Below are 56,951 nucleotides of genomic sequence, written 5' to 3' on the forward strand. Positions count from 1 at the left end.
GGCATAAGAACGACCCCATCAAGCTTGAGGCCCGACGTGGCGAGGTGTCGATCAAACTCGCCCAACGCGGCTTCCGATGCCATATCAACAGGTATAGCTTCATGCGAACCGTCGGCTGGTGCAGGCAAGGTCGAAACCAGCGACTCAAGCCGCACCTGATTGCGGGCCGCCACCATCAGCCGCGCGCCACCGGCCGCAAGCCGTTCGCAAATTGCCTTCCCGATCCCACCCGTTGCCCCAGTCACAAGTATGGTCGACATCGCACCACCCCGCCAGTTTCGAGCACTATACTGTTGTAGTCTGGAAAAGCCATTGCACCCGGTTATGGGCGGTTTCTTGCCATCCACCGGTACCAAGTGTCAGACTTTCACCACTGGCACACGCCAGCCGCGCGGCACGGACGCGCCCTGTGCCGCGCGGCGCTTGCCCCGACACCACCCGATTCGCGACAAGCACATCGAATTCGGCTATCATGCCATCGCTTTTGAAATGGCAGCTACGGGCGGCCATCCCGGCGGTGGCCGCCCCGACACACGGGAGAATGGTTATGGCCAGCTTTCATGTCATGTCGGACGCGCGTGGAATGCACGTGCAGCCCAGGGTGCGCCGCATCACCACGGCAGACCTGATGGATGTGCTGCGGCTCGGCGTCGAGGATTTCTGGGCAAAGCCATCGCATTACGTGTTCTTGTGCCTGATCTATCCGGTGGTCGGATTGATCCTGGCGCAGTGGACGACATCCGGCTCCAACGCCATCCAGCTCCTTTATCCGCTGATGTCCGGCTTCGCCCTGCTTGGACCCTTCGCCGCGATCGGCCTCTACGAGATCAGCCGCCGCCGCGAGCTCGGCATGGACACGTCCTGGTGGCACGCGCTCGACGTGCGCCACTCGCCGGCGCTGCCGGCGATCGCAGTCATCGGCGTCATGCTGGTGGCACTGTTCCTGCTCTGGCTGTACACCGCGCAATCGATCTACATCGGCCTGTTCGGCAATCAGCCGCCCGCCTCGATCGGCGGCTTTTTGCGCGAGGTGCTGACAACGCCCAAAGGCTGGATGCTGATCCTACTCGGCAATTCGGCTGGCTTCGTCTTCGCCGCGATCGTGCTGGCGACGACCATCGTCGCTTTCCCGCTGCTGCTCGACCGCGATGTCGGCGCGGTCTCGGCAATCGAGACATCGGCACGGGCGGTGATGACAAATCCGCTGCAGATGGCGCTGTGGGGCCTCATGGTGGCCGTGCTGCTGGTCATCGGCTCGATCCCGCTGTTTGCCGGGCTCGCCGTCGTCATGCCCGTGCTTGGTCATGCGACGTGGCACCTCTATCGCAGGGTGGTCGAACCGGAGCGGGCGCAGCAGGACCGGCGGCCGATGTAGGCTACGGCGGCGGTGCCGCCGCTCTATCTTTTCGTTTGAGCATCGGATTCTCCCAAAACCGGTACCCACTTCTGGGTCCGATGCTCTTAGTTAACGCTGCGCGTCGGTTGCCATCTTCAGGGCCAGTGCGGTCAGCACCGTGCCCATCATCCAACGCTGGATCACCAGCCATAGCGGTCGGCCGGCGAGGAAGACGGCGATCGAGCCGGCCGTAACCGCGATGATCGCGTTGACGGTGAGGCTGATCGCAATCTGCGTGGTGCCGAGCACCAGAAGCTGCGAAAGCACGTGGCCCTTGCCGGGGCTGATGAACTGCGGCAGCAGCGAAAGATAAAGCACCGCCACCTTCGGGTTGAGCAGATTGGTCATCAGGCCCATGGCGAACAATTTGCGCGGCCTGTCCTTCGGCAGTTCCCGGACCTGGAACGGCGAGCGTCCGCCTGGCCTCACTGCTTGCCAGGCAAGCCACAAAAGGTAGAGCGCGCCGGCAAAGCGCAGCGCATCATAGGCGTAAGGCACGGCAAGCAGCAGCGCGGTGATGCCGAATGCCGCCGACAACACGTAGAAGACAAAGCCGAACGCCACGCCACCGAGCGAGATCAGGCCGGCTTTCGGCCCCTGTGACAGCGATCGCGAGATCAGATAGATCATATTCGGGCCAGGCGTCAGCACCATGCCGAGGCAGACCAGCGCGAAGGCGAGATGGTTGGCGGCGTCAGGCACGGCGCATCTCCAGTGGCAAGACTGCGCGCACCTCCCGATGATCTCCATCCGATGTGCACGGTCAGGCGAACGCGCCCATGTGCCCTCGCCAGTCCCCACGCGCAAGAGCATGACAGCGCAAGCCATTGCGCCAGCCCGTCGCGTCGCCGCTTACATGTCACCCGACGATGCGCAGGTTCGACAATTCGTTGGCGATTTCCTTGAAATTGTCCGACAGCGTCGCCCCGGTCGCGTTCCAGAACAGCTTGGCCGGTTTGGTCGGATCAGTGGGATCCATGCGGAAGCGCGAGTCCGACGAGCATGCCTTCAGCGCGTCGAGCGCTTTCTTATCGCCGGCATCGGTGGTCGACAGGTCGAGCGCGATGCTGGGCGGCGATGCTGAAACGCGGCGAAAGCTGGTGACAGGGTGAAGAGCTTCGGTTAATGCGGTCCAGTCGCTGCGGATCGTCGGCGGCGGCGCTCGCAACCATCATGACCTGGGAAACGATATGGCGGATTCGCCCGATATCATCGGCTCGCTCGCGGATTTGTCGGCAGCCTATTCTGCCATCCTGTGCGATGTCTGGGGTGTGGTCCACAATGGCGAACGGCATTTTCCGGCCGCGGCTCTGGCGCTGGCCACCGCACGCGAAGCGAAGATACCCGTGGTGCTGATCACCAATTCGCCACGCCGCAGCGCCGATGTGGTGGCGCAGATGAATGCGATCGGCGTTCCCCCGGCGGCCTACGACCGCGTCGTCACCTCCGGCGATGTGACCCGCGACCTGATCATCGAGGGCCCGCGAAAGATCTTCCATATCGGCGCCGACCGCGATTTCACGCTCTATGGCGGTCTCGACGTCGAGCTCGTCGAGGAGTTCGAGGCATCCGGCGTGGTCTGCACCGGGCTGTTCGACGACGAGGTCGAGAAGCCGGAGGACTACGCCGATCTTCTGCGGCGGCTACGTGCCAGGAACCTGCCCTTCATTTGCGCCAATCCCGACATCGTGGTCGAGCGCGGCGAGCGGATGATCTGGTGCGCCGGGGCCTTGGCCCGCGACTATGCCCAGCTCGGCGGGCGGACGCTGATCGCCGGAAAACCTTATGCCCCGGTTTATGATGTCGCGATGAAGGAGATCTCCGACCTGCTCGGCCGCACGGTCGAGCGCTCGGACGTGCTGGCAATCGGCGACGGCATGCTGACCGACATCAAGGGTGCTGCCGACAACGGCTTCGACGTGCTCTACGTGTCGGGCGGCATCCATGCCCGCGACTACGGCGATCCGCTACAACCGGATCCGGCCAGGCTAATTGCCTTTCTGGAAAGGCACGGCTACCGGCCGGTCGCGGTCATTCCGATACTGCAGTAGGGTCGCTCGATGACGGAAGCCTTCGAACGCCTTTCTGCAATCTCGCCGCTGCCGGCCCATTTGCGGGGTGGCGTGGTGGCGATCGGCAATTTCGACGGTGTGCACCGCGGCCACCAGGCGGTGCTCGAACGCGCGCTTGCCGAGGCCCGCCGGCGCGGCGTGCCAGCTCTGGTGCTGACCTTCGAGCCGCATCCGAGAAAGGTGTTCCGGCCTGAGATACCGCTGTTCGTGCTGACGCCGCCGCCGATGAAAGCACGGCTGCTATCGTATCTAGGCTTTGCCGCCCTCGTCGAACAGCCGTTCACGCGCGACTTCGCCGCATTGTCGGCGGAAGCGTTCGTGACCGACGTGCTGGACAGGAACCTCGGCATCAGTCACGCGGTGACCGGCTTCGACTTCCACTTCGGCAAGGACAGGCAAGGCGGCCCGGCCTATCTGATGGCGGCCGGCGAACGCCACGGCTTCGGCGTCACCCTGGTTGACGCGTTTCGCGACGAGGGCGCCGAGGTGGTGTCGTCGAGCCGGATCCGCGCGCTGCTGTGCGAAGGCGCGGTGGCCGCGGCAGCCAGCCTGCTCGGCTACCGCTTCACGGTCGAGAGCGAGGTGATCGGCGGCCAGCAGCTTGGCCGGACGCTCGGCTTTCCAACCGCCAATATGAGGCTTTCGCCGGAAGCCACTCTGAAGGAAGGGATTTATGCCGTCCGCTTCCGTCGCGCCGACGGCACGCTTCATGATGGTGTTGCCAGCTTCGGCCGCCGCCCGACCGTCGATGACAACGGCGCGCCGCTTCTGGAAACCTTCGTCTTCGACTTCTCAGGCGATCTCTACGGCGAGATATGCGCTGTGTCCTTCTTTGGTTTCCTGCGCGCCGAGGTGAAGTTCGACGGGCTCGACGCGCTGGTCGCGCAAATGAAGCGCGACGAGGTCGAGGCGAGGGCGCTGCTTGCCGGCGTCCGCCCGCTTTCCGATCTCGACGCGGGCATTGCTTTTTGAGCTTATTTTTTTAGCGCCAGGCCGACCGCAATGAAGGCCCAGCCCTGGAAGATCAGGTCGACGGCGAGAAACAGCCCCAGCACCCATACGCTGTTGACTGGCCAGCCCATAGCGATGACCAGGCCTGCCAGCGCGCTGATGACGCCGGCCGCCACCAGCCAGCCCCAGCCTTTTTCCGGTCTGTGCTTGTACCCGACCCAGGCCCTGAGCACGCCAGAGGCGAGAAGGGCGACCGCCAGCAGGAAGGTCAGCACCGCCGACGCCAGCAGCGGATTATAGAAGGCGAAGAACCCGGCGACTGCATAGAGAAGGCCGCTGAGCAGCCAGTAGAAGAACCGGCTCCATGTCTTCACACCGAAGGCGTGCATGATCTCGATGATTCCGGCCATCAGCATCAGCCAGCCGACAACATAGACCGAGGCGACCGTGGCGATGAACAGATTTCCGAATGCGATGCCGCCGAGGATCAGCAGCAGCACGCCAAGCCCGACGAACCATCCCCATTTCGCTCGCGTCTGACCAATCGCATCCTTTAAAGCATCGCCTTGCAGGGTCATTGCCGCCATCTCCATCGAGGTCGCCTGGCATCTTGCCGATTTGGAGGGTAGCGCCGAAGCCCTTGCCCGTCCAGCGAGCAGCTTGCACCGGACGCACGCCAAAAAAGCGAGGCAGCGTTTCGAATTTAAATCAAAGTTTACTGAACCGGCGCCATGGCTCTTGGCCAGGCCGGTTGTTCCCGCCGGCGTTTCGTGCGTATGGAGTGACGATGCGTTCTGTCAGGGTGTTTCAGGTGGTCTTGGCCAGCTTCGTGCTGTGCGCGCCCGGTGCCGCCGAAGCCGGCGAGGGCGCTTTGGGCTCGCTGTCCGGCGACTGGTATCTGACGGTCGGCGCCACTGGCATGGTCGCGCCGAACTTTGAGGGCGGCAAGAAGTACCTGCTCAGCGCCCAGCCGATCATCTCGCTTGGCAGGGCCGGTCCTGCGGCCCGCTTCACCTCGCGCAACGACAACATTTCGCTGGCGTTGATCGACGACGGCGGCCTCCGCGCCGGCCTGACCGGAAAATTGCTGTTTTCGCGCGATGGCGGCGACGCCGACGAGCTGAAAGGCCTTGAGCCGGTGCGCTGGGGCGGTGAGGCCGGCGGCTTCTTCGAATTCTATCCTTTGGACTGGTTGCGCGCCCGTGCCGAACTGCGGCACGGTATTCGCGCCCATAGCGGCTTTGTCGCCGATATCGCCGCCGACGCCTTCTATGATGTGACGCCGGACGTCAGGATCTCGGGCGGACCGCGCGTTTCCTTCGCTTCATCAGACTATTTCGATGCCTATTACGGCGTCAACGCCGAGGAAGCCGTGGCTTCGGGCCTCAGCCAATACCGTCCGGGCGGCGGCGTGAAGTCGGCGGGCCTCGGCGGCGCGGTGACCTGGAAAGTGACCGAGCCGATGACGGCCAGCCTGTTCGGCGAATATTCACGCCTGATGGGCCCGGCGGCCGATTCCAGCCTGGTCAAGGAGCGCGGCTCCAGAGATCAGTTCATGATCGGCGTATCGACGACCTATCGCTTCGATTTCTCGCTGTGAGTGCTTAGCCCGGCAATCGCGTATCGGCCGGATGCATTATGACGTCATTAGCTGCAATGAAGGCACCGAGAGTTCGGGCTTTTCAATATCGCCTGTCTCGGTTAAAAGCCCAGCCATGACGAGCGTTTCGCGCCCTCTCGCGATTGCGATACGAATTACGAGCCCGGTGTTCCGGACGGCTTGAGCGCCGCCGGAGCCGCCGGGAATTTTGCGCGCGACCTCTCGCGCTTTTTCCAGATCATGATAGTTCAACGCCCGGGCTCTTTTGCCGGGCAATGCATATGGCAGACCAATGACCGATACCCCAATGACCGATACTGTTGAAACGATCGACTATTCCAAAACGCTTTATCTACCGCAGACGGATTTCCCGATGCGCGCCGGCTTGCCCGAGAAGGAGCCGCTGCTGGTCAAGCGCTGGCAGGACATAGACCTTTACCGCAAGCTGCGCGAAAACGCCGCCGGCCGCGAAAAATACGTGCTACATGACGGCCCGCCCTACGCCAACGGCAACATCCATATCGGCCATGCGCTGAACAAGATCCTCAAGGACGTCATCACCCGCTCGTTCCAGATGCGCGGCTACGACTCGAACTATGTGCCCGGCTGGGATTGCCACGGCCTGCCGATCGAATGGAAAATCGAGGAGCAATACCGCGCCAAGGGCAAGAACAAGGACGAGGTCCCGGTCAACGAGTTCCGCAAGGAATGCCGCGAGTTCGCTGCGCACTGGATCAAGGTGCAGGGCGGCGAGTTCCAGAGGCTCGGCGTCGTCGGCGACTTCGACAATCCCTATACGACGATGGCGTTCCATGCCGAGGCGCGCATCGCCGGCGAACTGTTGAAATTCGCCATGTCGGGCCAGCTCTATCGCGGCTCCAAGCCGGTGATGTGGAGCGTTGTCGAGCGCACCGCACTGGCCGAGGCCGAGGTCGAATACCAGGACTATGAGAGCGACACGATCTGGGCGAAGTTTCCGGTCGTCAGCCTCGCTCGTCAGGTGACCAACGTCGAAGATGGGCAGCCGGCCTTGGATCCAAAGCTGACGCAGACGTCACTGGACTTGCTGGAGGCCCATGTCGTCATCTGGACGACCACGCCGTGGACCATACCCGGCAACCGCGCCGTAAACTATTCGCCACGCATCAACTATGGCCTCTACGAGGTCACTGCGGCCGAGAATGCTTTCGGCCCGCAGCCTGGCGAAAAGCTGATCTTTGCCGACGCGTTGGCGGACGAGGCTGCGGCCAAAGCCAAAGTGACGATGAAACGCTTCCGTAGCATTTCGGCCGAAGAGCTTGGAAGCCTTACACTTTCTCATCCCTTCAACGATTTGAATGGGGGCTACGAATTCCCCGTCCCAATGCTCGCCGGCGACCACGTCACCGACGATGCCGGCACCGGCTTCGTTCACACCTCGCCCAGTCACGGCCGCGAGGACTTCGATGCCTGGACGAACGCTGCATCGGAACTGCGCCAACGCGGCATCGACACGGCGATCCCGTTCCCCGTCGACGACGCCGGCTTCTTCACCAAGGACGCGCCGGGCTTCGGCCCGGACCGCGAGGGCGGTGCCGCGCGCGTCATCGACGACAACGGCAAGAAGGGCAATGCCAATCAGGCGGTCATCGACGAGCTGATCAAGCGCAACGCGCTGTTCGCGCGCGGCCGGCTGAAGCATTCCTATCCGCATTCGTGGCGGTCGAAGAAGCCGATCATCTTCCGCAACACGCCGCAATGGTTCGTCTACATGGACAAGGAGCTCGGTGACGGCACGACGCTGCGCAGCCGTGCCTTGAAGGCCATCGACGACACACGCTTCGTGCCGGCCGCCGGCCAGAACCGCATCCGCGCCATGATCGAGGAGCGCCCCGACTGGGTGCTGTCGCGCCAGCGCGCCTGGGGCGTGCCGATCGCCGTCTTCGCCGATGCCGACGGCAATGTCCTGCGCGACGAGGCGGTCAACCAGCGCATCATGGACGCCTTCGAGAAGGAAGGCGCCGACGCCTGGTTTGCGGCCGGCGCCAAGGAGCGTTTCCTCGGCAACCACGATGCCTCGAAATGGCAGCAGGTGATGGACATCCTCGACGTCTGGTTCGATTCCGGCTCGACCCATGTCTTCACACTGGAGGATCGTCCTGACCTGAAATGGCCGGCCGACGTCTATCTCGAAGGGTCCGATCAGCATCGCGGCTGGTTCCACTCCTCGCTGCTTGAAAGCTGCGGCACCAGGGGCAGGGCGCCTTACGACACCGTCGTCACCCATGGTTTCACCATGGATGAGGAGGGGCGGAAAATGTCGAAGTCCCTAGGAAACACCGTGGTGCCGCAGGACGTCATCAAGCAGTCGGGCGCCGATATCCTGCGGCTATGGGTGGTGACGACCGATTATTGGGAAGACCAGCGGCTCGGCAAGAATGTGCTGCAGACCAATGTCGACGCCTACCGCAAGCTGCGCAACACCATCCGCTGGATGCTGGGCACGCTTGCCCATGACGATGGCGAGGACGTGCCGCTGGACAAGATGCCGGAGCTGGAGCGGCTGATGCTGCACCGGCTTTCCGAACTCGATGAAGTCGTGCGCGCCGGCTATGACGCCTTCGAGTTCAAGCGCATTACCCGCACGCTGCTCGACTTCATGGTGGTCGAGCTGTCGGCCTTCTATTTCGACATCCGCAAGGACGCGCTCTACTGCGAGGCGCCGTCCAGCGTAAAGCGCAAGGCGTCCGTGCAGGTGGTACGCCATCTGTTCGACTGCCTGGTGAAATGGCTGGCGCCGATGCTGCCCTTCACCATGGAGGAAGCCTGGCTCGACCGCCATCCGAACGCCGTCTCGGTGCATCTCGACCAGTTCCCGCCAATCCCGTCCGACTGGAAGAACGAGGCGCTGGCGGAAAAATGGCGCAAGGTGCGGCAGGTCCGCCGTGTCGTCACCGGCGCGCTGGAGATCGCACGTGCTCAGAAGGTCATCGGCTCGTCGCTGGAAGCGGTGCCGGTCGTCATGCTCGATAATGCGGCGCTCGAAGCGGCGATATCAGATGTCGACATGGCCGAAATGGCGATCACCAGCGATCTGGTCATTGCGCATGGCGACGCGCCTTCTGGTGCCTTCACGCTGGACGACGTCAAGGGCGTCGCCGTGGTGGTCGAGAAGGCCGAGGACCGGGGCCTGGTCAAATGCGCGCGCTCATGGCGCTACACGGCCGATGTCGGGCAGGACGAGGAATTCCCCGACGTTTCGGCGCGGGACGCGGCGGTCTTGCATGAATTGAAGGCGCTTGGTCGTATATAAGGCGGTGCACAAATGCCACGGCGGGCGGCTGATCAGCCCCCGCTCGTTGCCCTTAACGAGTGGTTGAGGTAAACACGCGAAACTCCGGCCGACAAATTGTCGCCGGATTTCCGTCGGAAGCATAGGCGATGGGGGACCGGGCTTTGGCCGGTGGCGATCGAGAGGCTGCTAGAGTGGGACTTTTTGCCATGACCGAAAGAGCTTGCGCGCGCGTTGCGCTGCTGGCGCCGCTTGTCGTATCCGGCTTGGCCCTGTCCGGCTGCATGGGCTCGCCGACCTACGGGACCGACAAGACCGCCTCCGCCCAGCTTGCCGGCGATCTCACCAGCGCTTTTACAGTCATGCCGAAGAACAAGGAAAGGATCGACTATAAGCCGCGCCCCGAACTGGTGAAGCCGGCGCCGGGTCAGAAGGAACTGCCGCCGCCGCAGGACAGCATCGCGACGGCAAGCGCCGATTGGCCGGAATCGCCCGAGCAACGCCGCGCTCGCCTGCGCGCCGAGGCGACGCTCCATCAGGACGATCCGGACTACCAGGCGCAGATCGTCGATGACGTCCAGACGGATCCGTCGGCGGTCAAGGCTGCGATGGCGCAGTCGGCTTCCAGTCATCCGCCGGCCTGGACGCCCGCGGATTCGGACAAGGGCCGCGCCGCCGAGGTCAAGCGCCGCCTCGCCGAAGCCAAGCAGGGTGATCCGAACACCCGCAGATATCTGAGCGAGCCGCCGGTGCAATACCGCGCCGCTGCCGCCACCGCGCCGGTGGACGACCTCGGCGAGGACGAATACAAGAAAGAACGCCGCCTCAAGAAGGAAGCGGCCGCCAAGAACAAGAGCGGCGGCATGTTCGACTGGCTGCCGTGGTAAGCTGCCGGCGCTAGGGAAATCCGGCGACGCTACGGTTCGCGTCGCTCTCTGAAAAAATCCTTCAGAAGCAGCGCCGCGTCGCATTCGGCCATGCCTGGATAGACCTCTGGCACATGGTGGCAGGTCGGTGAGGCGAAGAAGCGCACGCCGTTGACCACAGCGCCGCCCTTCTCGTCGGCGGCGCCGAAATAAAGCCGGCGTAACCTGGCGAAGGAAATGGCGCCGGCGCACATGGCGCAGGGCTCCAGCGTCACATAGAGATCGTGGCCGGTGAGCCGCTCGCTCGACAGCTTGCGGCAGGCCTCGCGGATCGCCAGCATCTCGGCATGGGCGGTGGGGTCGGAAAGCTCGCGGGTGCGGTTGCCGGCACTGGCAACGACCATATCGCCGCTGGCGATGACCGCGCCGACCGGCACTTCGCCGCGCAAGGCGGCGGCTTCGGCCTCATTCAGCGCCAGCGCCATGAAATCCGGCCGCTTCAAGCGGTTTCCACTCCTATTATCTCCTCGCTACTCCGGCGTGATCCTGTTATCTAGCGCATGACCCCGAAAACCGGAATCGGTTTCGGAAGGGATCATGCGCCAAATCAAAGTCCTACAGCGTCCTTTGCGCGTCCGTACGGACGCGCGGCGCTGTAGTGCAAACGAGCAAAAGCCACATGGACGACAAAGACAAGAAATTCCCGCGCCAAAAGGGTCCCCGCAAGAACGGCCCGAAACCGTCGGGCCCGCGTGGTCGTGATACCGCTGCCGGCAAGGGCGGTAAGCCGTCCTTCGGCGCGAAAAAGCCGTACGCGCCGCGCGGCGATCGACCGATGGCGGCTGACGGCGAGCGGCCGAAGCGTGACTTCAAAAGCGGTGACCGGCCGATCAGCAAGGGGCCGCGGCTTGAAGGCAAGCCCTATGAAAAGCGTGAGGGGCCGCGCAAGCCATACGCCCCGCGCGGCGATCGACCGATGGCGGCTGACGGCGAGCGGCCGAAGCGCGACTTCAAAAGTGGCGACCGGCCGTTCAGCAAGGGGCCGCGCCCTGAAGGCAAGCCTTATGAAAAGCGCGAGGGGCCGCGCAAACCCTATTCGCCACGCGGCGATCGCCCGATGACCGCCGAAGGCGAGCGGCCGACGCGCGACTTCAAAGCCGGCGACAGGCCGTTCAGCAAAGGGCCGCGTCCGGAAGGCAAGCCTTACGAAAAACGCGAAGGTCCGCGCAAGCCCTACGCGCCGCGCGGTGACCGGCCGGCAGCTGCCGCAGGCGAGCGCGGCGAAAGGCGCTTCGACCGTTTCAAGGGAGACTTCAATGATCGCCCCAAGCGCGATTTTGCCGGCGATCGGCACCAAGGGGCATCGGCCGGCGGCTTCAAGCCTCGCCCGCGTCCCGCCGAAGCGACGGAAGAGGCTGGTGAGCGCATTGCCAAGCGGCTGGCCCGCGCCGGCCTTGCCTCGCGCCGCGATGCCGAGGAGCTGATCGCGGCCGGCCGCGTCAAGGTGAATGGAAGAGTGCTGTCCTCGCCCGCCTTCAATGTGATGCCCGGCGACATCATCCATCTCGACGGCATGGAGATCCCGCCGATCGAGCGCACCCGGCTGTTCCTGTTCCACAAGCCGGCCGGCGTCGTCACCACCAACCGTGATCCCGAGGGCCGCAAGACCGTCTTCGACGTGCTGCCGGCCGACCTGCCGCGGCTGATGACCATCGGCCGGCTCGACATCAACACCGAAGGCCTGCTGCTGCTCACCAATGACGGCGGACTGGCGCGCGTGCTCGAACTGCCGGCGACCGGCTGGCTCAGGCGCTACCGCGTGCGCGTCCACGGCAAGGTCGAGGAAAGTGCGCTCGCCGGCTTGCGCGAAGGCATCGCCGTCGACGGAGTATTCTATGGGGCCATCGAGGCGACGCTCGACCGCGAACAAGGCACCAACGCCTGGCTGACGCTTGGCCTGCGCGAAGGCAAGAACCGCGAGGTCAGGAATATACTGGGCTCACTTGGCCTCGACGTGACGCGGCTGATCCGCATTTCCTACGGACCGTTCCAGCTCGACGACCTGCCGGAGGGCCATGTGCTGGAGATCAAGGGCCGCGTGCTGCGCGACCAGCTCGGCGAACGCCTGGTCGAGGAGTCCGGCGCCAATTTCGACGCTGACATCACCAAGCCGTTTTCCAACAGGCCGGTGCGGCGCGAAGCGGTGCGGGAAGAGGAACCTGAGCGGCCGAAATTCACCCGCGACGGCGAACGCCGCCCGATCGGCGAAGGCGGATTGATCAAGAACCGCAAACGGCGCGAAGGCAGCCGCGACGAGGCGCTTGGCAAGCTGTCGACAAGTCCCGGCAGAAGCTTTGGGCCGGAAAAGAGCTTTGGTGAGCGTGGCCCAAAATCTGAACGCAGCGGGCCTGAACGCGGCGGCTTTGGCGATCGCGGCCCGAGGCCGGGCGGCTTTCGCGGAAAACCGGGCGGGGGGAAAAAGTCCGAACGCGAGCAGCGTCCGATCGAGCCGCCGGGCCAGCGCAAGGCCAATGTCTGGATGGCGCCGGGCGCGCGGCCGATCGGCAAGGGCAGGGCGGACGCCGATGCCGCCAAGGCGGCCGAAGCCAAGGAACGCAAGGCCTCGTTCAAGCCGTCTTACGGCAAGCCGGCCAAACCCGGAGGCGCAAAGCCGTTCGGCAAGCCGCGTGGCGAACGCCCCAATTCCGGCAGCAGTGATAGCGGCAAAGGCGGCGACCGGCCGCGCAGCGGCCCGAAGGGATCAAGGGGAGGCAATGCGGATCGTCGGCGGTGAGTTTCGCGGGCGTCCGCTGGCGACGCCCCGCTCAAGCGCCATCCGCCCGACCACCGACCGCACCCGCGAGGCTGTCTTCAACGTGCTGGCGCATCGCTTCCCCGACAGGCTGATCGGCGCGCGCGTGCTCGACCTGTTCGCCGGCACCGGCGCGCTCGGCCTCGAGGCGCTGTCACGCGGCGCATCTTATGGCGTCTTCATCGAAGAATCGGCGGAAGGGCGCGGCCTGATCCGCACCAATGTCGAGGCCTTCGGCCTCACCGGGCGTACCAAGATATTCCGTCGCGACGCTACGGCTCTGGGCGACGCGGGCACGATCGCCGCGTTCGGCCTGGTGTTCGCCGACCCGCCCTATAGCAAGGGACTGGGCGAGCGTGCCTTGCGCTCGGCCAAGGCCGGCGGCTGGCTCGCCCCTGGCGCGCTCTGCGTCGTCGAGGAGGCGGCAGCGGCGCCGTTTGAGGCAGGGCCGAGCTTTTCGGTTGTCGACGAGCGCAGCTATGGCGAGACAGTAATCCGCTTCATCGAAGCCGCCTGAGTTCGGCCTCCTTTGCGCGCGAAAATGACGAAGAAATAACTTTGCCTGTATCGCCATCCCCGCCTATCGTCCCGCCCATGACAACCGGAGCCATTGATGACACCTCAAGCTGAATGGCTGCGCGGAACGCTCTTGGCGCTGGCTTTCGTGATGACCGGCCCGGTGCTGGCCGACAACAAGCCGGACGACGGCAAGGTGACGAATTTCCTGCTCGACAACGGCATGGAGGTTGTCGTTATTCCCGATCACCGGGCGCCGATCGTCACTCATATGGTGTGGTACAAGATCGGCAGCGCGGATGAGCCGCCGGGCAAGTCCGGCATCGCCCATTTCTTCGAGCATCTGATGTTCAAGGCGACGACCAATCATGCGGCCGGCGCGTTCGACCGCGCCGTCTCCGCCATCGGCGGTTCGAACAACGCTTTCACCTCCTATGACTACACCGCCTTTTATGAAACGGTGGTGCCGCAGGCGCTCGAGCAGATGATGGATTTCGAGGCTGATCGCATGCGCAACCTCATCCTCAACGACAATGTCATCGCCACCGAGCGGGACGTGATCCTCGAGGAACGCCGCTCACGCATCGACAGCAATCCGCAGGCGGTGCTCGGCGAGGAGGTCGACGCCACCCTCTGGCAGAACCAACCCTATCGCATTCCGGTGATCGGCTGGATGCAGGAGATGGAGAAGCTGAACCGCGCCGACGCCACGGCTTTCTACGACAAATATTACACGCCCAACAACGCCGTGCTGGTGGTGGCCGGCGATGTCGACCCGGAGGTGGTCAAGGCGCTGGCCGAAAAAACCTATGGCAAGATCGCACGTGGTCCAGACCTGCCGCCGCGCATCCGTCCGGTCGAACCCGAGCAGAACACCAGGCGCACGGTGACGCTCACTGACGCGCGTGTCAGTGTGCCGAACTTTTCGACGCAATGGGTGGTTCCCTCCTATCACACTGCAAAGCCGGGCGAAGCGGAAGCGCTGGACTTGCTGGCGGAGATCCTCGGCGGCGGTAGCCGCAGCCGGCTCCACCAGCAGCTTGTCGTCAAGCAGGGCATCGCCGCCGAGGCCGGCGCCTTCTTCCAGGGCACCATGCTCGATGCCACCAACTTTACCGTCTATGGCGCGCCGCGCGGCGACGCCAAGCTGGCCGATGTCCAGGCGGCGGTCGAGGCCGAGGTCGCCCGCATCGCCAAGGACGGCGTCACATCAGGCGAGTTGGAGAAAGCCAAGGATCGTTTCGTCCGCTCGATGATCTTCGCCCGCGACAAGCAGGATTCGATGGCCAACATCTACGGCGCGACGCTCGCCACCGGCGGCAGCGTCAGGGATGTCGAGGAATGGCCGGGCCGCATCCGCAGGGTCACCGCCGACCAAGTCAGGGACGTTGCAGCGCGCTATCTCAATCTCAACCATTCGACATCAGGCTATCTCTTGCCGCAGACACAGGCGGGGAATTGATTTGATGAGGAACTTGAACGTTGGCGCTGCCCCTCACCTGCCTGGCGGCATCCTCTCCCCGTATAGTGACGGGGAGAGGGGCGCTCTCGTCGGCGGTTTCGCCAACCACCAGCGTTGCAGAAACAGCGCTGGGGTTGCGGCCAGCCCCCTTCTCCCCGTCACTATACGGGGAGAAGTGCCCGGCAGGGCGATGAGGGGCGGCGCTGACACCGACAGCTATTCGTCTCGAACGTCAGTTGGAAGCTACCATTTGTCCGAAGCGACTGTCCTGAAGCGTGCCGCCACCCCTCTATTCACTCTGCTCCTCTCCCTGTTCTTCCTCATCCTGCCGTCACTCACCGCTCGCGCGGCCATGAGCATCCAGGAGGTGACGTCGCCAAAGGGCATCACCGCCTGGCTGGTGGAGGACTATTCCGTGCCGCTGGTCGCCATCCGCTTCGTCTTCGACGGCGGCACGACGCAGGATCCCGCTGGAAAGGAAGGGCTTGCCAATCTGATGAGCGGCCTGTTCGACGAGGGCGCCGGCGATCTTGACAGCGAGGCCTTCCAGATAAAGCTGGACGACGTCGGTGCCGAGATGAGCGTCGAGGCGGCGCGCGACGGCACCTACGGCTCGATGCGCATGCTGGCCGAGCAGCGCGACGCGGCGTTCGACCTGTTGCGGCTGGCGGTCGCAGAGCCGCGTTTCGACCAGGCGCCAATCGACCGCATCCGCGCGCAAGTGCTGTCCGGCATCATCGCCAACGAGCTTGACCCCGACACGCTCGCCCAGCGCAAATGGCTGGAGGCGCTATACGGCACCCATCCCTATGCGCGGCCCGACCAGGGCACCAGGCTAAGCATCGCCACGATCACGCCGGACGATCTCATCGCTTTTCACAAGGCGACCTTCGCTCGCGATGGCCTGCATGTGGCGGTGGTCGGTGCCATCGATGCCGAGACGTTGAAGAAAAAGCTCGATATGGTTTTCGGCGGCCTGCCGCAACACCAGGCGCTCGCGCCCGTCGCCGATGTCGATCCGAGACTCAACCAGCAGCTCGAGGTCAATTACGACCAGCCCCAGACGTCGCTGCAACTCGCCTATCCCGGCGTCAGGCGGAGTGCGCCGGATTTCTTCGCCGCGGTTCTGATGAACGAGATCCTCGGCGGCAGCGCCTTCACCTCGCGGCTGTTTGAAGAGGTGCGCGAAAAACGCGGGCTGGCCTACAGCGCCAGCTCCGACCTGGTCGACCACCAGCACGCCAACGCCCTGGCCATCACCACGGCGACCCGCGCGGACCGGGCGGCGGAGACCTTGGCCGTCGTGCGCGACGTGGTGAAGCGCATGGCCGAGGAGGGGCCGACCGAAGCGGAACTGGCGGCGACCAAGAAATACTTGATCGGCGCCTATGCCATCAACAATCTGAACTCCTCCGGCGCCATCGCCGCGACGCTGCTCGAATTGCAGCTCGACAAGCTCGGCATCGACTACATGCAGCGCCGCGCCGCCCTCATCAACGCGGTGACGCTGGATCAGGTCAAGGCGGCGGCGAAAAAACTGCTCTCCGCCGAGCCGGCCATCATGATTGTCGGGCCGAAGCACGGCGAGGCCAAGGAGTAATGAGCCCAAATGGGGGGCAAGTAATGAGCCCGAGCTTCGGCATCGCCTTCGGCGGCGGCGGCGCGCGCGGGCTGGCGCATATCCATGTCATTGAGGCGCTGGACGAGCTGGGTATCAGGCCGGTCGCGATATCAGGCTCATCGATCGGCGCCATCATGGGCGCCGGCATGGCTTCGGGCATGGCCGGCAGCGACATTCACGACTATATGCGCTCGATCCTCGGCCGCCGCGCCGAGGTGGCGGCGCGCATGTGGCGGGCGCGGCCAGGCACCTTTGCCGAGGCGCTGCAGGGCGGGCTGCGTGTCACCCAGTTCAATGTCGAGCGCATCCTCAAGGCATTCATGCCGGACGCCATACCCGAAAGCTTCGCCGAGCTGAAAATACCGCTGAAGGTGACGGCCACGGATTTCTTCGGCCATAAGCTCGCCGTGCTTAGCGACGGCGACCTGCATTCGGCGCTTGCCGCCTCTGCGGCTATTCCCGCGGTATTCCGCCCGGTGATGCGCGACGGCAAGCTGCTGATCGACGGCGGCATCTACAATCCGGTGCCGTTCGATCTGATCGAGCACGACGCCGACATCATCATCGCCGTCGACGTCGTTGGCGCGCCGACCAAAAGCGGGCGCAAATACCCGACCTCCGTCGATCTGATGTTCGGCGCCACGCAATTGATGATGCAGTCGATCATCGCCGCCAAGCTGAGGCAATGCCAGCCGGACATACTGGTCAGGCCGGCGGTGTCGAAATACCGCGTGCTCGATTTCATGAAGATCGACGCCTTGATGGCCGAAACGGTGGCGATCAAAGACGAGCTGAAACGGGAGATCGAGAAGGCGGTGGAGGCGCGGGCCAAGGTCGACACGGGCAAGCGCACCAAGCAGGTGGGTGGGTTGGGCGTGGTGCGGAAAGTCTGACGCCTGGTGGCATCAAACGAACGAGCGCAAGCGTTTGAACATCTGGAACATCCTCACTCCGAAAAGCCCAGCAGACCCTTTCGCGATATGACTATTCCGCTGCCGCCTGAACCGTTCGCAGGTCGATTGAACGGTTGAGGATTAGCGCCCCGGCATGGCTTTCACACGCTGTCCGTGGCTGTTGCTGCACATCCGGGCAGATCGCCGCCAGCCCCTCCATCGTGAGCGCGTCGGGTATTCTGGTGTGGCTGACGCAAATCGCGCCGTCGGCACCCCAAGCCGCCTCGAACGACATATCAGGCGCGGCCTCGTCCTGTTGAATGCCCTTGCGATCGTAGATGACGATCGGCGTTCCGTTGCGGATATGACCGACGCCATCGCCGCCGACGGCGTGGCCATTCCGCTGACGCCGATGGAGCTCGATCTGGTGGCGGCCTTCGCCACCCGGGCCGGCCAGGTCATTGGTCGCGACGAATTGCTCGATCTGGCGCCGCCCAGGGGCGACGAGCCGTTCGACCGCAGCATCGACAGCCGCATCACCCGGCTGCGCCGCCGGCTCGAAAAGGACGCGGCCAAGCCGGAACTGATCAAGACGATCCGGGGCGTGGGATACCTGTTCCAAGGCGGTGACTGTATCCCTGGTGTCGCGAGACTTTGGCGCCGCTATCCTTGCGTTTTGGCGGGCGCCGGGCGATTGAGCCGCTTCGAGGGTGGACCAACGTCGGGCGGTGTGCTGTAGAGCGGTGGCTTCACCTCGTTCAGGGGCAAACAACAAGGGTGGCGTTTGCGACGATCGATACAGCATCCCGTTCGACTGGTGCCATTGGCTTTCCTGTTTGTCATCCTTGCGGGCACGGCATTGCTGATGCTGCCGATCTCCCGTGCGGACCCGGGAGGCGCCCCACTGCTGACAGCCTTGTTCACGGCCGCCTCGGCCGTCTGCGTTACCGGGCTGATCGTTCAGGATACACCCACTTACTGGTCCGGATTCGGCCAAGGTGTCATTCTTGTGCTTTTCCAGATCGGCGGCTTCGGCATCATGACCGGCGCGACGCTGCTGGGGCTCCTGGTTACTCGGAAGCTGAAACTCAGCCGCCGCCTGGTCGCTCAGGCCGAGACGAAAAGCCTTTTACTCGGCGATGTCGCTGCAATCCTGCGGCTTATCCTGCTGGTCACGGTGACCATCGAAATGCTGACCACCGCGGTGCTTGCCTGGCGCTTGCGCTACGCTTACGACTACGGGTGGAGCGATGCTCTCTGGCACGGCTTTTTTCAGGCGGTCTCCGCCTTCAACAATGCGGGCTTCTCCACCTATTCCGACAATCTCTCCGGTTTCGCGCTCGACCCAGCCGTGCTCATTCCGATCATGACCGCCGTCGTGATCGGCGGCCTGGGATTTCCCGTGATTTTTGAACTTCGCTATGGAATGCGTCACCCCGCACGATGGTCGATCCACACCAAGATCACGCTCTTCGGGACCGCTTTCCTGCTGATTGCTGGCCTGGTCGCGACGGCTGCGTACGAATGGAGCAATCCGGCGACACTCGGCCTTTTCGAATGGCCCGGAAAGCTGCTGAACGCCGGCACGCACTCGGTGATGGCGCGAACCGCGGGCTTTAACAGCATCGATATCGCAGGCATGCGGATCGAGACGCTGGCGGTCACCTACGCCTTGATGCTGATTGGGGGCGGCAGCGCCGGCACGGCGGGCGGGATCAAGGTCACCACCTTCTTCCTTCTGGGCTTTGTGGTCTGGGCTGAGATCCGCGGCCAGACGGATTCAACCGCATTCCGTCGCCGCATCGGTTCGGCTGTCCAGCGCCAGGCGCTGACGATCGTCTTGCTGGCGGTCGGAGCGGTCGGCGGCGGGGTGCTTATCCTCCTCAGCGTGACGAGCTTCGCGCTCCAGGATGTGCTGTTCGAGGTGATATCAGCGTTCGGGACCGTCGGCCTTTCCACCGGGATCACCGCAGATTTGCCTCCTGCCGGGCAACTGGTCATCATTGTACTGATGTTCGTCGGACGCGTCGGCACGATCACCATCGCGAGCGCGCTCGCGCTGCGAGAACGCAATGAACCTTTCCGCTATCCAGAGGAGCGACCAATCGTTGGCTAAAAGCAGCACATCCCAAGGTGACGGCGTCGTCGTCATAGGCCTCGGCCGCTTCGGCGGCGCCGTTGCCCAGTCGCTGGTCCGCCTCGGTCACGATGTTCTGGCCATCGACGAGAGCGCTGAACTCGTCCAGAGCTGGGCAAGCCAGCTCACCCATGTGGTGGAGGCCGACAGCTCCAATGCCGATGTCCTGCGGCGTCTCGGCGTGCAGGATTTCCGCCATGTCGTGGTCGGGATTGGGACTGACATCGAAGCCAGCGTCTTGACCGTTCTGGCGCTCGCCGAGCTGGGTGTGCCCGATATCTGGGCGAAGGCCGTGAATACGAACCACGGTCGTATCCTGGAGCGGACGGGCGCAAACCACGTCGTCTATCCGGAGGCCGCTATGGGCGAGCGTGTGGCGCATCTCGTAACCGGCAAGATGATCGACTTCATCGAATTCGACGACGGCTTCGCCATCGTGAAGACGAGGGCGCCGCGAGAGGCTGTCGGCAAGACGCTGGCGGAGTCCGCCGTGAGGAGCAAGTACGGCGTCACCGTCGTCGGCGTGAAACGGCCGCGAACCGACTTCACCTACGCCACTCCGGAAACCGTCATAGAGCTCGGCGATCTGCTGATCGTGTCCGGCCCGACAAAACTGGTGGAAAAGTTCGCCGCTATCGCCTGACGGAAATGGTCCTGGTGGTCCGCGGGATGACGAGCGGCGGCGGGCCGCCAACGCCCGGCAGGATGAGTGTGATCAGGGACCAGGCTGCCCCGCGGGCGGAACGATCTGCATGACAAGGCGCATCAGATCGGCCTGACGGGAGGCGCCGGTCTTCTGGAAGATATTGTCGAGATGCGTCTTGGCGGTCGCGTTGGCAATATGAAGGCTGGCGGCGGTCTCGGCCAGGGTGTGCCCGGCCACAAGGCTGGCGAGCACACGGGTTTCGGCCAGCGTAAGCCCAAAGGCTCTCGCCAGCATTCCGGCGGCGTCGTGCTCGTCCGGTGCATTGCCGATGAACACCGCGGCTACCGCCGCGGGTTCCATGCCGGCGCGCAGGTCGCCGCCGGCCATCGGCAGCACGCGGGCGAAGACGGGCGGCAGGCCGGATTCGGTGAGGAGGACGGCAAGCCCTGTCTTGCCGATGCTGACCTCATCCTGAGCCGCAAGCATGATGGCGCTGTGAAGCTCCCTGGAAGCCGACGGGATCTTCGCTTGCAGAATGCCCCGGACATCCTGGATCGGGCCGCCGCTGCGCAGCATGTGCTTGGCCGAGCGGTTGGCGTGCAGGACGGCGCCACGTTCATTGGTGAGGACCACGGCGCATGTGAGCGCATCGAGCGCCTCGGCCATTCCTGCGCGCTCGACAGTGCCGATGTCCAGCATGTTGCTGATTATCACCGAACGGCGCACATGCGGCAGCAACAGTCTGCCAAGCTTGATTTCGCGCTCGGTGATAATGCCTTGCCGCTTGTGTCGGGCAACGGCGAAGCCGGCAAGACGGGTAGGGGTGTGGATCAGGAAGAACGACATGACGTCGACCAGGCCTTGCGGCTTCAGGCACTCCTGAAAATATCGGGAGGTCTCCAGGTAGGTTTGAGGGATATGGCGTGAGACCACATGCGGCATATCGAGCGAAGGCCATGTCGAGAGATCCTCGAGCAGCCGGGCGTGGATCTCGGGGATATATTTTGCCTGTTGCTCCAGCCAGTATGGTTCTATTCCCACGGTCCTGTAGATCAGCAGCCGGTCGTTGGCGAGATCGTCAAGGTGCAGGACCGCAGTCTGGGCATCGAGCGCATCCCTGATCCCAGCCAGCGCGTGCTCCCATCGCCCCGGGTCGAGTGCGCAATCGTAGATCGAGCCGATCAGCTTCGACAGGTCATGATGCGACAATGCCTTGGCCATCGACGCCCCCCGCATGTCGACAGCGCGTCCGACGCGGAAAGCAGCGCGCTCTCGCAGGTGCTCTCGCCTCTCCATATTTTAGCGAGCGCTTAAATTCCAATTATCTCCCCCAAACAGGGGATGCGCAAGCACCCGGGCGGTGGAATACTGGCGCCCCAGAAGACAAGGTCACACTTAACTGTGATAACCAGTGCGGTTCAGCGCGTTCCTGGCTCGCGGGCCTTCGCCACTGTGATGCAGCCGGGGGGACTAATCAAGAATTCTGCCTGCGTGCGCCGACTATCACGGCGCGCGACCGCCTATTGCTGAAACGTTAAGCCGGGCTCGGCTCGGACAATTCGGGATGGAGCAGCATTATGTACAGATACATTGCTTTCGCAGCACTTTGCATGGCGGCGATGCCCGCGCATGCCGACGAGCTTGGCGCCATGAAGGCTGAAAGCATCGATCTCGCCGGCTTCCTTGGTGTCGTCTATTATACGCCTCAGGAGGACGGCTATCGGGTGGTCACCACCATCGCGCAGGGCGAGGCAGGCTTGCCAGTGCGTTTCGTGGCGACACTGACCGAGAACCAGATAGTCGCGGTCTCCGTGCCGGGCAAGCTGGGAGAGTCGGACCAGATCATCGAGATATCCCGTGTCGGCGGCAAGCTTGTCGTCAGCCCACAACCGATAGACGGGATCGTGGTTTCTTCTCCGAAGCCCGCCGTCGACTGATGACCGCCGTCGAGTGATCCAAGGTCGAGTGATCCAAGGTCGAGTGATCCGGGGGCATGCGCGTTGCGACGGCGCTGGATGAGCCTGCAACGTGGGCGACAGACGATGTCCCTGTGGCTCGTCCTCCCGTCTGTCGTCATCTTTTCCGTTGTCGCCGGCTTCGCCGCGTCTTCGCAAGCTGAGCTGGCTTCAGGCAAGTTCTACGAAATTGTCGGCGGCAAGGTCGATGCGCGGACCTATAACGGCTTCCGTCGCTACCATGGCAGCTGCAACCACTGCCATGGTCCCGACGGGATGGGCTCGACGTTCGCCTCGGCACTTGTCGACCGGCTGCCCGGCATCGAGGTCTTCCGGCGCAGCGTTCGCGACGGCGTGCGCAGCGGCCCTTCGGTGATGAAGGGCTTCGCCGACGACCCCAACGTCGCTCCTTACATCGACGACATCTACGCCTATCTGCAGGCCCGCGCCGACGGTGCGCTTGGCCGAGGACGGCCAGAGCGGCTTGAACGCTAGAGTATCGCAGGCTGCCAGCTTCACCAAAGGACAGTGAGACGGTTATCGAGCGCCACATGAGTGCCGAAGGGCGAGCTCTCTCGCTCAAGCACGGCCGCGAGCCAGGCGACATCTTGGGGCGAGGCGCGGTTTAGCCGGAATTTGCGGAGCTCGAACGGCACCAACTCGAGCGAAAGAAGCCTGCCCTCAGGCATCGCGAGCCGCGGCAGGTACATCAGCGCAAGCCCACCGCGAAAGATCTTGTAGCCTGTGATTCCCTCATAGTCGGTGAGGAAGTCGCCGCATCCGTAAAGGATCAGCCGGCCGTCATGGATTTCGATCGGCTTGGGATGGTGGGAGGAGTGCCCATGCACGACGTCGAAACCTGCAACATCGATGAGAGCATGGGCAAGCGCTCGTTCTTCCGTGGGGACTTCGTAGCCCCAGTTGCCGCCCCAGTGGGTCGAGGCCACTGCGAGGTCGCCAGGCTGCTTCATGGCCTCGACGGATCGGGCGATCTGTGCGATCGACCGGGCCGAGGCCAGCAGGTTGACCCCTGGCTTGTAGGTTCCGGCTGCCCATGAAGCTTCAACGCCGCTGGTCTCGAGCGCGAAGCCAAAGACGAGCACGCGGCCTCCGCCGGTCAGTTCGATTACGGCAGGCGCCGCCGCCTCATCCGCGTCAAGCCCGGCCCCGGCATAGGCGAGGCCGGCGTGCCGGAGCGTATCGAGGGTCTCGACGAGGCCAGGCTCACCCCAGTCGAGCACATGGTTGTTGGCGAGCACGCAGCAGCTTACCCGCGCCGCCGCCAGGCAGCCGATGTTTGCGGGGTTCATTTTGTAATTGATCCCCTTGGGCGCCGAAGCCAGGCTGGTGGTGATGCTGGTCTCGAGATTGATGATCCGCGCGTCGGGCGCTTCACGGTCCAGTTCCGCGAGCGCATCGCCCCACACATACGCATCGTCGACCTTTCTCGGGATCGGGCCGTTGATGCGTTCGGCAAGCTCGACATAGGTCGTCGCCGATTTGACATAGCGCTCGTAGAGGTGCGGATCGCCTGGATTGGCGAGGATCTGGTCGATGCCGCGCCCGAGCATCACGTCGCCGCACAGGAACAGCTTTACGCTGCCTCGGACGGGTCGTTCGGCGGCGGCATTGTTTGCGATCTGCGGCATCGGTTCTGGATCTCCTCCGTGCAACACCCCAGTGACGCCGAAGTTCCAGCAGGGCAATCACTCGAGGTTTGATCGATGCCGGCTCCTTCACGCGGGCTGCCGAGCGGCTGGGCATCACCAAGGCGGTCGTCAGCTAGCAGGTGGCGCGGCTGGAGCGCGATGTCGGAACGACCCTGCTGATCCGCACAACGCGGCGCGTCCATCCGATACACGCTCTACCCCGTCGCGCGCTTCCGCCCGCCCAAGGTGAAGCGGGCTTCCATGGCGGCCTTGAGCGAGGCCGCGTCCTTGGACTTTGCCAGTTCTTCCTCGAAGGCGATGAGATAGGTTTTGGTGTGCTCGACGCCCGAGAGGTCGGTGGCGGCCTGCGCCGTCATGTGGCCCGGCACGACGATTTCAGGCTTGGCGGCCGCGATCTTTTTGAGATTGGCGAGCCAGTCGAGCGCCTTTAGGCTGGTCGAGGCGACATATTTCGGCAGCGCGTTGAACCGCTCGGCAAAAATCTCATGGGTCGTGCGCCCCAAAAGCATGGCGCCGCTGTCGGCAAGCTCGTCCTCCTTGAACCTTTGCTTTTCATCGTTCCACATCACGCCGGGCAGCTTCTCGACCCCGGCGATGCCATCGACGCTGATGAATTCGGTGACGACAAGCTTTCGCATGGCGCTCTCCTTCTGTCAGAGGACGACCGGCGCGGGGCTTCTACGACACGCTCCGTGAAAATAGCGCGGTCGCTTTGTAGAGGCGTTCCCTATCAAAGGACCGATACCATGGGGAAAAGCTCCTCCGACCTGGACTAAGTTCCCAAGATCGGATTGGTGTTACATCTGAGGCAGATATTCCCAAAGAACGCATTTGCAGGAAGATCATGGGATTCGGGGTCTTCATTCACCGCTCAGATTCGATCTACAATGACCGCCCAGCAGAGCAATATCAGTTTCCTCGCCCGTACCTGCGCCGCGTCGAAGCATGCGTCGGCGACTGGATCATTTACTACGAGCCTAGCAAGGTAAACGATACCCGTGGCTATTACGCCGTAGCCAAAGTCCAACAGATCATTCCCGATCCTGTGACGCCTGACATGTATCTCGCTCTGATTGAGCCAGGAACCTATCTCGATTTCGTCAATCCTGTGCCATTTAACGGAACGGATGGTCTCGTTGAACGAAGCTTGCTCAACGACCAAGGACGGATTTCCGGTCGCGCCCAATCGGCGGTCCGCCCAATCAGTCCGGCCGATTTCAACCGCATTATTGATCTGGGCCTGGACACGAATGAGTTGCTGCTGCCGCGCGTTGATGGGGTCGGCACATCTACTGGTTTTCAGGATGAGCAGGCGCCATTCGAATTCGAGCAGAGCCGTGATCGCGTAAACTACATCGGATCGCGAATTGTGCGGGACCGCATTTTCCGTCGCATCGTCTTGCGCGCCTATGATGAGCGGTGCGCGATCACGGGACTGAAGCTGATAAATGGCGGCGGCCGAGCAGAGGTTTCTGCCGCCCATATTCGACCGGTCGAAGCGAACGGGCCTGATGTCATCAACAATGGGATCGCACTATCCGGTACGGCGCACTGGATGTTTGATCGCGGATTGATCAGCCTATCCGATGAGTTGGAAATCCTGATCTCGCGACAGGTCAATGACCTCGATAGCGTGCAGGCATTCATAAATAAGACTCGCCGCGCACTTCCGCCGGGCCGACGGTTTGAACGCCCGCATCCTCGTTTCTTGCGGTGGCACCGCGACCACTGCTTCAAGCAGTGAAGCACCGCCGGCGGGCGGCGTGTTGGTAGGTGAGTGGAACGGCCGCCTCTGACCCTAAGCCGCCCGTCGTTCGGTCATGCCACAAGTCCGCATCGGGTGGGGGGCGATCTTTTTTGCCTGTCCCGATTTGATCCGGTTCGTAGTTGCGGCTGGCTACAGGTCGGCAATACCGGCTTTCAGCAGTCCTTCGCGGACGTGCTGCACATCAGACTCCTGGGCATAGTGCAGGGTGGCGATAAATGGATCGAGGTCGAATTGGGGATCGAGCGTTCTGATCTTGCCTAGATGTGCCGCGGCCGCGATTTCGTCGCCGAGCCAGCCGTAGCAGGCAGCGGCGAAAGCGTGCTGAACCGAGTCCATGGTTGACAGATGCATGAAAGCTTCGATCGCTTTGCCATACTGGCGCGCCGCGAAATGCGCCTTCCCCAGATGGCTCCAGAACCGCTCCGGGTGGTGCGGGTTCAACTGCATTGCCTTGCGGATCCATTCAATTCCCTCTTCCGGCCTCCCCAGCCACGTCAATAACTCGCCTTGCTGCACCACCACGAGGTCGTAATTGGGATTGAGGGCGAGGGCGCGCTCTTGATGGTAGCGCGCTGTGGTCAGCTCATTGTTGTTCACGTTCACTGCGGCGAGGATGCGGTGGACATCGGCATCGTTGTCGTCCAGCGCCAGCGCCCTGTCCAGCGCTGCCATGATGTCGTTCCAGACGCCATCCCTGTCTTCGCACCAGTTATGGACCCAGGCCTGGCCGAGGATGCAGGCCCGCCAGGCATGGGCATGAGCATAATCGGGGTCGAGCGCGACGGCCCTGCCTATCAAGGTTTGCGCGCGTTCATTATCCGCAATCGTGCTTCGGTGATGCAGTACCTTGGCAGCAAGCACACATTCATAGGCGGCCATGTTTGCAGGTTTCGCCCGCGCGAGCTGGTCTCGCTGAGCCGCCTCGACACGACCGGGCAGCGTGGCTGCGATCGCCGCGGTCACCTCATCCTGAATCGCGAATATGTCGTCCAGCTTCCGGTCATATTTGTCTGCCCAAATATGAGCGTCATTCGTCGTGTCGATGAGCTGAACCGTCACGCGCACCCTGTCGCCGATCTTGCGGACGCTTCCCTCCACCAGGTATTGGACTTCGAGTTTCTCGGCCACCTCGCGCACATTCACGGCGCGGTTCTTGTAGACGAAGGCGGAATTGCGCGAGATGACGAACAGCTCATGGTGGCGGGACAGTTCGGTGATGATGTCCTCGGTCAGTCCGTCCGCGAAAAATTCCTGCTCGGAGTCGCCGCTCATGTTGTTGAATGGCAGCACCACTATCGAAGGTTTCGAGATGGATCGCTTTGCCTCGACTTCCGGCAGGACAGGACTGTCAAGCCCAATGCGATAGAGGCGAACCGGGCGGCTGATGTTCTTTAGCGTCTTCTCGCCCAGGTCCTCCATGGCAATTTCGAGACGGTCGGCAATTTGGGTCGCCACCGCTGCGGTCACGCAGATACCGCCGACGTCGGCGAGTTGCTCGATGCGCGAGGCAATATTGACGCCGTCGCCGAAAATGTCCTCATCTTCGAAAATGATGTCGCCGAGATTTATGCCGATCCTGAATTCGATACGCCGTTCTTGCGGCACATCCGAATTGCGCCGTTTCATGCGCTGTTGGATTTCCACGGCGCATTTCACGGCATCGGTCACGCTCTGGAACTCAACGAGCATGCCGTCTCCCGTGGTCTTGATGATCCGGCCCTTGTTCTTCGCGATGGCGGGATCGACCAGTTCTATGCGATGGGTCCGAAGGCGTGCGAGCGTGCCGGATTCGTCGGCCTCCATTAGCCGACTGTAGCCCGCCATATCGGCAGCCAGAATTGCGGCTAGTCTCTGTTCCATCGCTTGAACCAAAAACCAAGCCTATCCTTCTTGGGGAGCCAAATCCAGCAATTTGGGCTGGTGGCTGAATCAAGAAGTCTTCCTACCGCAGCAGCAAGAAAGGGCGGATCAGAACCTTCTGCCTTTCCGCCAGGTGGCTGCGAACTCGATCGCATCAATGGCGGGAGGGATCCGCGCGGCGTCAGACCGGAAACGTCCGCTATGAACACGAGTTGGGACCATAGTGGCTGCACTCGCTGACCTCTGCAAATGGCGCAAAGCGACGTAGATCTCGGCACCTGGCACGAAAATCTTAGACACGCTCAAAACCGAAGCTGTTCCTCTTGCCATCTAGGCATCCTTCCCCTAATCTCTCTGAGAAAACCTTTTCCCAAATCGCCCGCATCCGCTGACCTCACCAGTCAGCGCCTCGCAGGACGATAAGAGAAAACCTTTTTCCAACTAAGGGATTCGCCGCGCACATCATGGCTTCCGACGCCCAGCCAGTCTTCGCCAAGCCCGTCACGCTCCGAGAGGTAGCCGCCCTTGCCGGCGTCAGCGTCGCCACGGCCTCAAAAGCGCTGAACGGGCAGGGGCGGATGACCGCCGAGACGCGCGAGCGGATTCGCGAGACGGCACAGCGGCTTGGCTTTCGCCCGAACAGCCTGGCCCAGAGCCTGTTGCGGCGGCGCTCCTTCACCGTCGGGCTGTTGACCAACGACACCTATGGCCGCTTTTCGCTGCCGGTCATGTCGGGCATTTCGGATGCGCTGGTCGACAAGGGCGTCTCGGTGTTTCTCTGCAATGTCGAGGACGACAAGCGCCTCGGCCAGCTCCATGTCGACGCCATGCTCGACAAGCGCGTCGACGGCATCATCGCCACCGGCAAACGCATCGACCGCCATCTGCCGGTCGATCTGTCTAATCTCGGCGTTCCCACGATCTATGCTTTCACCCAGCCCGATCCTGGCGCCATCGCCTTTGTGTCTGATGATGCCGGCGGCGCGCGCCTGGCGGTCGAGCATTTTTGGCGGCTCGGGCGGCGGCGCATCGCCCATGTCACCGGGCCGGCGAGTTTTGCGGTGGTGCACGCGCGGGCACAGGCCTATCGTGACGTGCTGACCGAGAAAGACTTGCCGGTCATGGAACCATTGCTCGGATCGTGGTCGGAAGCATGGGGTCACGAGGCGGTGAAGAAGCTCTTCGACGGTGTGCGGTCGAAGAGTGGGGACGAAAAACCCGATGCCGTCTTTTGCGGCAACGACCAGATCGCGCGCGGCGTCATCGACGCGCTGCGCGAGCGTGGGCTGGATGTGCCGGACGATGTCGGCGTCATCGGTTTCGACAATTGGCAGATCGTAGCCGAGGCAACCCGCCCGCCGCTGACCTCCGTCGACATGAACCTGGCGGCACTCGGGCGCGAGGCCGGCCTCACCTTGCTTTCGCTCGTCGGCGGCGAACCCGCCGAGCCGGGCATCCGAAAACTGCCGTGCCGGCTGGTGGTGCGTCAGTCATGCGGCCGTCTGCCGGACGGCTGAGGCCAAGATAACGCGCGGGGAGCGCGGCCGCAGGAAAGAACCATGAGGAGAAAAACATGAGGAGGAGAACCATGAAGACCATAATTGCCGGGTTCGCGCTTGCCGCGAGCCTGTTTGCCTTCCCAGCCGCAGCCGCCGAGACCGCCAATATCTGGGTTCGGGCCGACGGCTCGAACTTCATGCCGCGCATCGTCGACGCCTTCAACAAGGGGCATGAGAGCCAGATCAAGCTGGACATCATCCCTAATGCCGAGATCATTCCGAAATACGGCGCGGCCGCCGCCGGCGGCACAGCACCCGATGCGCTGTCGCTCGACCTGATCTACACGCCGTCCTTCGCTGCCGCCGGCCAGTTGGAAGACATCACCGACTGGGCGAAATCCCTGCCTTATTTCGACAGCCTGTCGCCGGCGCACGTCAAGACCGGCACCTACAAGGGGCGCATCTACGGGCTGCCGTTCTCCGCCGATAGTTCGGTGCTGATCTGGAACAAGAAGCTGTTCAAGCAGGCCGGTCTCGACCCTGAAAAGGGCCCGACCAACTGGGCCGAGATCGAAGCCTATGCCGAGAAAGTCAACGCGCTCGGCGGCGACACTAGGGGATTCTATTTCTCCGGCAATTGCGGCGGCTGCAACATCTTCACCTTCACGCCGCTGATCTGGGCCTCGGGCGGCGACATCCTCACCGAGGACGGCTCGAAGGCGACGCTCGACAGCCCGCAGCTGCGCGGCGCCATCGACCTCTACCGCTCGATGGTCAAGAAGGACCTGGTGCCGGCAGGCGCGCAGACCGACACCGGCTCCAACTTCTTTGCGGCGTTTGCCGCCGGCAATATCGGCATCTCACCGTCCGGCGCGTTCGCCATCGGCGCGCTGAACACGCAATACCCAGACATCGACTATGGCGTCACCTTCCTGCCGGGCAAGGATGGCGGCTGGTCGTCGTTCGCCGGCGGCGACAATTTCGTCGTCACCAAGGGCACCACCAAGATCGCGGTGGTGAAGGAGTTCCTCGATTTCGCCTATTCGCTCGAAGGCCAGACCATCCTGGCGAAATATGGCAGCCTTCCGGTGCGCGGCGACATCGCCAATGAGGCGCTGAAGGAGCTCGACCCGCGCTACAAGGTCGCCGCAGAGGCGATGGCCAAGGGCCGCACGCCCTATTCGGTGGTGTTCAACGACCTGATCAACTCCGCCAACGGTCCGTGGAACCAGATGGTCAACGAGGTCTTCTTCGGCGAAGACGTCGATGGCGCCATCGCCAATGCGCAGGAAACCATGCAGTCGATCATCGACTCGGCGCCGCAACAGTAGGCGTTACCTCCCCTCGAGGGGAGGTCGGACCGCAGGTCCGGGTGGGGTCGTTGCGGCAGTGCTCGACGTTCTTTTGCGTCGGCGCGGGTCGGAGGCGATCCCACCCCCGGCCTTCGGCCGGACCCTCCCCTCAAGGGGGACGCAGCGTTAACAGCAGGGCTATCGCGTTGAGAAAAGACCCCCTCATCCGGCCGCTTCGCGGCCACCTTCTCCCCGCTGGGGAGAAGAGGCTGGCGCCAACGCTGGCGACCTCCTCTCCACTCGGGGAGAGGAGGTCGGATTGCCCCGAATTGCCCTTTGCAATTCGGTTAGCGATCCGGGTGAGGGGGTCTTTTCCCGTTGCGGTTGCCCTGAACCCAGTGAGCGGCCAGGCATGACCTCCATCGCAGCAATTTCCACCCCAGCGCGTCGCCGCAAACTGGTCGGCGCCGGCCGTCGGCAGTGGATCGGCCTGCTCTACGTCGCGCCGGCCGTCGCCCTTGTCGTCGTCTTCTTCATCATCCCGCTTTGCATGACGGCGTGGATGTCGCTGCACAACTGGCCGCTGATGGGCGCGCACAGCTTCATTGGCCTCGACAATTACTGGGCGATCCTGCGCGACACCAGGTTCTGGAACGCACTCAAATTCACCGGCTACTACACGGTGGTGGTGACGATCGCGATCTTCGCCGTCGCCTTTCCGCTGGCGCTTTTCATCGAAAGGCCGCGGCCGCTGACCGGCTTCTACCGGACGTCCTTCTTCATGCCGGCGGTCATCGGCTTCGCCTCGGCCAGCCTGCTCTGGTCTTGGCTTCTCAATGTCGATTCCGGCCTGTTCAGCCCGGCCGCCTTCGAACTCGGCCTGACCGAGAAGAAGGTCAATCTGCTGGCGACGTTCCAGCCGGCCTTCTGGTCGATCATCGCCATGGTCGTCTGGAAGGTGGCGGGCTTCACCATGATCATCCTGATGACCGGCCTGCAATCCATCCCGCCGGATCTGCAGGAGGCGGCGATGATCGACGGGGCAGGGCCGCTGGCGCGGTTTCGCGCCATCACTCTGCCGTTGATGCGCCGCACCCTGGCGCTGGCGCTGATCCTGTCGGTTGCCGGTTCGGTGCTCGCCTTCGACCAGTTCTACATCATCCTGCGCGGCGGGCCGCGCAACCAGACGCTGACTGCCGTCTACTGGATTTTCAATCAGTCGTTCGTGTCGTTCAAGCTCGGCTACGGCGCCGCATTGTCGATGATCCTGCTGATCATCCTGGTCGCGCTCAGCCTGATCCAGCTGCGGCTGCTGCGCCAACCGGAGGGCGTTGACTGATGGCGCAGGCAAGGAGCCGCAGAACCCGCATCGGCATGCAGATCGCCGAGCACTCGACGGGCATCATCGCCTCATTGCTGTTCCTGGCGCCGATCGTCTGGACCGTGCTTTCGGCGTTCAAGCCGGCGCAGGAGTCGCGTCAGCCGCCGCTGCCGCCCTGGCCGACGACGGGTTTTTCGGTCGAGAATTACGCCACGCTCAACACTTTCGGCGATGGCCTCTGGCTGCCGGCGCAAAACAGCATCTATGTCTCTGTCATGACGGTGGTGCTGTCGGTGATCGTCAGCGTGCTGGCCGGCTACGGTTTCTCGCGCTTCCGCTTTCCGCTGAAGAACCTGCTCTTCGTCGTCATCCTGTCGACGATCATGATCCCGTTCCAGTCGATCCTGACGCCGATCTTCCTGGTGCTGACCAAGATCGGCCTGCACAACACGCTGACCGGGCTGGTCTGCGTCTATGTCACGCTGCAGCTGCCGTTCTCGATCTTCATGATGCGCAACGCCTTCGACGCGGTGCCGCGCGAGATCGAGGAAGCCGCCCGCATGGACGGCGCCAACAATGTCACCATGCTGCTGAGGGTGATGCTGCCGCTGGTCTGGCCGGGCATCGTCACCATCGCGCTGTTCGCATTCCTCGGCGCCTGGAACGAATTCCTGGCGGCGCTGGTGCTGATGACGGACCAGTCCAAATTCACGCTGCCGATCATGATGACGGCGCTGCAGTCCGGCCGCTTCGGCGCCATCGACTGGGGCGCGGTGCAGGCCGGCGTCACCGTGATGATGGTGCCATGCCTGGTGCTCTTCCTGTTGCTGCAGCGCTTCTACATCCGCGGCCTCATGGCAGGGGCCGTGAAGTGACCAATCGAATCGAACCGGAGTAAATTGATGACCGCATCGCAATCCGTCAGTCAGGGCACTACGCCGGGCCAAACCGGCAAGTTGGGCAAGCCAAAACTCGCCTTCCGTCCGCTGCCCGTGCCGCAGGTCGATGTGCGCGGCTTCTGGGGCGACCGTGTCGATGCCGTCGCGACCAGGACCGCCGATATCCTCTATGACCGCTGCGTCGAGGCGCGCATGCTGGAGCAGATCGACCCTGACCGGCCGTCGCCCGGCGTCGTCATTCCGTTCCACTCACCCTCGCCGGACGAGGCAGCCACCGCCGGCAACGAGTTCACGGGATCTACGGTGACGACCCAGATGTTCTGGGACAGCGATTGGGGCAAAACCATCGAGACCGCGGCCTACTCGCTCTATCGCCGCCGCAATGACGAGCTGGAGCAGAAGATCGACGCCGTCATCGACATGTACGGCAAGCTGCAGCAGCCCGACGGTTATCTGTCGAGCTGGTACCAGCGCATCCAGCCCGGCTTGCGCTGGACCAACCTGCGCGATTGCCACGAGCTTTATTGCGCCGGCCACCTGATCGAAGGTGCGGTCGCCTATTACCAGGCGACGGGAAAGCGCAAGCTGCTCGACATCATGTGCCGCTATGTCGACCATATCGCCGAGACGTTCGGTCCCGAGCCCGGCAAGAAGAAGGGTTATTGCGGCCACGAGGAGATCGAGCTGGCGCTGGTCAAGCTCGCGCGGGTCACAGGCCAGCAGAAATACATGGACCTCGCAAAATACTTCATCGACCAGCGCGGGCAGCAGCCGCATTATTTCGACGAGGAGGCGCGTGCCCGCGGCGTGGACCCCAGAGCGTATCATTTCAAGACCTACGAATACAGCCAGTCGCACAAGCCGGTGCGCGATCAGGACAAGGTCGTCGGCCATGCGGTCAGAGCGATGTATCTCTATTCGGGCATGGCCGACGTCGCGACCGAGTATGGCGACGACACGCTGCGGGTGGCGCTCGACCGGCTGTGGGACGATCTCACGACCAAGAACCTCTACATCACCGGTGGCATTGGACCATCGTCGCACAATGAGGGTTTTACCGCCGACTACGACCTGCCCAATGACACCGCCTATGCCGAGACCTGCGCTTCGGTCGGATTGGTGTTCTGGGCGAGCCGCATGCTCGGCATGGGTCCGAATGCCCGCTATGCCGACATGATGGAGCGAGCTCTCTACAACGGTTCGATCTCGGGCCTGTCGCTCGACGGCTCGCTGTTCTTCTATGAAAATCCGCTGGAAAGCCGGGGGGAGCACAACCGCTGGAAATGGCATCGCTGCCCGTGCTGCCCGCCCAATATCGGGCGCATGGTGGCTTCGATCGGCAGCTATTTCTACAGTCTGTCGGACGATGCACTCGCCGTCCATCTCTATGGAAACAGCACGGCTCGTTTCGATATCGCGGGGACGCAGATAGAGCTGACCCAGGCCAGCATTTATCCATGGGACGGCGCGGTGTCGATCGGCGTCGAACCCGAGGCGCCGACCGAGTTTACCTTGCACCTGCGCCTGCCAGCCTGGTGCCGCAAGGCGGCGCTCAAGGTGAACGGGGAGGCAGTCGATCTGGAGGATGTAATCAACGACGGCTACGCCGCAATCCGCCGCGAATGGCGCAAGGGCGATCAAGTCGAGCTAGATCTCGAAATGGCCGTCAACCGTCTCTACGCCAATTCGGAGGTGCGGCAGGATATCGGCCGCGTCGCGCTTGCCCGCGGCCCGCTGATCTATTGCGTCGAGGAGACCGACAATGCCAGCCAACTGCACCGCATCGCCTTGCCAAGGACGGCAAACATCGAGGCGCGTGAGCAGCCCAACCTTTTGGGGGGCATCGTCACGCTCTCGGCCGTCGCCAAAAAAGAGGCCTCTGAAAACTGGAAAGACGGGCTCTACCGCACCGAACCACCGGCGGTGGAGGAGACGAAAGTTACCGCCGTTCCCTATTTTGCCTGGGACAACCGCGATCCCGGCGAGATGCTCGTCTGGCTGAGAGACTCGTGATCCGGGGACGAAGATGATGCCGCCGACGAAAGGAATGTCTTGAATTTGCCCCGGCGGCGCTAATTTAAAGGGGAGAGTGGCGCCAGCCACTCGAATGGGTGGAGGCAGAGTTGGCGCTCGAAGATGTCGCGCGTGCGAGCGCTGGCGCTCGCGCCATGTTCCTGTCCGCCGCAGCGGTGCCGTTGCTGTTTGTGATCAGCGGACTGGCTATTCGCTATGCAGCATTTGCTTCTGTGTCGGAGGAAACAGGTTTCGAGGCTTATGCCCGTGCGCTCTGCCGCTGGGATTGCGCCTGGTATATCGGCATCAGCGAACAAGGTTACGAGCGCTTTCCCATTCCAGACCACAGCAATGTCGGTCGCTGGGGCTTCTTCCCGCTCTACCCGATGCTGGTCGCGGCGATCCGGTCTGTTTTCCCTTTCCCTACGATACTGATCGCGACGATCACATCGATTGCGTGCAGCTACGCCGCCTGTCTGGTGGCATGGCCGCTGCTGGACAAGAACATGCGCGCTTATGTGCTGTATTGCGCTTTTCTGCTGAGCGGCCCGTTCTCCTTTCACTTCACGACCTTCCTGAGCGAACCTCTTTTCGTGCTCCTGACCTCGTGCGTTTTTCTGGCGCTCAAGCGCTCCAGCTATCTCGCCGCGGGTGTATCATCCGCGCTGCTGTCGGCGACCAGGCTCGTCGGGGTCTTCGTCGTATTTGCGACCGTGATTCAAATATTCAGGGAGCACCGCGAGCAGGGCGGGTCGACGCTGTCTTTCCCGCGCTGGGTGCTTGGCCGGCCGGATCTGCTGGTCGCTGTCCTCATCTCGCCTGCCGGTTTGTTCGCTTACATCCTGTTTCTTTACCTTACTGTCGGGGACGGCTTTGCGTTCTTGCACATCCAGCGGGCCTTCGGACGCGTGGCCGGCAATCCGCTGGTCTTTCTATGGGACGGGCTCTCAGCTGTTCCGACCATCGGATGGGTGCCCACGGCGCCGCAATGGAGCGCGCTGGCCGCGATCACCGGATTGGCGCTGTCGGCCGTTCTGGCGGCTCGCAGGCAATATGGCGCGGCACTCTTCTGCGCGCTCTGCATCATCCTGCCGCTGATCACCAACCTGGCCTCGATGGTCAGATACGTCATTGGGCTTGCGCCTGTGACAATGATGCTCGTCGTCCTGTTGTCGGCGTCGAGGCTCATTTGGCTCGCAGCTTTGGTTCTCTTCCTCGGCGCCTGTTATTTCATGACTGTGGCGTGGATCGGAGGCTACCTTGCCTTGGTCTGACACTCTGGGGCGTTACAGACGCGCCGCCTCGCTCGGCGGCTACGCGCTCGCGGCGGTTCTGGCCGGGTCCGAGATCGTCATCCTTGCGCTTGCTCTCAATCCAAACGTCAATGCCGATTATCGCGCCTATTACATCGATCGGACGACGACCTGCCTCAATCGCGATGCCGTCGGCAGCTACACACTTGGTCAGACGGTATCGTTCCGGAACGACGGCGCTAAGCAGGCAGCCGGCATAAAGGTCTGCGGCTGGTCGGGACCCGTCGCCGACGGCACCCATTCCCTGGGCGAGACCTCGCGGCTCCGCGTGAAGATACCGCCGCTGCGCGACGAGCTGACAGCCACGCTGCAGATGGCCGCCGTCATTCGTCCTCCACAGATCACGCAGAGGGTTGTGATCTCGGTGAACGGTGTTCGGGCGCATGCGGTGACGCTGTCGGGCAAAGAACCCCGAACGGTCTCGTTCGTCATTCCATCGGCGCCGCTCGGTAAGGCCGATACACTCGAAATTGCCTTCGATTATCTCGACGGCATTCCGCCAACTCCGGCCGCCAGCAACATCTATAAGCGCTCCATCAAGCTGGTGTCGTTCCGGCTGGATGACATTGAGGTGGATTAGGTAGAGCGGTTGCCTTGCTGGCCGGGTCTTCGCTGCGCAAAAACCCAACGGTCGAGCATGAGCAGATTGACCGCGGGAATAAGCAGGCACGTAACCAGAATTGCAATGATGGGCGGCAGGCCGAGTTTTGCCGTCAAAAGCGCCGCCGCCAAGTAGGCCACGGCGAAGCCTGTCGCCGTCAGCAGGACAAAGCGCGCAGCTTCCGATCGGTGCGATCCGCTCGACATGAAGGTTACTGATTTGTGGGCGAAATACGAAAACACGGCAGCCGCGGCGTAAGCCGCAAGCGACGCCTGGACAGGCGAGAAGCCGATCCATTCCGATTTGACCAAAGCGATAGCCAAGACGGCGTACAGGATCGTCGCGGCGATGCCGACCAACCCGAAGCGCGCCAGCAGCTTCAGCCCGGCGCCGGCGGTCGAATGGTCCTCAGACATGCGCACTGCACGCATACTGGGCTCCGAGCGGTAGCGGCGCGAGCAGGCGCTCGAGTCTTCTGGCAAAAGGCCTGGCCGACGGCAGCAGCAGGAAGTGCTCGGATCGGATATCCCTGAATCCCGTCTTCTGAAAGAGGGACATTGCTTTGGCTGCGTTGAGCAGGACCGCGTCCTGGTCGAACGGACACCGGAACACCGCAAGACGCGTCAGCAGGTTATAGGGATTGTGCTCGATGATGCAGGCGACGCCGCCGGGCCGCACGACGCGCCGCATCTCCCGGAAGAAATCGAGCCAGGAGACGGGCGGAACGTGATGAACGACGCAACTGGCGAACGCCAGATCGAACGCGCCGTCCTCGTAAGGTAGGCTCGGCGTGGTACAGGCGCGGTAGGTCACACGTGGATTGTCCTGGCCGGCTCGCAGGATCGATTGTTCCGAGACGTCGCAGCCATCCAGGCGCTCGAAGACGCCTTCGAGATAAGGGTGGAGCGACCCGACGCCGCAGCCGACATCCAGCGCCCGCACACCCGCGCCCCCCTGTCGTAGCTTTCGCTCGACCACGAGACGCCGCAGCAGGTCGGCTTTGGCGATCAGAAAGAAGTCGTGCTTCAGCCCGGAAAACCGGATGGATCCTTCTACCAAGTCGCCATAATCGGATTTATAGCTGTCGAAGAGTTCGGCCATCAGCCGAGGCTCCGTTCCTGGGTTTTCGAAACGATCGACGGCTCTCTCCAGAGGCGGCGGTGGCACGCATCGCGTTATCGAAGCCGGTGACTCGGTCAATCACGTAAAGCGGACGGCGTTTGACCTCGGCGTGGATGCCGCCGACATAAAGCCCGACCACGCCGGTCATGAAAAGATTGATGCCGCACAAAAGCGACACGATCACCACCGTGGATGTCCAGCCAGCTATGATGCCGGTTTCGAAAATCCAGGCGAAAATGGCGTAAGCGCCGAACACTACCGCAAGCGCCGAAATTGCCAATCCGCCCCACAGCGCCAGGCGCAGCGGTTTCTCGGAGAAGCTGACGATGCCGTGTACGGCAAGGTGCATCATCTTCCAGAATGGGTATTTGGTCTGGCCCAGGGGCCGCGCCGGGCGTTCGAAAGGCACCGCCGTCTGCTTGAACCCCATCCAGGCGAACATGCCCCGGACGAAGCGGTCGTGTTCGGGCATTTGCTTGAAGGTTTCCAACGCCTTGCGTCCGACCAGGCGAAAATCGCCGACGTCTCGCGGGATGTCGACCGACGTCATTTTCTCCAGCAGACGATAGAAGAGGCTGGCCGTGATGCGCTTGAACCAGGATTCGCCCTCACGTCTGACACGGCGGGCATAGACGATCTCGAAACCTTCCTTCCATTTCGCCACCAGATCGAGAACCACCTCCGGCGGGTCTTGCAAGTCGGCATCCATGACGATGACGGCATCGCCCGCAGCCGCGTCCATGCCGGCGGTGATCGCGACCTGGTGGCCGAAATTGCGGGAGAGTTCGATCAGCCGGAAGCGCGGCTCGACAGCGAGCACGTTTCGAAGATATTCGACGCTTCCATCGAGGCTTCCGTCATCGACGAAAATGGCCTCTGTTTCTCCGTCCAACCGGCCAACCAGCCAACTGATCCGCTCGATCAGCCGAGGCAGCACCTGTTCTTCATTGTATATGGGAAGGACCAGCGAGTAGCGCGGTGGCGATACGGTCACCGCAGTCCTGATGTTTTGGATCACAGAGTCTCGCATGCAATTGAAACTGGAAGGCAAGCTACAAAGTTCCAAGGTTACATAAGAAATCGCTAAATTTAGCGGTTTCGGGCAGGTGCCGATCGTGAGTGGAAAGGACAAGGGCGTTACCGCAATCGCACGTCCGTATGTGGTCGGAGCACGGCGTCAAAGGGCCATCGGCCAGTCCGAAATCGCTGCGAAGCAGCCTTTGAGGACCCGCTCCGATCATGCCGCTTAAAGCCGAGTGTCTGCTGGCCGATCTATCCTGCTTGCCACTTCTGCCATTGCACAAGCCACATCGGAACAATAGATGGTGCGGAGCGGCCGCCCCGGCGGAAAACAGGACTATGCACATGACCGATACGCTGGACTCAGCGAAATTGACCGACCGCGTCGCGGCCCTGGTCGAGGCTGCCAAACGGGCCGGCGCCGACGCCGCCGACGCGGTTGCGGTGCGCGGCCGTTCGACCGGCGTGTCGGTGCGGCTTGGCAAGGTCGAGGGCACTGAGGCGTCCGAGAGCGAGGATGTTTCGCTACGCGTCTTCGTCGGCAAGCGCGTGGCGAGCGTCTCGGCAACCGCTGCCTCCGACCCGAAAGCGCTAGCCGAGCGCGCCGTGGCGATGGCGAAAGTCTCGCCGGAAGATCCCTATCAGGGCCTCGCCGATCCGTCCTTGCTGGTCAAGAAGCCGCGCGACCTCGATCTGTTCGATCCGACGGAAGTCTCGGCCGACCAGTTGAAGGAAGCGGCGCTGGCCGCGGAAGCGGCGGCCCTTGCCGTCAAGGGAGTTACCAATTCAGCCGGCAGCGGCGCCAGCGCCGGGCTTGGCGGGCTGGTGCTCGCCACCTCGCACGGCTTTGTCGGCCACTACGTCGCGTCGCGCTTTTCGCGCTCGACCAGCGTGATCGCCGGTGAGGGCACCGGCATGGAACGCGACTATGAATTCTCCTCGCGCCAGCATTTCTCCGACCTGGACGCGCCCGAGGACATCGGTCGCAAGGCCGGCGAACGCGCCGCGCGGCGCATCGGCGCGCGCAAGGCAGCGACCGGGCCGGTCGATGTGGTGTTCGACCCGCGCGTCGCCCGCGGCATTGCCGGTCATCTCGCCGGCGCCATCAACGGCGCGTCCGTCGCGCGCAAGACCAGCTTTCTGCGCGACATGATGGGCAAGCAGGTGGCGGCGGCCGCGATCACCGTCACCGACGAGCCGCTCCGGCTGCGCGGCCAGGCGTCGCGTCCGTTCGACGGTGAAGGCATCGAGGGCGAAAAGCTGCTCATGGTTGAGAGGGGCGTTTTGAACCACTGGTTCCTCTCAACCTCGGCCGCGCGGGAATTGGGGCTGACCACCAACGGGCGCGGTTCGCGCAACGGCTCCTCCGTCTCGCCGTCATCAACCAACCTCGCTATCGAGCCGGGCGAGCGGACGCCCGAAGACCTCATCAAGTCGCTCAAATCAGGCTTTTACGTCACCGAAGTGTTCGGCCAGGGCGTCGACATGGTGACTGGCGAGTACAGCCGCGGCGCTTCCGGCATCTGGATCGAAAATGGCGAGCTCGCCTATCCGGTTGCGGAAGTGACCATCGCCTCGAACCTGAAGTCCATGTTCCTCAACATGGTTCCGGCGAGCGATCTCGATCGAAATTTCGGCACCGCCGCACCAACGCTTCTGATCGAAGGCATGACCCTTGCCGGAGCTTGACCAGGTCACTTCCGCCGGGGCTCGCGAGGATCTGCCACTGCTGCGCGACGCCGCCCGCGAGGCGGGCGCCATCGCCATGCGCTATTTCGGCAACAATCCGCAGGTGTGGATGAAGGGCGGCACCTCGCCGGTGAGCGAGGCCGATCACGCCGCCGACGCGTATCTGCGCGAAACCTTGCTTGCAGCGCGGCCGGACTATGGCTGGCTGTCGGAGGAGACGGCCGACGATCCGGCAAGGCTTGCCGCCCGCCGCACCTTCGTCGTCGATCCGATCGACGGCACGCGCGGCTTCCTCGAAGGCCTTCGCTCCTGGTGCGTCAGCGTCGCGGTGGTCGAAGACGGTCGCACCCTTGTCGGCGTTCTCGAATGTCCCGCCACCGAGGAGACCTATTGGGCGCTGCCCGGTGAGGGGGCGTTCCTGAATGGCGGTCGCATTGCCGTGCGCCGCCCGGCAGCAATGGTCGAAATCGGCGGGCCGAAGCCATTGATAGGGCTGATGCCGGCGGAATGGCAGGGCCGGCTGAGCCGCGTGCCCTATATTCCCTCGCTCGCATACCGGCTGGCGATGGTCGCCAGTGGCAGGCTCGACGCGACCTTCGTCAAACCCAACGCCCATGACTGGGACATCGCCGCGGCGGATCTCATCCTGCGCGAGGCCGGCGGCGCATTGCTCGACCAGAATGGCCGCGCACCGCGCTATGCCGGCGAAGTGATCCACCACGGCGCGCTGGTTGCTGGCAGCGGCGAACTGCTCGCCGTGCTCTCGGGCATCATCGCAGGGCTGGACGGTTGAACATATCATCAATGGTTCCAAAGTCGGCGGCTTTGGTCTAGACCTGTCACAAACTCACGATATGTGAAGGACCGACATGACCGCGGAAGACGGAAAGAAGCAGCTTTTGCACCTGGTGTTCGGAGGCGAACTGAAGACGCTGGGCGGGACAGAATTCCGTGATCTCGACGCGCTCGACATCGTCGGCATCTATCCGGATTATCAATCCGCGCAAACGGCGTGGAAAGCCAAGGCCCAAGCCAGCGTGGATAACGCCCACATGCGTTATTTCGTCGTTCACCTGCACCGGTTGCTCGACCCCGACAACAAGGCCGCCGGTTGACATTGATGGATCATGAAGCCGTGAAAGGGCCGACCACGAGGTCCGCGGCAAGGGGGCGCCGCGGTGGCACCTCGAAGACGTTCTGGCGCAAAATACGCGAACCGCTGGCGCAATCGCGATTCATCAAGAACGCCATCGCCAGCCTATTTGCGCAGTTCGTTCGCATCATCCGCCTGACCAACCGTGTCGTCGACGGGTCGGCGCAGATATCGGGCGGCGCCCACTCGCAGTTCGAACCCATCATCATCGCGCTATGGCACGGCCAGCATCTTCTGACTCCGGCCTACTATCCCAAAGGACGGCCGCTGGTCGCCATGGTGTCGCGTAGTGCCGATGCCGAGCTCAACGCACTGATGATCGAGAAATTCGGCATCGAGGCGGTGCGCGGCTCGGGCGGACGCGAAAGCTCGAAGCATCGCGACAAGGGCGGCGCCAAAGCGCTGATTGCCCTGAAAAAGTCACTCGCCACCGGCAAGAACGTCGCCATGATCGCTGACATTCCGCATGGCACGCCGCGCGATGCGGGGCTTGGTATCGTTCTCCTGGCGCGGCTTTCGGGCCGACCGATCCTGCCCGCCGCCATCGCCACCAGCCGCCGCAAGGTGCTGGAACGCAGCTGGGACAAGACCACGATCAATCTACCGTTCGGGCGCTCCTCGATCGTCGTTGGAGCGCCGGTGTTCGTTCCGGCCAATGCGGATGAGGCCGAAATGGAACGCAAGCGCCAGGAGGTCACGGCCGCGCTCAACGCCGCGACCGCCGAGGCCTATCGCCTCGTGGATGGCTCAAAATGAGCGAGCGCTGGGCGCGCACTTTCCTGACGGCGTATCGTTTCGCAGGCGCAGTTGCCTACCCGCTGATCGGACCCTATGTCGCCTGGCGCACCTCCAGGGGCAAGGAGGACCGAATTCGCCGGCGCGAACGCTATGGCATCGCCGGGCGCGAGCGCCCCGAGGGACCGGTGATCTGGATCCACGCGGCGAGCGTCGGCGAGACAATCGCCGTCGTGCCGCTGGTCGAGAGCATCCTCGACTACGGCGTCAACATCGTGCTGACGACGGGGACTGTCACCTCCGCTCAGGTTGCCGACGAACGGCTCGGCGACCGTATCATCCACCAATATGTGCCGCTCGACCTCAAACCGGCGGTCAGCCGCTTCCTCGACCATTGGCGGCCGGATCTGGCGATCATCGCCGAATCGGAGATCTGGCCGATGACCATCCTGGAGCTCGGCGCGCGCCGTGTGCCGCAGGTGCTGGTCAACGGCAGGCTGTCGGACCGTTCGTTCAAATCCTGGAAGAAACGCGCCAACATCGCCGAGGCGCTGTTCGAGAATCTCGCCCATGTTGTTGCCCAGTCGGATGTCGACGGCGAGCGCTTCCTCTCGCTCGGCGCCCGGCCGGTCACCGTATCCGGCAATCTCAAGGTCGACACCACGCCGCCGCCGGCCGATGAAAGGGCGCTGTACACGCTGAAGCGCCAGATCGGCGCCCGCCCGACCTGGGCGGCGATCTCGACCCATGACGGCGAGGAGGTGGTCGCTGCCGAGGTTCACGCGATGCTGCACAAGCGTCACCACGGTCTTTTGACGATCGTCGTGCCGCGCCATCCCGATCGCGCCGAAGCGCTTGCCGCGCAGATTTCCGGCATGGGCCTGAAAGTCGCTCGGCGCAGCAAGGGCGACCGGATCATCGCCGATACCGACATTCTGCTGGGCGACACGATGGGCGAGATGGGGCTTTATCTCCGGCTGACAGAAATCGCCTTCGTTGGTCGTTCGCTCACCTCGGAGGGCGGCCAGAACCCGCTGGAGCCGGCCATGCTCGACACGGCGGTGCTGGCCGGCCGCAATGTCCAGAATTTTCGCGAGACCTATCAGCGCCTGCTCGACAGCGGCGGCGCCAAGCTGGTGCGCGACCGCGACATGCTGGCCGGTGCCGTCAATTTCCTGTTGAGCAACGAGGTGGCTCGCCATGAGATGATGGCGGCCGGCGCGGCGACCGTCGACGAGATGCGCGGCGCGCTGGCGCTCACGTTGAAGTCGCTCGAACCCTACATTCAGCCGTTGGTCGTCAAGTCGCGCCTCAAGGGCGCCAACGGCCGCTAAGATGGCCAGCGAAGCGCCCCCCTTCTGGTGGGAAGAACCGGACTGGCGGGCGCTGGCGCTGGCGCCGCTGTCCGCGATCTATGCGCTCATTGCCGGCCGCCGCATGCGCTCAGCAGCGCGCGAAAAGGTCGAGGCGCCGGTGCTGTGCGTCGGCAACTTCACCGTCGGCGGCACCGGCAAGACGCCGGTGGCGATCGCCCTGGCCCGGCAGGCCAGGCGCATGCAGCTCAATCCCGGTTTCCTGTCGCGCGGCCACGGCGGCTCCTTCGCGCAGCCGCATGTCGTCGATCCGCATCATGACGCCGCCAAGCATGTCGGCGACGAACCGCTGCTTTTGGCCGAGCACGCGCCGGTCGCAGTGACGCCGAACCGTGCCGCCGGCGCGCGCCTTCTGCTGGAAAAGCATGGCTGCGATTTCCTGATCATGGATGACGGTTTCCAGAGCGCGCGCATCCATATCGACTATGCGCTGGTCGTCGTCGATGCACGCTACGGCGTCGGCAACGGCCACGTCATTCCTGGCGGTCCGCTCAGGGCTGATATCGTCGACCAACTGGTTTTCACCAGCGCGCTGTTGAAGATGGGCGAGGGCCTTGCTGCCGATGCGGTCGTCCGCCAGGCGGCGCGTGCCGGCCGGCCGATCTTCGAGGCGCGTACACTGCCAAGCAGCAAGGCGGGGCTGGCCGGCAAGCGATTTCTCGCCTTTGCCGGCATCGGCCATCCCGACAAATTCTTCGACACGGTCCGTGAGGCCGGCGGCGAGGTTGCGCTGACCCGGTCGTTTCCGGACCATCATTTCTATGGCAAGGACGAGCTTGCCGAACTGGCAACGACAGCGCGAGGTGCCGGACTTGGCCTCATCACCACCGCCAAGGACGCCGCCCGGCTGCGCCATGATGCCGCGTCCGCCGATTTCCTCGGACAGCTCGATGTGCTGGAGATCGACACCGTGTTCGATCCCGACCACGTGCCTGAACGCATCATCGACGAGACGCTGGATGCCTGGCGGCAGCGAAAGCTTCAGGGCTGACTTGCAGCCGATCCGGAAGCTGGTTTAGCGCCGGCTGCGCATTTCGGGATTTGCCTCGATCTCGCGGCGCAGCGAGGCCGCGGCACTCGCATAGGGCTCCTGCCTGGCGACGCTCCAATATTTGAGCTCATCGAGCGGGATGCTTTCGCCGGTGACCGCGCAGCGCACGAAGGCGCCGGGGCTGGTCACCTGGAAGTCGCCGTCTAGGTAGCGGATACGGGCTTCCTTGCCGCCGGGGCCTTCGAAGCGGTTCATCATGACATGGAGCCAAGGTTCATGAGGATGTCATCGCCACAAAATGCCGGCAAGGTCAAGCTTGGAGCGAGACAAGATTGGGTTTGGTCGGCTCTGTTTCAGGACAACCAGCCGAGCAAGCCGGCTAAGTGGATGTCCGGCATCCTACTGCTCGGCTACGATGAAATCCTCGATCTTTTCCGCCGCCAGCCCGGCCTGGGCCGCGATGCGCCGGGCAAGCTCGGCGGCGGCGGCGCGCGGTCGCCCTACAGGCCGGTCGAGCCAGTAGGATATCGGGCTGAGAACGATGCGGTCGTCCACAGCGACGATGCGGCCTGACTTCAGTTGATGCTCGATCATTGGCGGCCGCGCCAGCGCAATACCGAGGCCGTGGGCGGCAGCATCGAGCACCAGATTGTAGTCCTCGAAGCGGCGGTCCTGTGGACGCGGGCGATAGTCCATGTCCTGGGCGGCAAACCAGGCGCGCCAGGCCGAAGCGTCCGAATCATTGATCAACGGAAATTTGAGCAGCCGGGCTGGGTCGCCACGGCCGATCTCCCTAGCGAGGTCCGGCGAGGCGACCGGAAACACATGTTCCTCGAACAGCTGTACCGAGACACGGCTGGGAATGCGGCCGCGGCCGCAGCGGATCGACAGATCGATGCCCTCGTCGGCAAGATCCGCCTGACGGATATCGACGTCGAGCACGATGCGCAGCTTGGATGGGTTGTTTTCCAGCGCCGCCATGCGCGGCATCAGCCACAGCCCGCTGACCGAGGGGATAGAGGTCAGCCGCACCACGGCGGTGCCGCGCGGCTCGATCCAGCGGTCCGAATTGCTGGATATCAGCGCAAAGGCCTCAGTGGTGCGCAGATGCAGCCGGTTGCCTTCGATCGTGAGCGAAACGCCGCGCGCGCCGCGATCGAACACTTTCAGCCCGAGCCAGTCCTCGAGCTTGGCGATCTGCCGGCTGACGGCGCCATGGGTGAGATTGAGTTTTTCGGCAGCGGCCGAAAAGCTGCCCGTCCGCGCCGCGGCGTCGAAGGCGCGCAGGGTTTCAAGCGGCAACATCGCATCCGAGCTGTGATCCATAGTCACAGGTGATCCTCGATTTGGTCGTTTGTCAACCGGTCAGGAAAGGCGTTTTGTGTCTTCAGGACAATAAAGGCCCGAGGGTACGAGATGAACGCCTGTACCGGCACGTTGAATTCGACACAGCGGATGGACACCACAGCAGTTATTGCTGTGGCACTAACAGTGGTCGGCTGGGCCTCAGCCTTTCCGGCGATCCGCGCCGGCCTCGTGGCTTTCGGGCCGCTGGAACTTGGCGCGCTGCGCTTCGCCATCGCGGCGGTGCCGGCGGCGATCTTCCTCGCCGTCAAGCAGCCGGCGCTGCCCCGGCTCGATGAATTGTGGCGCTTTGCCTTCGGCGGCGCCGTCTTCGTTGCGTTGTACACGGCAATGCTCAATTTCGGCGAGCTGACCGTCTCGGCCGGTGCTGCCGGCTTCATCATCAACGTCAGCCCGATCTTCACCGCGATCATGGCGATGGCGCTGCTCGGCGAACGCTTCTCAGGCGTGGCCTGGGCCGGCACATTCCTGTCCTTCGCCGGCATCGGCATCATCGCGATGGGCGAGGGGCAAGGGTTGCATTTCGACAACGGCGCGCTGCTGATCCTGGGCTCGGCGCTGTGCTCGGCCGTCAACACCATCGTCCAGAAGCCGCTGTTTGCCCGTCATCATCCGCTGACCATTTCAGCCTCGAACATGGTGCTCGGCGCGCTCTGCCTGTTGCCTTTCCTGCCGAGCGGCCTGGCGCAGGCGGCGGTTGCCGATAGCGCCGGCCTCGGCGCCGTGATCTTTCTCGGCATCGTGCCCAGCCTCATCGCCTACGCCGCCTGGGCAACAGCACTTTCCCGTCTGCCTGCAGCCCGTGCCTCGAACTTCCTCTATCTGGTTTCGCCGGTGGCGACGCTGATCGGCTTCTTCTGGCTGGGCGAGGTACCGACGCTGCTCGGTGTTCTCGGCGGCGCGCTGGCGCTTGGCGGCGTGATCGTGGTGAATTTGAAGAGGTGAGACAAAAGGTTGAAGCCGTTTCCAGACTCAAAAACAAAAATTGAGAACCGTATCCGCCAGCGTGCAGACATCCAGAGGAAGCACAGCTATGGTCAGCTGCCTTTCGTTGGGGGAACGGGATGGGAAGACTGTCCATATCGGCAATTTGTTTCGTTTTGCTGCTGACCGGGAAAGCCGCTGCCGGCTGGTATCAGGTCGACAACTACGAAGGGTCCATTGGACCGAACCCAGTCCATCTATCCCTGCAGAGATATGACAGCTTCGGCAGCGGGATCACGGTCGAGGGGAGCTATTTCTATGACGCGGAGCAAAGCCCGATAGCAGTGTACGGCAAGATCAGTGGTACCAGCGTCTCCCTTTGCGAAATTGCGGACGACAAGGAATTCGACCAGGTGCTGGTCATGGGATCGAAAACGCCCGTCGATACCACCGGATGCCCGTTTTCTCTCAACGTTGGCGAGCGCGGTGCAACAGGGACCTGGAGCAAGGGCCCGGACAAATTCCCCGTCACGCTGAAGAAGGTCGCAAGCCTCGACAATAACGGCAAGGCGAAGATTGACGGAACCGTCGAGATTCCCTTTTGGGCGCAGACAGCTACCCACAGATTTGCCGGGGTTTATGAAAAGGCTGGCTTTCTTGCCTGCATGACGAAGCTGCAAGTTATCAACAAAAAGAGGAAGAAGATTGTTCAGGTGATCCGGTTCGGCGGCGATGATTGCAACGCCGGCATTCTTATGACAGCCATCTATATGAACGTTCAAAAACAGACAGAAAGAAACTTAGAAGTTATTTCGGTGAATTTTGGCGGCAGCAGCAGCGGCTATACGCAGGATTATGTTTTCTCTGTTAGAACAAAGAAGTATCAGCAACTGGTGGATTGACCAGCCACGTGACCTGGTATCGCCAAGGCAACACCTACCGCCGACCGAACAGCCTCTCGATATCCGCCAGCTTGAGCTCGATGTAGGTCGGGCGGCCGTGGTTGCAGGTGCCGGAACCGGGCGTCGCCTCCATCTGCCGCAGCAGCGCGTTCATCTCTTCCGGTTTGAGCAGCCGCCCGGAACGCACCGAGCCGTGGCAGGCCATGGTCGCCGCTATCCTGTCCAGCCGCTCTTTCAGCGTATCGACCGTGTCGTTGTCGGCGATCTCGTCGGCGAGGTCGCGTACCAACTGCTGGACATTGGTCTCGCCGAGCATCGACGGTGTTTCGCGCACGGCGACGGCACCGGGGCCGAAGCGCTCGATGCCGAGGCCGAAGCGGGCCAGCGTCTCGGAATGTATGGCGAGCCGCTCGGCATCCTCTTCCGGCAGGTCGACGATCTCCGGCAGAAGCAGCATCTGCGATGGCACGGCGCGCGAATGCAGCGCGTTCTTCAAGGCCTCGTAGACCAGCCGCTCATGCGCCGCGTGCTGGTCGACGATGACAAGCGAATCCCTGGTCTGGGCAACGATATAGTTCTCATGCACTTGCGCGCGCGCCGCGCCCAATGCCGTGCCGAGCAACGTCTCCGCCGCTTCGGCTTGCCCGGCACGCGCGTCGGCGCTGTGAAGCGGTCCGGCGTCGAACGCCGCCTGATCGTTTTCGCCGAAGCCGCCATTTCTGAATTCCGTGTCTTCAAGCCCCATGTCCAGCGGTCGTTGCGGCGAGCGGGAGGCGTCGAAACCGGCGAAGCCGGAGGCCCGATAGGCCGCTTCGTAGCTGCGATGGCCGTTTGCCGGACCGGCATGCGCATAGGACGCCGCGCCCGGCCGGAACGCCGACATCATGCCGGCCGCCCCGGTGGTGGCGGCACGGATACCGGCATTGGCCAGCGCCTCGCGGATGGCGCCGACGATCAGCCCGCGCACCAGCCCCGGATCGCGGAAGCGGACATCGGCCTTGGCCGGATGGACATTGACGTCGACGATGGCCGGATCGAGCGTCAGGAACAGCACCGTCACGGCATGGCGGTCGCGCGGCAGCACGTCGGCGAAGGCGCCGCGGATAGCGCCGGCGATCAGCTTGTCGCGGACCGGCCGGCCGTTGACATAGGCGTACTGCTGCAGCGCATTGGCGCGGCTGAACGACGGGATCGAGACGTGACCGGCCAGATGCACACCGTCGCGCACGGCGTCGATGGCAATGGCATTCTCCGGAAAGTCGGCGCCCATCACTTGCGCGACGCGGCGCAGCCGGCCTTCGGGGCTGTCGTCGGTCGCCGGCAGTTCCAGCGTCGAGCGGTCGGAGCCGGCCAGCGTGAAGCGCACGGCGGGGAAGGCGATGGCGATGCGCTTGACCACATCGCTGGTCGCCGAGCTTTCGGCGCGCTCGCCTTTCATGAATTTGAGCCGCGCCGGCGTGGCGAAGAACAGGTCGCGCACCTCGATCGTGGTGCCGCTATTGGCGGCCGCCGGCTTGACGGCGGATACGCGTCCGCCCTCGATGCCGATCTCGGCAGCGCTGTCGCCGTTGGCCGTGCGCGAGCGGATCGACAGCCGCGCCACCGAGCCGATCGACGGCAGCGCTTCGCCGCGAAAGCCGAGCGAGCGGATGTCGTGAATGTTGTCGGCGAGCTTCGAGGTGCAATGGCGTGCGATCGCCAGCGCCAGTTCATTCTCCGGGATGCCGCAGCCGTCGTCGGTAACGCGGATCAGGTTGAGCCCGCCGCCGGCGGTGACGATCTCGACACGGGCGGCGCCGGCATCGAGTGCGTTCTCGACCAGTTCCTTGACCACGCTTGCCGGACGCTCGATGACTTCGCCGGCGGCGATCTGGTTGATCATCGTTTCGGAAAGCTGGCGGATGGGCATAAAGGCACTATACGCGGATTCGCCGCCCATGCGGGAGAGGCAGAATTGAGGAATCGGCGCCGCCCACCGCACTCCTGCATTTCACGTCATCAGCCTGGGCAGTGCTGCCGCCAGCGCATCGACGGCCAGACGGACCTTCAGCGGCAAGTGAGGCGTCTGCAGCCATAGCGCATAGGCGTCGTAAAGAAATCCCGGCTGTTCCGGCAGCAGCACGACAAGTGCGCCGGCCTGAATGTGTTCACGGACCAGCCAGTATGGCAGCCAGGCAAGCCCCATGCCCGCTGCCGCGGCATCGGCGATCGCAGCGAGGTCGTCGAGCCGCAAGCGGCTGACCGGCATGACCTCCAAAGCTGCCTGATCATCGCGCGGAAACAGCCACGGTTGAACGACACGGCCCGAACGGCGGTAGATGATGGCCTGGTGGCTGCCGAGATCCTCTAGCTGCCGTGGCCACCCGTGCATCGCGAGATAGGATGGCGACGCGCAGACGACCATGCGCTGGCGCGCGATGCGCCGCGCGATCACGCCGGCCTGGTCCTCCAGAATGCCGGTCCGGATGGCAAGGTCGCAGCCATCCTCTGCAAGATCGGCGATGGGATCGCTGAACGACAGGTCGAGTTCCAGAGCAGGATATCGCTGCGCAAGCTCCAGCAGGATCGGGGCTACGCAGCGCCGGCCGAAATGCACAGGCATGATGACGCGCAGCTTTCCGCGTGGTTCGGAAAGTTGATCGGCCGCGAGTGCATCGGCAGCCTCGGCTTCAGCGAGCACCAGCCGGCAGCGCTCATAATAGGCGCGCCCGAAGTCGGTCAGGCTCTGGCGGCGAGTGGTCCGGTTGATGAGGCGCACACCCAGACGCTCCTCGAGAAACCGGACATGCTTGCCGACCATCGGTCCGGACAGATCGAGAGCGGCAGCAGCCGCCGCGAACGAACCCAGATCGACGGTTTTGACGAACACGGCCATGCTGGTAAGGCGATCCATATTCAAAACTCTCAGTTTCTACTGTTCTACCCAGACAATCATTTATCTGCCAGACGGCCCTTGGCATAGCGTATTCGATTCAAATATTTTGGAGTTATGACCGGATGGCGCGTGTGGTTCGTTTTTATGAGCATGGTGGTCCCGAGGTTCTGCGCATCGAGAATGTCGATATTCAAGCGCCAGGTCGCGGCGAGATTCAGATCCGGGTCAAGGCGCTGGGCCTCAACCGGGCCGAGGCGCTGCTGCGTTCGGGCACTTATATCCAGACGCCGCCATTGCCTTCCGGTCTTGGCCTTGAGGCAGCCGGTGTCGTCGAAGCGGTCGGCGAAGGCGTGCACGGTTTTGCGCCAGGTGACGCCGTCAGCGTCGTGCCGCCAATATCGATGGCCCGCTGGCCCGCCTATGGTGAGATTGCCACATATCCCGCCCATCTCGTGGTCAAGCACCCGCCATCGCTCAGCTGGGAAGAGGCGGCAGCCGTCTGGACGCAGTATCTCACCGCCTATGGCGCACTGATCGACATTGCCAAGCTCAGCAGGGACGATTTTGTCGTCATTACCGCGGCATCAAGCAGTGTCGGACTCGCCGCAATCGAGATTGCCAACATGGTTGGCGCGACCTCGATTGCGGTCACGCGGACATCTGCCAAGAGAGAGGCCTTGCTCGAGTTCGGCGCCGCCCATGTTATTTCTTTAGCGGACGAAGATCTGGAAGCCCGGCTGAAGGACATCGCCGGCCCTGAGGGCATCCGAGTGGTGTTCGACGCAGTCGGCGGCCCGATTTTCGCGCCTCTGACGGCGGCGATGGCACGGGGTGGCATCCTCATCGAATATGGCGGCTTGAGCCCCGAGCCGACGCCGTTCCCGCTATTCGCCGTGCTGGCCAAGACGCTGACGCTGCGCGGCTATCTCGTCCACGAAATCACTGGCGATCCGGGGCGGTTGGAGGCCGCCAAGGCATTCATCCTTGACGGCCTGATGTCGGGGTCGCTTCGACCGGTGATCGCCAAAATCTTTCCATTCGATCAGATCGTCGAGGCGCATCGCTTTCTCGAATCGAACGAGCAATTCGGCAAGATTGTCGTGATGGTTTGACCGAGCACTATTGGAATAGCCCTATGCCTGCGCAGCCAGCCAGTCCCGAACCTTGCGGGCATTGTCGCTGAGCTCGCGGTTTCTCGACCAGATAATATGAAAGCCCTTGCCGGTCGTCATCGTGTGGCCGGTCGCACGCACCAGCAGTCCCGACGCCAGCAGCCGCTGGGCAAGGTGGCCCCAGCCCAGCGCAATGCCTTGCCCTTCCATGACCGCCTGAATCACCAGGGCATAATCGTTGATGCGCAAGCCGCGCCCGGCATCGGTGATGTTGACCCCGGCCGACTGGAACCACTCGTCCCAGCTCGCGGCATCGCGAAACGGCTCTTCGAGATGGATGAGCCGGTGTGATGGAAGATCCTCGACCGTTTCCGGCAGCCCGAACCGCGCCACATAGCTCGCGCCTGCAACCGGGAATATTTCCTCATCGGCCAACGGCAGCGAATGATAGTCCGGCCATTCCCTCGGTTCGCCGCCGCGAACGCCGAGCGGGATGTCTTCGGCGATGATGTCGAGATCGCGGTCGGCGGTCTGGATGCGCAGGTCGATGCCCGGCAGTTCGTCGCGAAACTGCTGCAGGCGCGGCATCATCCAGAACGAGGCAAAGGCCGTCGACGCGGCGAGCGTCACATGGCCGCCGGTCGCCTGCTGGCGCAGGTCCTCCGCTGACCTGCGGATGTGCGACAGGCCGAGCGAGACGTCGGCGTGGAAGCGCTCGCCGGCTTCGGTAAGGCTGACCTGCCGATGCCGGCGCTGGAACAGTTTCGCGCCGAGCTGCTCTTCAAGCCCGCGGATCGCATAGGACACGGCAGCCTGCGTCATGCCGAGCTCTCGCCCGGCGGCGGTAAAGCTCGACAACCGCCCGGCGGCCTCGAAAATGATCAGGCTGCCAGCCGATGGCAGCAGATGGCGCAAGCTTCGCATAAGCTGAGCTTATACAAGAGATCAGGATTTTCCAGCGTCACAGCTGTTTTTCCTCTCGCTAGGCTGGTCGTCATTGGGGAGGATAGAGTTGCCATGAACGCACCGGCCGCCGAAGTCACCGAACACGCCAGCCGCCGAGGTGGCGGCCGCCTGGGCCGCAAGGCGCTGCGGGGAACTCCCATGGCGTCGTTTCCGACGCTCGTTCGTAACATACCCGCATACCAAATGGTCCCGGACGAGGCTGTCGAGCTGATCCACCAGGAGTCGCTCTCGATCCTCGAAGAGGTTGGCTGCGAGTTCCGCGACGACGAGGCCATAGCACTGTGGAAGGCCGCCGGAGCCGATGTCTCTGAGACGCGCATCCGCATTGACCGCGCGCTCTTGATGGAACTCGTCTCGAAAGTCCCGCCGGAGTTCACGCTCAATGCGCGCAACCCTGAGCGCTCGGTCCGCGTCGGCGGTAAGAATTCCATCTTCGTGCCGATGTATGGCGCGCCTTACGTGCGCGACCTCGACAACGTCAGGCGCTATGGCACGCTCGCCGACCTTCAGAATTTTCATAAGCTCGCTTACATGGCGCCAGCGCTGCACTCGTCGAGCTCGATCATCTGCGAGCCGATGGAAATTGCGGTGCCGAAGCGTCACCTCCACATCATTCATTCGGCGCTGAAGCATTCCGACAAGCCGTTCATGGGCATCGTGACGTCCAGGGATCGAGCCGAAGACACGATGGCGATGGCGGGCATCGTTTTCGGCGAGGACTTCGTCCGTGACAACCCTGTGTTGGTGGCGATCACCAATTGCAACTCGCCACTGGTATGGGACGCCACCATGCTGGACGCGATGAAGGTCTATGCGCGTCACAACCAGCCGCTGATCCTGGCGCCGTTCGCGCTGTGCGGCGCCTCGACTTCGGCCTCGGCGGTGGGAGCGGTCGCGCAGGTCAATGCGGAAGCGCTGGCGGGCGTCGCGTTCACACAGCTGCTGCGTCCGGGTTCGCCGCAGATCTACGGACAGTTCATGGTCACGGTGGACATGAAGACCGGCGCTCCCATGGGCGGCACGCCTGAGGCGGCCCAGATGATGTATCTGATGGGGGCGCTGGCGCGGAAATACCGGCTGCCATGGCGCACCTCGGGCTTCCACGTCGGGTCGAAGCTGAACGACGCCCAGGCGGGCTACGAGGCGAACATGCTGATGCATGCCGCCATCCTTGCCGGCGCCAACTACATCTGGCACTCCGCCGGATGGCTCGAGGCCGGCCTGACCTGCGGCTATTCAAAATTCGCGACGGACTGCGAACAGCTTGTTGGCTGGTACAAATACGCGGGCGGCCTTCCGTTCGACGATTTCAAGGAAGCGATGGCGGCGATCCGCGAGGTGGGGCCGCAGGGCCACTTCCTCGGCACCCAGCACACGCTTGAACATTTCGAGTCCGCCTTCTTCATGCCCAGCATCATGGACTTCAATTCGTACGAACAGTGGAAGGCTGAAGGGGCAAAGGACCACGACACCCGCGGCCGCGAGAAAGCGCGCAACATGCTCGCGGATTATGAGGAGCCGAAGCTCGATGAGGGCATTGCCGATGGTCTCGAAGATTTGATTGCGCTGCGTGAGGAGAAGCTGCCGGACAGCGTTAGTTAATAGGACAGGCGAAGACCTGACGGGAACCAGACGGGAGGAAAAAATGACAATCTTCAGAAGCAACGGTGATCGCGTGCCGAGCGCCATCGAGGCAATGGCGGCAGAGACGCGTGCAGGCCGGATGGACCGGCGCGAATTTTTGGCGCTGGCAAGCGCGTTTGGGGCATCGACGGCCCTTGCTTACGGCATGATCGGCCTTGCCGTGCCCGAACAGGCTTTGGCCGAAGAGCCGAAGAAGGGCGGAACTCTGCGCGTGTCGATGTCGGTCAAGGCGCAGAAGGATCCGCGCACTTACGACTGGGTGGAGATGGCAAACATCACCCGCACCTGGCTCGAACCGCTTGTCCGCTATACGCGCCAATTCACGTTCGAGCCGGTCCTGCTCGAAAGCTGGGACGTCAACGACGACGCCACCGAATATGTGCTGCACGTGCGCAAGGGCATCACCTGGAACAACGGCGATGCTTTCAACGCCGATGACGTGGTCTACAATCTGACGCGCTGGTGCGAGAAGGAAGCCGCCGGCAATTCAATGGCCGCGCGCGTCGGTGCGCTGATCGACCCAAAAACCGGCAAGGCCAGGGAAGGGGCGATCACCAAGGTCGACGACAATACGGTCAAGCTGAAGCTGAACGAACCTGATATCTCGCTGATCCCGAACTTCACCGACTATCCGGCGCTCGTGGTCCATCGCAAGTTCGATGCCGACGGCGCCGATCCGATCGCCAAGCCGATCGGCACCGGGCCTTTCGAACTTGTGTCTTATTCGGTCGGCCAGAATGCGGTCGTCAAGCGTCGCGAGAATGGCAAGTGGTGGGGCGGTGAAGCGCCGCTCGACAGCGTCGAATTCATCGACTACGGCACCGACTTCAACGCCTCGGTGAATGCATTCGAATCCGGCGAGATCGACGTCAATTTCGAGACACCCGCCGACTTCATCGACATCCTCGACCAGATGGATCTGGTGAAATCGGAGGTCGCGACAGCGACGACCCTCGTTGCCCGGACCAACATCACGCACAAGCCTTATGATGACAAGCGGGTGCGCAACGCCCTGCAAATGGCCGTCGACAACAATGCGGTGCTCGAACTTGGCTACGCCGGGCGCGGCACCCCAGGCGAAAACCACCACGTCAGCCCGATCCATCCGGAATACTACCCGCTGCCCAAAAAAACGCGCGACGCGGCGGGCGCCAAGACGCTGATGGCCGAGGCCGGACAGGCCGATTTCGAGCATGAACTGATCACCGTCGAGGACGATTGGCAAAAGAACACCGGCGACGCGATTGCCGGCCAGCTGCGCGATGCCGGCATCAAGGTGAAGCGCACGGTGTTGCCTGGATCGACCTTCTGGAACGACTGGACGAAATACCCCTATTCCATGACCATCTGGTACATGCGCCCGCTCGGCGTTCAGGTGCTGGCGCTCGGCTATCGTACCGGTGAGGCCTGGAATGAAACGGCGTATTCGAATCCTGATTTCGACGCCAAGCTCAAGCAGGCGCTCTCGCTGATAGACGTGGAGAAGCGCCGCGAGGTGATGAAGGACGTCGAGCAGATCCTGCAGGATTCGGGCGTCATCGTTCAGCCGTTCTGGCAGAAGCTGTACAGCCACATGAACAAGAAGGTGAAGAACTACGCTGTCCACCAGACTTTCGAGATGGATCTCCAGAACGTCTGGCTGGACGCCTGAGTTAGCTCCCAAGGGCGCCTGAGTAACGCCCAAGCGATTTCATGGGCGGCAGAAAAGCCGGGATGCAGGATTCGTGGTATTGAACGGCTCCCACCACGAAAGCCCGGAGATTATCGGATGAGACTGACTGTGCTTGCCGCCGCCCTCTCGATCGCAGCGCCTGCGGCCGCCCTGGCCGGGCCGGCATCCAACGCGGTGAAGTTCTTCTACATGCCCGAGGTCAAGTTCGAGGCCGACGCGAAATACCGCGACCGTTTCACCGAGCCGGTGACCAAGCTGTTCGACCTCAACGACCAGGCGCGAAAGAACAAGCCGGATGAGGTGCCTTGCATCGATTTCGCCCCCGGTCTCGACGCGCAGGATTATGACGAGAAGACAGTCGCCAAGACGCTGAAGCTGTCTGAAGCGGTGGATGGCGACAGCGCCAGCGTGACAGTGACGTTCAACCTTTTTCCGGAAGGCGATGATTTCAAACGCGAAATGGTCTGGTCGCTGAAGAAGATCGACGGCCAATGGAAGATCGCCGACATCACCTCGAAGACCAGCGGCTGGACGCTAAGTGCGCTCGAATGCCTGGCCGGTCAGACTCCGGAGTGATGCCATGGCCCGCGCCCTGGCCTTGGCAACTGTGTGCCTGCTGGCGGCGGGGTTGAGCAGCGCCGCCGCTCAAGGCCTGTTCGGCGCGCCGCCCGCAAATGCGCCGGCCGATAAGGCGGCACCTGCAATTCCGCCGGCCGCGTCCCAGCCGACTGACAGCGCCCCGGCAGCGCCGTTGCAGCTGGGTTCGCCGACGGCGGTGGTGAAACCGTTCTACGAGCATGTCGGGCTCGAGCTCGATCCGGCCCAGCGCAGCCACTTCGCTGATCCCGCGAAGTCGGTGCTCGACAAGAGCGATACTCTGCGGAAATCCGGGCAGGGCGAGTGCCTCGATCCCAACATGGCGCTGGATAATGCGGCATACGACGGGGCCGAGATCCTTAACAGCCTGAAGACTA

52 protein-coding genes and 3 pseudogenes (1 of these 55 running past the window's edge) are annotated in these 56,951 nt (G+C 63.1%); 38 read left to right on the forward strand and 17 right to left on the reverse strand.

The window, feature by feature from the left end; translation table 11 throughout:
* The first annotated feature begins 547 nt into the window (after positions 1–547).
* Positions 548–1,375, forward strand: coding sequence for a DUF2189 domain-containing protein (locus tag EN807_RS25625; RefSeq protein WP_135937176.1), 828 nt, complete (start codon positions 548–550; stop codon positions 1,373–1,375).
* Positions 1,376–1,465: 90 nt separating this feature from the next.
* Here the strand turns inward: EN807_RS25625 and EN807_RS25630 are convergent, their stop codons facing one another.
* Both EN807_RS25630 and EN807_RS25635 read right to left on the reverse strand, forming a co-directional pair.
* Entirely contained in the window at positions 1,466–2,098 is a 633-nt protein-coding gene (locus EN807_RS25630) for a LysE family translocator (RefSeq protein ID WP_135937177.1), read from the reverse strand.
* A gap of 157 nt (positions 2,099–2,255) precedes the next feature.
* Positions 2,256–2,465: pseudogene (locus EN807_RS25635) on the reverse strand (hypothetical protein); the annotation flags it as partial.
* 121 nt (positions 2,466–2,586) lie between these two features.
* On the opposite strand from EN807_RS25635, the gene EN807_RS25640 reads away from it, so the two are divergent.
* Together EN807_RS25640 and EN807_RS25645 are read left to right on the forward strand one after the other, a co-directional pair.
* Positions 2,587–3,447: a TIGR01459 family HAD-type hydrolase gene (locus EN807_RS25640; RefSeq protein ID WP_135937178.1), complete on the forward strand. Its 861-nt coding sequence runs from the start codon at positions 2,587–2,589 to the stop codon at positions 3,445–3,447.
* 9 nt (positions 3,448–3,456) lie between these two features.
* Entirely contained in the window at positions 3,457–4,440 is a 984-nt protein-coding gene (locus EN807_RS25645; protein ID WP_135937179.1) for a bifunctional riboflavin kinase/FAD synthetase, read from the forward strand.
* Between the two features lie 2 nt (positions 4,441–4,442).
* Here the strand turns inward: EN807_RS25645 and EN807_RS25650 are convergent, their stop codons facing one another.
* Positions 4,443–4,997: an HdeD family acid-resistance protein gene (locus EN807_RS25650; RefSeq protein ID WP_029354161.1), complete on the reverse strand. Its 555-nt coding sequence runs from the start codon at positions 4,995–4,997 to the stop codon at positions 4,443–4,445.
* A 209-nt stretch (positions 4,998–5,206) separates the two neighbouring features.
* Between EN807_RS25650 and EN807_RS25655 the strand changes: the two genes are divergently transcribed.
* On the forward strand, positions 5,207–6,019 hold the full coding sequence (locus EN807_RS25655; RefSeq protein ID WP_135937180.1) for a MipA/OmpV family protein: 813 nt from the start codon (positions 5,207–5,209) through the stop codon (positions 6,017–6,019).
* Positions 6,020–6,055: 36 nt separating this feature from the next.
* On the opposite strand, the gene EN807_RS25660 is transcribed toward EN807_RS25655, so the two are convergent.
* Positions 6,056–6,271: a hypothetical protein gene (locus EN807_RS25660; RefSeq protein WP_135937181.1), complete on the reverse strand. Its 216-nt coding sequence runs from the start codon at positions 6,269–6,271 to the stop codon at positions 6,056–6,058.
* A 55-nt stretch (positions 6,272–6,326) separates the two neighbouring features.
* Between EN807_RS25660 and ileS the strand changes: the two genes are divergently transcribed.
* Together ileS and EN807_RS25670 are read left to right on the forward strand one after the other, a co-directional pair.
* The gene (ileS, locus tag EN807_RS25665) at positions 6,327–9,311 is read left to right on the forward strand and encodes an isoleucine--tRNA ligase (RefSeq protein ID WP_135937182.1); all 2,985 of its coding nucleotides are present in this window, start codon (positions 6,327–6,329) and stop codon (positions 9,309–9,311) included.
* A 188-nt stretch (positions 9,312–9,499) separates the two neighbouring features.
* The gene (locus EN807_RS25670; protein WP_135937183.1) at positions 9,500–10,177 is read left to right on the forward strand and encodes a hypothetical protein; all 678 of its coding nucleotides are present in this window, start codon (positions 9,500–9,502) and stop codon (positions 10,175–10,177) included.
* Positions 10,178–10,206: 29 nt separating this feature from the next.
* On the opposite strand, the gene EN807_RS25675 is transcribed toward EN807_RS25670, so the two are convergent.
* Positions 10,207–10,659, reverse strand: coding sequence for a nucleoside deaminase (locus EN807_RS25675; RefSeq protein WP_135937184.1), 453 nt, complete (start codon positions 10,657–10,659; stop codon positions 10,207–10,209).
* Positions 10,660–10,835: 176 nt separating this feature from the next.
* On the opposite strand from EN807_RS25675, the gene EN807_RS25680 reads away from it, so the two are divergent.
* The 8 genes from EN807_RS25680 to EN807_RS25720 all read left to right on the forward strand — a co-directional run bounded on the left by EN807_RS25680 (position 10,836) and on the right by EN807_RS25720 (position 20,240).
* Positions 10,836–12,950, forward strand: coding sequence for a pseudouridine synthase (locus EN807_RS25680; RefSeq protein ID WP_135937185.1), 2,115 nt, complete (start codon positions 10,836–10,838; stop codon positions 12,948–12,950).
* A complete protein-coding gene (gene rsmD / locus EN807_RS25685) occupies positions 12,931–13,485 on the forward strand; it encodes a 16S rRNA (guanine(966)-N(2))-methyltransferase RsmD (protein ID WP_135937186.1) in 555 nt (184 codons plus the stop codon). The genes EN807_RS25680 and rsmD overlap by 20 nt, the downstream gene beginning before the upstream one ends.
* Positions 13,486–13,581: 96 nt before the next feature.
* Positions 13,582–14,946 (forward strand): pitrilysin family protein, encoded by a 1,365-nt coding sequence (locus tag EN807_RS25690; RefSeq protein ID WP_135937187.1) that lies wholly within the window; start codon positions 13,582–13,584, stop codon positions 14,944–14,946.
* 250 nt (positions 14,947–15,196) lie between these two features.
* Complete coding sequence (locus tag EN807_RS25700) at positions 15,197–16,546, forward strand: pitrilysin family protein (RefSeq protein WP_246684353.1); 1,350 nt, start codon at positions 15,197–15,199, stop codon at positions 16,544–16,546.
* Between the two features lie 23 nt (positions 16,547–16,569).
* On the forward strand, positions 16,570–17,460 hold the full coding sequence (locus tag EN807_RS25705; protein WP_135937189.1) for a patatin-like phospholipase family protein: 891 nt from the start codon (positions 16,570–16,572) through the stop codon (positions 17,458–17,460).
* 244 nt (positions 17,461–17,704) lie between these two features.
* Entirely contained in the window at positions 17,705–18,199 is a 495-nt protein-coding gene (locus EN807_RS37480) for a helix-turn-helix domain-containing protein (RefSeq protein ID WP_281405220.1), read from the forward strand.
* Between the two features lie 126 nt (positions 18,200–18,325).
* The gene (locus EN807_RS25715) at positions 18,326–19,576 is read left to right on the forward strand and encodes a potassium transporter TrkG (protein WP_246684354.1); all 1,251 of its coding nucleotides are present in this window, start codon (positions 18,326–18,328) and stop codon (positions 19,574–19,576) included.
* On the forward strand, positions 19,569–20,240 hold the full coding sequence (locus EN807_RS25720; RefSeq protein ID WP_210239999.1) for a TrkA family potassium uptake protein: 672 nt from the start codon (positions 19,569–19,571) through the stop codon (positions 20,238–20,240). Before EN807_RS25715 ends, EN807_RS25720 begins: the two co-directional genes overlap by 8 nt.
* A gap of 72 nt (positions 20,241–20,312) precedes the next feature.
* Here EN807_RS25720 and EN807_RS25725 read toward each other — a convergent pair whose 3' ends face one another.
* Entirely contained in the window at positions 20,313–21,464 is a 1,152-nt protein-coding gene (locus EN807_RS25725; RefSeq protein ID WP_189522577.1) for a helix-turn-helix transcriptional regulator, read from the reverse strand.
* Between the two features lie 356 nt (positions 21,465–21,820).
* Between EN807_RS25725 and EN807_RS25730 the strand changes: the two genes are divergently transcribed.
* Both EN807_RS25730 and EN807_RS25735 read left to right on the forward strand, forming a co-directional pair.
* Positions 21,821–22,180, forward strand: a complete 360-nt coding sequence (locus tag EN807_RS25730) for a hypothetical protein (protein WP_135937192.1) — start codon at positions 21,821–21,823, stop codon at positions 22,178–22,180.
* Between the two features lie 105 nt (positions 22,181–22,285).
* Positions 22,286–22,693, forward strand: a complete 408-nt coding sequence (locus EN807_RS25735; RefSeq protein ID WP_135937193.1) for a c-type cytochrome — start codon at positions 22,286–22,288, stop codon at positions 22,691–22,693.
* A 20-nt stretch (positions 22,694–22,713) separates the two neighbouring features.
* Here the strand turns inward: EN807_RS25735 and EN807_RS25740 are convergent, their stop codons facing one another.
* Complete coding sequence (locus tag EN807_RS25740; protein WP_135937194.1) at positions 22,714–23,847, reverse strand: CapA family protein; 1,134 nt, start codon at positions 23,845–23,847, stop codon at positions 22,714–22,716.
* A 56-nt stretch (positions 23,848–23,903) separates the two neighbouring features.
* Between EN807_RS25740 and EN807_RS36785 the strand changes: the two are divergent.
* Positions 23,904–24,053: pseudogene (locus tag EN807_RS36785) on the forward strand (LysR family transcriptional regulator); the annotation flags it as partial.
* Positions 24,054–24,095: 42 nt separating this feature from the next.
* Here the strand turns inward: EN807_RS36785 and EN807_RS35720 are convergent.
* Positions 24,096–24,284 (reverse strand): annotated as a pseudogene (locus EN807_RS35720) (MBL fold metallo-hydrolase); the annotation flags it as partial.
* Positions 24,285–24,712: 428 nt separating this feature from the next.
* Here EN807_RS35720 and EN807_RS25755 point away from each other — a divergent pair.
* The gene (locus tag EN807_RS25755; protein ID WP_135937196.1) at positions 24,713–25,612 is read left to right on the forward strand and encodes an HNH endonuclease; all 900 of its coding nucleotides are present in this window, start codon (positions 24,713–24,715) and stop codon (positions 25,610–25,612) included.
* 153 nt (positions 25,613–25,765) lie between these two features.
* On the opposite strand, the gene EN807_RS25760 is transcribed toward EN807_RS25755, so the two are convergent.
* Positions 25,766–27,496: an adenylate/guanylate cyclase domain-containing protein gene (locus tag EN807_RS25760; protein ID WP_135937197.1), complete on the reverse strand. Its 1,731-nt coding sequence runs from the start codon at positions 27,494–27,496 to the stop codon at positions 25,766–25,768.
* A 464-nt stretch (positions 27,497–27,960) separates the two neighbouring features.
* Here EN807_RS25760 and EN807_RS25765 point away from each other — a divergent pair, with 464 nt between their 5' ends.
* The 7 genes from EN807_RS25765 to EN807_RS25795 all read left to right on the forward strand — a co-directional run bounded on the left by EN807_RS25765 (position 27,961) and on the right by EN807_RS25795 (position 36,413).
* Entirely contained in the window at positions 27,961–29,013 is a 1,053-nt protein-coding gene (locus EN807_RS25765; protein ID WP_135937198.1) for a LacI family DNA-binding transcriptional regulator, read from the forward strand.
* 71 nt (positions 29,014–29,084) lie between these two features.
* A complete protein-coding gene (locus EN807_RS25770; protein WP_135937199.1) occupies positions 29,085–30,326 on the forward strand; it encodes a sugar ABC transporter substrate-binding protein in 1,242 nt (413 codons plus the stop codon).
* A gap of 373 nt (positions 30,327–30,699) precedes the next feature.
* A complete protein-coding gene (locus EN807_RS25775) occupies positions 30,700–31,626 on the forward strand; it encodes a sugar ABC transporter permease (protein ID WP_095521830.1) in 927 nt (308 codons plus the stop codon).
* Positions 31,626–32,483: a carbohydrate ABC transporter permease gene (locus EN807_RS25780; RefSeq protein ID WP_065009682.1), complete on the forward strand. Its 858-nt coding sequence runs from the start codon at positions 31,626–31,628 to the stop codon at positions 32,481–32,483. The genes EN807_RS25775 and EN807_RS25780 overlap by 1 nt, the downstream gene beginning before the upstream one ends.
* A 27-nt stretch (positions 32,484–32,510) precedes the next feature.
* Positions 32,511–34,520, forward strand: coding sequence for a glycoside hydrolase family 127 protein (locus EN807_RS25785; RefSeq protein ID WP_135937200.1), 2,010 nt, complete (start codon positions 32,511–32,513; stop codon positions 34,518–34,520).
* Between the two features lie 110 nt (positions 34,521–34,630).
* Positions 34,631–35,794, forward strand: a complete 1,164-nt coding sequence (locus EN807_RS25790) for a hypothetical protein (RefSeq protein WP_135937201.1) — start codon at positions 34,631–34,633, stop codon at positions 35,792–35,794.
* A complete protein-coding gene (locus EN807_RS25795) occupies positions 35,781–36,413 on the forward strand; it encodes a hypothetical protein (protein WP_135937202.1) in 633 nt (210 codons plus the stop codon). Before EN807_RS25790 ends, EN807_RS25795 begins: the two co-directional genes overlap by 14 nt.
* Here EN807_RS25795 and EN807_RS25800 read toward each other — a convergent pair.
* From EN807_RS25800 to EN807_RS25810, 3 genes are read right to left on the reverse strand one after another with little or no spacing between them, the layout of a single operon-like run.
* Positions 36,410–36,793: a GtrA family protein gene (locus EN807_RS25800; protein ID WP_246684355.1), complete on the reverse strand. Its 384-nt coding sequence runs from the start codon at positions 36,791–36,793 to the stop codon at positions 36,410–36,412. The two genes, EN807_RS25795 and EN807_RS25800, sit on opposite strands and share 4 nt — an antisense overlap.
* Positions 36,794–36,842: 49 nt before the next feature.
* Positions 36,843–37,535: a class I SAM-dependent methyltransferase gene (locus EN807_RS25805; RefSeq protein ID WP_135937204.1), complete on the reverse strand. Its 693-nt coding sequence runs from the start codon at positions 37,533–37,535 to the stop codon at positions 36,843–36,845.
* The gene (locus EN807_RS25810) at positions 37,510–38,571 is read right to left on the reverse strand and encodes a glycosyltransferase family 2 protein (RefSeq protein WP_246684380.1); all 1,062 of its coding nucleotides are present in this window, start codon (positions 38,569–38,571) and stop codon (positions 37,510–37,512) included. The genes EN807_RS25805 and EN807_RS25810 overlap by 26 nt, the downstream gene beginning before the upstream one ends.
* A 350-nt stretch (positions 38,572–38,921) precedes the next feature.
* Between EN807_RS25810 and EN807_RS25815 the strand changes: the two genes are divergently transcribed.
* The 6 genes from EN807_RS25815 (at position 38,922) to lpxK (ending at position 44,517) form a co-directional block, all read left to right on the forward strand.
* Positions 38,922–40,265 (forward strand): TldD/PmbA family protein, encoded by a 1,344-nt coding sequence (locus EN807_RS25815; protein WP_135937206.1) that lies wholly within the window; start codon positions 38,922–38,924, stop codon positions 40,263–40,265.
* Positions 40,252–41,058, forward strand: coding sequence for a 3'(2'),5'-bisphosphate nucleotidase CysQ (locus EN807_RS25820; protein ID WP_135937207.1), 807 nt, complete (start codon positions 40,252–40,254; stop codon positions 41,056–41,058). Before EN807_RS25815 ends, EN807_RS25820 begins: the two co-directional genes overlap by 14 nt.
* 76 nt (positions 41,059–41,134) lie before the next feature.
* Positions 41,135–41,380, forward strand: coding sequence for a DUF4170 domain-containing protein (locus EN807_RS25825; protein WP_029354097.1), 246 nt, complete (start codon positions 41,135–41,137; stop codon positions 41,378–41,380).
* A gap of 5 nt (positions 41,381–41,385) precedes the next feature.
* A complete protein-coding gene (locus tag EN807_RS25830) occupies positions 41,386–42,174 on the forward strand; it encodes a lysophospholipid acyltransferase family protein (RefSeq protein ID WP_135937208.1) in 789 nt (262 codons plus the stop codon).
* Positions 42,171–43,487: a lipid IV(A) 3-deoxy-D-manno-octulosonic acid transferase gene (gene waaA, locus EN807_RS25835; protein WP_135937209.1), complete on the forward strand. Its 1,317-nt coding sequence runs from the start codon at positions 42,171–42,173 to the stop codon at positions 43,485–43,487. Before EN807_RS25830 ends, waaA begins: the two co-directional genes overlap by 4 nt.
* Position 43,488: 1 nt before the next feature.
* Positions 43,489–44,517, forward strand: coding sequence for a tetraacyldisaccharide 4'-kinase (gene lpxK, locus EN807_RS25840; protein ID WP_135937210.1), 1,029 nt, complete (start codon positions 43,489–43,491; stop codon positions 44,515–44,517).
* A 24-nt stretch (positions 44,518–44,541) separates the two neighbouring features.
* On the opposite strand, the gene EN807_RS25845 is transcribed toward lpxK, so the two are convergent.
* A complete protein-coding gene (locus EN807_RS25845; RefSeq protein WP_029354089.1) occupies positions 44,542–44,775 on the reverse strand; it encodes a DUF2093 domain-containing protein in 234 nt (77 codons plus the stop codon).
* Positions 44,776–44,916: 141 nt separating this feature from the next.
* On the reverse strand, positions 44,917–45,843 hold the full coding sequence (locus EN807_RS25850; protein ID WP_135937211.1) for a LysR substrate-binding domain-containing protein: 927 nt from the start codon (positions 45,841–45,843) through the stop codon (positions 44,917–44,919).
* Between the two features lie 90 nt (positions 45,844–45,933).
* Here EN807_RS25850 and EN807_RS25855 point away from each other — a divergent pair, with 90 nt between their 5' ends.
* Positions 45,934–46,827 (forward strand): DMT family transporter, encoded by an 894-nt coding sequence (locus EN807_RS25855; RefSeq protein ID WP_135937212.1) that lies wholly within the window; start codon positions 45,934–45,936, stop codon positions 46,825–46,827.
* Positions 46,828–46,946: 119 nt separating this feature from the next.
* Entirely contained in the window at positions 46,947–47,708 is a 762-nt protein-coding gene (locus tag EN807_RS25860) for a hypothetical protein (RefSeq protein WP_135937213.1), read from the forward strand.
* 34 nt (positions 47,709–47,742) lie between these two features.
* Here the strand turns inward: EN807_RS25860 and mutL are convergent, their stop codons facing one another.
* Together mutL and EN807_RS25870 are read right to left on the reverse strand one after the other, a co-directional pair.
* Entirely contained in the window at positions 47,743–49,617 is a 1,875-nt protein-coding gene (mutL, locus tag EN807_RS25865) for a DNA mismatch repair endonuclease MutL (protein ID WP_135937214.1), read from the reverse strand.
* Between the two features lie 81 nt (positions 49,618–49,698).
* Entirely contained in the window at positions 49,699–50,601 is a 903-nt protein-coding gene (locus EN807_RS25870) for a LysR family transcriptional regulator (RefSeq protein ID WP_127318272.1), read from the reverse strand.
* A 104-nt stretch (positions 50,602–50,705) separates the two neighbouring features.
* Here EN807_RS25870 and EN807_RS25875 point away from each other — a divergent pair, with 104 nt between their 5' ends.
* Positions 50,706–51,695 (forward strand): zinc-dependent alcohol dehydrogenase family protein, encoded by a 990-nt coding sequence (locus tag EN807_RS25875; protein ID WP_135937215.1) that lies wholly within the window; start codon positions 50,706–50,708, stop codon positions 51,693–51,695.
* Between the two features lie 21 nt (positions 51,696–51,716).
* Here EN807_RS25875 and EN807_RS25880 read toward each other — a convergent pair whose 3' ends face one another.
* The gene (locus EN807_RS25880; protein ID WP_127318276.1) at positions 51,717–52,619 is read right to left on the reverse strand and encodes a LysR substrate-binding domain-containing protein; all 903 of its coding nucleotides are present in this window, start codon (positions 52,617–52,619) and stop codon (positions 51,717–51,719) included.
* A gap of 93 nt (positions 52,620–52,712) precedes the next feature.
* Between EN807_RS25880 and EN807_RS25885 the strand changes: the two genes are divergently transcribed.
* The 4 genes from EN807_RS25885 to EN807_RS25900 all read left to right on the forward strand — a co-directional run.
* Positions 52,713–54,263, forward strand: coding sequence for a trimethylamine methyltransferase family protein (locus tag EN807_RS25885; RefSeq protein WP_135937216.1), 1,551 nt, complete (start codon positions 52,713–52,715; stop codon positions 54,261–54,263).
* A gap of 43 nt (positions 54,264–54,306) precedes the next feature.
* A complete protein-coding gene (locus EN807_RS25890; protein WP_135937217.1) occupies positions 54,307–55,956 on the forward strand; it encodes an ABC transporter substrate-binding protein in 1,650 nt (549 codons plus the stop codon).
* 117 nt (positions 55,957–56,073) lie between these two features.
* On the forward strand, positions 56,074–56,553 hold the full coding sequence (locus EN807_RS25895) for a DUF3828 domain-containing protein (RefSeq protein ID WP_135937218.1): 480 nt from the start codon (positions 56,074–56,076) through the stop codon (positions 56,551–56,553).
* Between the two features lie 4 nt (positions 56,554–56,557).
* A protein-coding gene (locus EN807_RS25900) for a hypothetical protein (RefSeq protein ID WP_135937219.1) crosses the window boundary here: on the forward strand, positions 56,558–56,951 show its 5' portion. 167 nt of this gene lie beyond the right edge of the window; the window shows 394 of its 561 coding nt (coding positions 1–394); the start codon lies at positions 56,558–56,560; its stop codon lies off the right edge, out of view.

Origin of the sequence: Mesorhizobium sp. M5C.F.Ca.ET.164.01.1.1 (genome assembly GCF_004792125.1) — a bacterium.
GTDB lineage: Bacteria > Pseudomonadota > Alphaproteobacteria > Rhizobiales > Rhizobiaceae > Mesorhizobium > Mesorhizobium wenxiniae.

Bases quoted from the DNA above. Each gene is read 5' to 3' on its own strand.
- EN807_RS25625 (WP_135937176.1), top strand. From the start codon at position 548: ATGGCCAGCTTTCATGTCATGTCGGACGCGCGTGGAATGCACGTGCAG.
- EN807_RS25640 (WP_135937178.1), top strand. From the start codon at position 2,587: ATGGCGGATTCGCCCGATATCATCGGCTCGCTCGCGGATTTGTCGGCA.
- EN807_RS25645 (WP_135937179.1), top strand. From the start codon at position 3,457: ATGACGGAAGCCTTCGAACGCCTTTCTGCAATCTCGCCGCTGCCGGCC.
- EN807_RS25650 (WP_029354161.1), bottom strand. From the start codon at position 4,997: ATGACCCTGCAAGGCGATGCTTTAAAGGATGCGATTGGTCAGACGCGA.
- EN807_RS25655 (WP_135937180.1), top strand. From the start codon at position 5,207: ATGCGTTCTGTCAGGGTGTTTCAGGTGGTCTTGGCCAGCTTCGTGCTG.
- ileS (WP_135937182.1), top strand. From the start codon at position 6,327: ATGACCGATACTGTTGAAACGATCGACTATTCCAAAACGCTTTATCTA.
- EN807_RS25670 (WP_135937183.1), top strand. From the start codon at position 9,500: ATGACCGAAAGAGCTTGCGCGCGCGTTGCGCTGCTGGCGCCGCTTGTC.
- EN807_RS25680 (WP_135937185.1), top strand. From the start codon at position 10,836: ATGGACGACAAAGACAAGAAATTCCCGCGCCAAAAGGGTCCCCGCAAG.
- rsmD (WP_135937186.1), top strand. From the start codon at position 12,931: ATGCGGATCGTCGGCGGTGAGTTTCGCGGGCGTCCGCTGGCGACGCCC.
- EN807_RS25690 (WP_135937187.1), top strand. From the start codon at position 13,582: ATGACACCTCAAGCTGAATGGCTGCGCGGAACGCTCTTGGCGCTGGCT.
- EN807_RS25705 (WP_135937189.1), top strand. From the start codon at position 16,570: ATGAGCCCGAGCTTCGGCATCGCCTTCGGCGGCGGCGGCGCGCGCGGG.
- EN807_RS25715 (WP_246684354.1), top strand. From the start codon at position 18,326: ATGCTGCCGATCTCCCGTGCGGACCCGGGAGGCGCCCCACTGCTGACA.
- EN807_RS25725 (WP_189522577.1), bottom strand. From the start codon at position 21,464: ATGGCCAAGGCATTGTCGCATCATGACCTGTCGAAGCTGATCGGCTCG.
- EN807_RS25730 (WP_135937192.1), top strand. From the start codon at position 21,821: ATGTACAGATACATTGCTTTCGCAGCACTTTGCATGGCGGCGATGCCC.
- EN807_RS25735 (WP_135937193.1), top strand. From the start codon at position 22,286: ATGTCCCTGTGGCTCGTCCTCCCGTCTGTCGTCATCTTTTCCGTTGTC.
- EN807_RS25740 (WP_135937194.1), bottom strand. From the start codon at position 23,847: ATGCCGCAGATCGCAAACAATGCCGCCGCCGAACGACCCGTCCGAGGC.
- EN807_RS25755 (WP_135937196.1), top strand. From the start codon at position 24,713: ATGGGATTCGGGGTCTTCATTCACCGCTCAGATTCGATCTACAATGAC.
- EN807_RS25760 (WP_135937197.1), bottom strand. From the start codon at position 27,496: ATGGAACAGAGACTAGCCGCAATTCTGGCTGCCGATATGGCGGGCTAC.
- EN807_RS25765 (WP_135937198.1), top strand. From the start codon at position 27,961: ATGGCTTCCGACGCCCAGCCAGTCTTCGCCAAGCCCGTCACGCTCCGA.
- EN807_RS25770 (WP_135937199.1), top strand. From the start codon at position 29,085: ATGAAGACCATAATTGCCGGGTTCGCGCTTGCCGCGAGCCTGTTTGCC.
- EN807_RS25775 (WP_095521830.1), top strand. From the start codon at position 30,700: ATGACCTCCATCGCAGCAATTTCCACCCCAGCGCGTCGCCGCAAACTG.
- EN807_RS25780 (WP_065009682.1), top strand. From the start codon at position 31,626: ATGGCGCAGGCAAGGAGCCGCAGAACCCGCATCGGCATGCAGATCGCC.
- EN807_RS25785 (WP_135937200.1), top strand. From the start codon at position 32,511: ATGACCGCATCGCAATCCGTCAGTCAGGGCACTACGCCGGGCCAAACC.
- EN807_RS25805 (WP_135937204.1), bottom strand. From the start codon at position 37,535: ATGGCCGAACTCTTCGACAGCTATAAATCCGATTATGGCGACTTGGTA.
- EN807_RS25815 (WP_135937206.1), top strand. From the start codon at position 38,922: ATGACCGATACGCTGGACTCAGCGAAATTGACCGACCGCGTCGCGGCC.
- EN807_RS25825 (WP_029354097.1), top strand. From the start codon at position 41,135: ATGACCGCGGAAGACGGAAAGAAGCAGCTTTTGCACCTGGTGTTCGGA.
- EN807_RS25830 (WP_135937208.1), top strand. From the start codon at position 41,386: ATGGATCATGAAGCCGTGAAAGGGCCGACCACGAGGTCCGCGGCAAGG.
- waaA (WP_135937209.1), top strand. From the start codon at position 42,171: ATGAGCGAGCGCTGGGCGCGCACTTTCCTGACGGCGTATCGTTTCGCA.
- lpxK (WP_135937210.1), top strand. From the start codon at position 43,489: ATGGCCAGCGAAGCGCCCCCCTTCTGGTGGGAAGAACCGGACTGGCGG.
- EN807_RS25845 (WP_029354089.1), bottom strand. From the start codon at position 44,775: ATGATGAACCGCTTCGAAGGCCCCGGCGGCAAGGAAGCCCGTATCCGC.
- EN807_RS25850 (WP_135937211.1), bottom strand. From the start codon at position 45,843: ATGGATCACAGCTCGGATGCGATGTTGCCGCTTGAAACCCTGCGCGCC.
- EN807_RS25855 (WP_135937212.1), top strand. From the start codon at position 45,934: ATGAACGCCTGTACCGGCACGTTGAATTCGACACAGCGGATGGACACC.
- EN807_RS25860 (WP_135937213.1), top strand. From the start codon at position 46,947: ATGGGAAGACTGTCCATATCGGCAATTTGTTTCGTTTTGCTGCTGACC.
- mutL (WP_135937214.1), bottom strand. From the start codon at position 49,617: ATGCCCATCCGCCAGCTTTCCGAAACGATGATCAACCAGATCGCCGCC.
- EN807_RS25870 (WP_127318272.1), bottom strand. From the start codon at position 50,601: ATGGATCGCCTTACCAGCATGGCCGTGTTCGTCAAAACCGTCGATCTG.
- EN807_RS25875 (WP_135937215.1), top strand. From the start codon at position 50,706: ATGGCGCGTGTGGTTCGTTTTTATGAGCATGGTGGTCCCGAGGTTCTG.
- EN807_RS25880 (WP_127318276.1), bottom strand. From the start codon at position 52,619: ATGCGAAGCTTGCGCCATCTGCTGCCATCGGCTGGCAGCCTGATCATT.
- EN807_RS25885 (WP_135937216.1), top strand. From the start codon at position 52,713: ATGAACGCACCGGCCGCCGAAGTCACCGAACACGCCAGCCGCCGAGGT.
- EN807_RS25890 (WP_135937217.1), top strand. From the start codon at position 54,307: ATGACAATCTTCAGAAGCAACGGTGATCGCGTGCCGAGCGCCATCGAG.
- EN807_RS25895 (WP_135937218.1), top strand. From the start codon at position 56,074: ATGAGACTGACTGTGCTTGCCGCCGCCCTCTCGATCGCAGCGCCTGCG.